The organism is Streptomyces sp. NPDC002669 (assembly GCF_042889165.1).
Lineage (GTDB): Bacteria > Actinomycetota > Actinomycetes > Streptomycetales > Streptomycetaceae > Streptomyces.
In genome coordinates, this window is the sequence record NZ_JBIAQQ010000013.1 from 1 (window position 1) to 57671 (window position 57671).

A 57671-nucleotide genomic window follows, 5' to 3' on the forward strand; every position below is an offset into this window, starting at 1 on the left:
GACTCCATCCCGGACTGACCGCCCAGGAGAGCCGCCAGCGAACCGTTCAGCGCCGCCGTGATCTCGTCCGACCGGTTCTTGAACGAGTCGAACGCGACCCGCCCCGAACCGTGGAACTTCCCCTCCAGCGGGGCCGCCGCCTGAAGCAGCTGACGGATCAGCGTCCCCAGATCGTCACTCGATCCGCGAGACTTCGACGACAGAGTCGTCAGAACCTGCGCCCCCATGTCGAACTTCATGTCGGCCCCCCTGCCAAGCTGTGTGAACACATGTGTCGCCATGCCTATCAACTCGGTGTGGCCGGTGCAATCAAAAACGGGATCGGGGCCGGAGGTGTGACGAAGCAGACCGGCCCCACCGGAAGTTGAATCGCTGTCAGTCGTGAGGAGGACGCGGAGCGGATTGTCCGTACCGTCCGCGAGATCACCCGCCACGGACGACAACCGGGCCGCGGGCAGACGACATCCCTACGCCGTGCTCACAGGTTCCTGACAAGTACGGACCAGTGTGGGGCGCGTCCCGCCGCGACGCGTGGAACGTGGAACAGAGCGGTCCGGTCGCGGTCGGGCACGAGCGTCCGAGGCGACCCGAGAGGCAGGACCGCGCATGGCGGTGGGAAAACACAGCGGCAGGGCCTTCGGCGGCCGTACCCGTACGGAGGCTCTCGTCGCGGGCGTCGCCGCGGCCGTGCTCATGGTGCTGGTCCCCGCCCTGGCCGCGGGCGGCGAGCCCGCGCCGGAGCCCGCTCCGGCGAAGGGGCTGTTCCCGGTGGGGCGGGCGGTCTACGACCTGGGCGACCAAGCCTTCACCCCCGGAGCGCCGTACGAGGGGAGGAGCGAGATCGCCGGGGTGGTCCACTACCCCGTCGCGCCGGGCTCCGACGGGCCGGTGCGGGGCAGGCATCCGCTGATCGTCATGCAGCACGGGCAGTGGGCCACCTGCGCGGACCGCGGCGCACAGAACGCGCTGGTGAAGGCGGAGAGGGCACTGGCCCTGGCCGAGAAGGTGGGCGACGAGGCCCGGGCGGCCGCGCAGCAGAAGATCATCGACAGGATGAGCGACCGGCTGTGGGCCTGGCCGTGCGGGGCGGGAATCCCGGCGCTGCCGAGCAGTTCCGGCTACGACTACCTGGCCGAGCGCCTGGCCCGGCAGGGCTTCGTGGTGGTCTCCATGGGGGCCAACGGGATCAACTCGACCAGCGCCGGTCAGGCGGACTCGGTGTACCGGGCGCGGGCCGCCCTCATCAACGAGCACTTGAACCTGTGGCGCCGGCTCGACGCGGGCGAGGGCCCCCTGAAGGGCGGGATCGAGGACCCGGGCACCGGCCGGCCCGTCGGCGCCGCCTTCGCCGGGCGGCTGGACCTGCGGAACGTCGGCACCCTCGGCCACTCCATGGGCGGCGGGGGCGTGATGCAGCAGGTCTCCGACGCGCGGCACGGCGACTGGCCCACCGGGGTGCGGATCAGGGCGGCGCTCGGTCTCGCGCCCACCGCCACGTGGGAGAACGAACCGGTCACCAAGGTCCCGCTGGCCGTGCTGTGGGGCACCTGCGACCAGGTCAACACCGGTGAGTACGTGAAGTGGAACAAGGGCGGGAACAAGGCGCCCCTGCACGGCATCACCCTCACCGGCGGCAACCACAACTACTTCAACACCCAGTGGTCCCCCGGCAGCGGCCAGGTGGCCGGCGCGAACGACGCGATCCCCGGCGAGCGGCGCGGGCGGTGCGTCTCGCAGGACGGCGGGAACCAGCAGCACCCGGGACTCGACGAGGCCACCCAGCGCCGGATCGCCACCGGCTACACCGTCGCCTTCTTCCGCCGGTACCTCCTGGGCGACACCTCGCAGCAGGCGCTCCTGACCGGCCGGAAGGAACTGCCCGGGGTGCCGGACGTGGTGAAGGTGGAGTACGTGAAGCCGCACTGAGACGGGCGGGACCGCACGGGAGCCCGGCTTCCGCCGGTGCTCCCGTGACACCCCGCTCGTCAGTCGCTCCGGCCGCCGTCCTCCTCGGCGAGTTCCTTGATGCCGTGGAGGGTGGCCTCCATCCCCGCGCGCAGCTCCTTCAGCCGGAACTCGATGATCTGGTGCTCCCGGTCAGGCCGGTTCTCGATGGCCACGAGGAGCCCGCTGCGGCCCGGCCCGATCCTGGCGGTCTGCCGCAGCCGGGTGCCGGAGCCCTCGGCCGTGATCTCGTAGTGCCAGGACGCCATGCACCGCGCCGGGTCCAGCGTGGCCTCGCCGTACCGCCCGTCCGCGTCCGTGACGGCCCAGCCGAACGCCCGCTGCTCGTCCGCCTCGATCACATGGGAGACGGTCCGCCACTCACCGATCATCGGATGGCGGTTGAACCCCTCGAAGCGCGCACCCACCACGGGCCGGGCCGCCCCGTCGAGCCACGCCACGCTCTGCAGCTCCGGGCTGAGCCGGGCGGGCAGGCCGATGTCCGACACCAGTTCCCAGACCCGCGGCACGGCCGCCTCGATGTGGACGGTGACCTCCACGCCCAGTCCGTCCGAGTACTTCAAGACTTCCCCCTCCGTCGGAGCCCCTCGTGCGTTTTGGCCGGGTCCGGCACGCACAACGGCACTCAGTGCCCCTTCCCGGCCCGTCCCAACCCTCCCGACGCCTCACGGCGCTTCGCGGTTCTTCGCGGTTCTTCGCGGAACGGAGGGCTCCGGGACCGGGGAAGCGCTGTCGGTGGGACCCGATACCGTCGGGACATGTCCAACATGGCCGTCCTCGAAGGTGTGCTCGAACGCATCACGTACGCCAACGAGGAGAACGGATACACCGTCGCCCGCGTCGACACGGGCCGGGGCGCGGGCGATCTGCTGACCGTGGTCGGTTCGCTGCTGGGCGCCCAGGTCGGCGAGTCGCTGCGGATGGAGGGGCGCTGGAGCTCGCACTCGCAGTACGGCAAGCAGTTCACGGTGGAGAACTACACGACCGTGCTGCCCGCCACCATCCAGGGCATCCGCCGCTACCTCGGCTCCGGCCTGATCAAGGGCATCGGTCCGGTCATGGCGGACCGGATCACCACCCACTTCGGGGTCGACACCCTCGACGTCATCGAGCAGGAGCCGAAGCGGCTGATCGAGGTCCCCGGCCTCGGGCCCAAGCGGACGAAGATGATCGCCGCCGCCTGGGAGGAACAGAAGGCGATCAAGGAGGTGATGGTCTTCCTCCAGGGGGTCGGGGTCTCCACCTCCATCGCCGTCCGCATCTACAAGAAGTACGAGGACGCGTCGATCTCCGTCGTGAAGAACCAGCCCTACCGGCTGGCCGCCGACGTCTGGGGCATCGGCTTCCTCACCGCCGACAAGATCGCCCAGGCCGTCGGCATCCCGCACGACAGCCCGGAGCGGGTCAAGGCCGGTCTCCAGTACGCGCTGTCGCAGTCCACCGACCAGGGGCACTGCTTCCTCCCCGAGGAGCGGCTGATCGCGGACGGGGTGAAGCTGCTCCAGGTCGACACGGGCCTGGTCATCGACTGCCTCGCCGAACTGGCCGAGGATCCGGAGGGCGTCGTACGGGAGAAGGTGCCGTCGCCCGAGGGCGGCGAGCCGGTCACCGCCGTCTACCTGGTGCCTTTCCACCGCGCCGAGATCGCCCTCGCCGCCCAGGTGCAGCGGCTGCTGCGGACCCCCGAGGAGCGGCTGCCGGCCTTCGCGGACGTGGACTGGGACAAGGCGCTGGCCTGGCTCGCGACGCGCACGGGGGCGGATCTGGCGCCCGAGCAGGAGGCGGCGGTCCGGCTCGCGCTCACCCGGAAGGTCGCCGTCCTGACCGGTGGCCCCGGCTGTGGGAAGTCGTTCACCGTCCGGTCGATCGTGGAGCTGGCGCGGGCCAAGAAGGCCAAGGTGGTGCTGGCCGCGCCGACCGGGCGGGCGGCCAAGCGGCTGTCCGAGCTGACCGGCGCCGAGGCGTCCACCGTGCACCGGCTGCTCGAACTGAAACCGGGCGGCGACGCCGCGTACGACCGGGAACGCCCGCTGGACGCCGATCTGGTCGTCGTCGACGAGGCGTCGATGCTGGACCTGCTGCTCGCCAACAAGCTGCTGAAGGCGGTGGCCCCCGGCGCCCATCTGCTGCTCGTCGGCGACGTCGACCAGCTGCCGTCGGTCGGCGCGGGGGAGGTGCTGCGCGATCTGCTCGCCGCCGGCAGCCCCGTACCCGCCGTCCGGCTCACCACGATCTTCCGCCAGGCCCAGCAGTCCGGCGTCGTCACCAACGCACACCGGATCAACTCCGGGATCCCGCCCCTCACCCAGGGCCTCAAGGACTTCTTCCTCTTCGTGGAGGACGAGACGGAGGATGCCGGGGTGCTCGCGGTGGACGTCGCGGCCCGCCGCATTCCGGCCAAGTTCGGGCTGGACGCGCGCCGGGACGTCCAGGTCCTCGCCCCGATGCACCGCGGCCCGGCCGGGGCGGGCACGCTCAACGGGCTCCTCCAGCAGGCCATCACCCCGGGCCGCCCAGACCTCCCCGAGAAGCGGTTCGGCGGCCGGGTCTTCCGGGTCGGCGACAAGGTCACCCAGATCCGCAACAACTACGACAAGGGGGAGAACGGCGTCTTCAACGGCACGGTCGGCGTCGTCACCGCCCTCGACCTGGACGAACAGAAGCTGACCGTGCTCACCGACGAGGACGAGGAGATCGGCTACGACTTCGACGAGCTGGACGAGCTGGCCCACGCGTACGCGATGACGATCCACCGCTCCCAGGGCAGCGAGTACCCGGCGGTCGTCATCCCCGTCACCAAGAGTGCCTGGATGATGCTCCAGCGGAACCTGCTGTACACCGCCGTGACCAGGGCCAAAAAGCTTGTCGTACTGGTCGGCTCCCGGCAGGCGATCGGTCAGGCGGTCCGCACGGTTTCCGCGGGCAGGCGTTGTACGGCGCTGGATTATCGGCTGTCGGGGGCCCCGGGCGGAGGATCGACGGAAAAAATGATCGATCAAATCGGTGGGAAACATCACGCGGCCCTTCCGGAACCGGAACCGAGGGGGCAGGATGAGTAGGCTCGCGGCACTCAGTGCCGCGAGTAGGTCCAATGGACGACCCCGAGTGCACTCTCCTGAGCCAAATGGGGGAGGGTGGAGACAGTCAGGGAACCTCGAAGAAGAGGCACTACGTCGGTGAGGGATGACGTGAGCGACAACTCTGTAGTACTGCGGTACGGCGACGGCGAGTACACCTACCCGGTGATCGACAGCACCGTCGGCGACAAGGGCTTCGACATCGGGAAGCTCCGGTCCAATACCGGCCTGGTGACGCTGGACAGCGGATACGGCAACACCGCAGCCTATAAATCCGCCATCACCTACCTCGACGGTGAGCAGGGCATTCTCCGCTACCGCGGCTACCCCATCGAGCAGCTCGCCGAGCGCTCGACGTTCCTGGAGGTCGCGTACACGCTCATCAACGGTGAGCTTCCCAAGGTCGACGAGCTGTCGGCCTTCAAGAACGAGATCACCCAGCACACGCTGCTGCACGAGGACGTCAAGCGCTTCTTCGACGGCTTCCCGCGCGACGCCCACCCGATGGCCATGCTGTCCTCGGTCGTCAGCGCGCTGTCCACGTTCTACCAGGACAGCCACAACCCGTTCGACGAGGAGCAGCGCCACCTCTCGACGATCCGGCTGCTGGCCAAGCTGCCGACGATCGCCGCGTACGCCTACAAGAAGTCGATCGGCCACCCCTTCGTCTACCCGCGCAACGACCTCGGGTACGTCGAGAACTTCCTGCGCATGACCTTCTCGGTCCCCGCCCAGGAGTACGACCTGGACCCGGTCGTCGTCTCCGCGCTCGACAAGCTGCTCATCCTGCACGCGGACCACGAGCAGAACTGTTCGACCTCCACCGTGCGTCTGGTCGGCTCCTCGCAGGCGAACATGTTCGCCTCGATCTCCGCCGGCATCTCGGCGCTGTGGGGCCCGCTGCACGGTGGCGCCAACCAGTCGGTGCTGGAGATGCTCGAAGGCATCCAGGCCAACGGCGGCGACGTCGACTCCTTCATCCGCAAGGTGAAGAACAAGGAGGACGGCGTCCGCCTGATGGGCTTCGGCCACCGGGTGTACAAGTCCTTCGACCCGCGCGCCAAGATCATCAAGGCCGCGGCCCACGACGTGCTGTCCGCCCTCGGCAAGTCCGACGAGCTGCTGGACATCGCGCTGAAGCTGGAGGAGCACGCGCTCTCCGACGAGTACTTCGTCTCGCGCAACCTCTACCCGAACGTGGACTTCTACACGGGTCTCATCTACCGGGCCATGGGCTTCCCGACCGAGATGTTCACCGTGCTCTTCGCGATCGGCCGGCTGCCCGGCTGGATCGCCCAGTGGCACGAGATGATCAAGGAGCCGGGTTCCCGCATCGGCCGCCCGCGCCAGATCTACACCGGCGAGGTCCTGCGCGACTTCGTCCCGGTCGAGAGCCGCTGAGTCCGGCACACCCCCCGCACGAACCCCGGCCGTCACGGCGGTCGGTCGACTTCGCCCCGCGTACCGCGCTTTCGCACAGAGCGCGGTGTTCGGGGCGATCCGCGTTCCCGGCGGAACACCGCGCCGAACAGAGAGAAGCGCCTCGCCATCGATCCCCCCACGGGCCGACAGCGAGGCGCTTCCCATGTCCCGGAGCGGATTCCCCCCACGGGATCCGGCCGGGCGTGTGCGGGAGCCGAAGCTCCTGGGTGCTCCTCGACCGCAGCGAACTGCGTCGTCTTCACTTGTACTGCGGGTACCGCTGTACTGCGTGTGGTGCCGTACCGCTCGTGCGATCTGCCGGGGTACGTACGCACGGGAGGGCCGCTCAAAGCTCCCCGGTGCACGTGCCCCGGCCAACGCTTGCCCGGAGCGTCCCCCAAGACACTCCGCGGACGTCCCCCAAGACATCCTTGGCATCGCACTCTTAGACTCACGAACCCGCCGGATGGTTACCCCGAAATCCATGTGATCTGGATCTCTTTGTGGAAATTAGGTGAAGGCGCGCAACCGCAGGCTGTTCGTCACGACGAAGACCGATGAGAGCGCCATCGCCGCTCCGGCAATCATAGGATTGAGCAGGCCAAACGCCGCAAGGGGTAGGGCAACGACGTTGTAGCCGAATGCCCAGAAAAGGTTGCCTCTGATCGTGCTCAGGGTGCGTCGGGAGAGCCGGATCGCGTCGGCGGCCACCTTGAGATCTCCACGAACCAGCGTGAGATCGCTCGCCTCGATCGCGGCGTCCGTGCCGGTGCCCATCGCCAGACCGAGGTCCGCGGTGGCGAGCGCGGCGGCGTCGTTGACCCCGTCGCCGACCATGGCGACCGAACGCCCCTCGGCCCGGATCCGCTCGATGACGTGCACCTTCTCCTCGGGGAGCACCTCCGCGTACACCTCGTCGATGCCGACCTCGGCCGCGACCGCCTCGGCCACGGCGCGATTGTCGCCGGTCAGCAGGACGGGGTGGAGGCCCAGGGCGCGGAGTTCCGCGACGGCCCGCGCACTGGATTCCTTGACCCGGTCGGCCACGGTGAGGACACCACGCACCCGTCCGTCCCAGGCGACCACGATTGACGTACGTCCTTCGGTCGCCGCGTCCGCGACGGCATCGGACAACGTGCTGGGGAGGGCGATGCCGGACTCGGCGAGGAGCTGTTCGCGGCCGACGAGGACGGCGTGGCCCTCGACGATGCCCTGGACGCCGAGTCCGGCGATGTTGGCGAAGTCCTCGGGGGTGGGGAGGGTGGTGCCGGTGCGTTCGGCGGCTCCGGCGGCGACGGCCTGGGCGATGGGGTGTTCGGAGGCGTGTTCCAGGGCGCCGGCGAGGCGCAGGACGTCGTTCTCGGTGGTGGTGTCGGTGGTGTGGACGGTGAGGAGGGTCATGCGGCCGGTGGTGACGGTGCCGGTCTTGTCGAGGACGATGGTGTCGACGCGGCGGGTGGTCTCCAGGACCTCGGGGCCCTTGATGAGGATGCCGAGCTGGGCGCCGCGGCCGGTGCCGACCATGAGGGCGGTGGGGGTGGCCAGGCCCAGGGCGCAGGGGCAGGCGATGATCAGTACGGCCACGGCCGCGGTGAACGCGGCGGTCACGTCGTCCGTGGCGAGCAGCCATCCGGCCAGCGTGGCCAGCGCGATCAGCAGCACCACGGGGACGAAGACGGCGGAGATCCGGTCGGCCAGGCGCTGGGCGGCGGCCTTGCCGTTCTGGGCGTCCTCGACGAGCTTGGCCATCCGGGCCAGCTGGGTGTCGGCGCCGACCCGGGTGGCCTCCACGACGAGCCGGCCGGAGGTGTTCACGGTGGCCCCGGTGACGGAGTCCCCGACGCCCACGTCCACGGGCACGGACTCACCGGTGAGCATGGCGGTGTCCACGGCCGAGGCGCCCTCGACGACGGTGCCGTCGGTGGCGATCTTCTCGCCGGGGCGGACGACGAACCGGTCGCCGACGGAGAGCCGGCCGACGGGGACGCGCACCTCCGCGCCGTTCCGCAGCACGGCGACGTCCTTGGCGCCCAGGTGCATCAGCGCGCGCAGGGCGGAACCCGCCTTCCGTTTGGACCTCGCCTCCAGGTAGCGGCCCAGCAGGATGAAGGTGATGACGCCGGCGGCCACCTCCAGGTAGATGGTGGAGGCGCCCCCGGTGCGCGAGACGGTGAGGTCGAAGCCGTGCCGCATCCCGGGCATGCCCGCGTCCCCGAGGAACAGCGCCCACAGCGACCAGCCGAAGGCGGCGAGGGTGCCGATCGAGACCAGGGTGTCCATGGTGGCCGCGCCGTGCCGGAGATTGACCCAGGCGGCCCGGTGGAAGGGCAGCCCGCCCCAGACCACCACGGGGGCGGCGAGGGTGAGCGAGAGCCACTGCCAGTGGTCGAACTGGAGGGCCGGGACCATCGCGAGCACGACGACGGGGGCGGCGAGGACGGCCGAGACGATCAGCCGCTGCCGCAGCGCACCGACTTCTTCCGGAGCGCCGGTGCCGCTGCCGGCATCGGCACCGGTGCCGATGCCGGTGTCGGCGTCGGCGTCCGGGGGCGGGGCGGGGGGAGCGGCTTCGGGGCGGTCCACCGGCTCTGCCGTGTAACCGGTCCTCTCCACCGTGGCGATCAGATCCGCGAGGCCGGTCCCCGGACCGTAGGAGACCCGGGCCTTCTCGGTGGCGTAGTTGACGGTGGCGGTGACGCCGTCCATCCGGTTGAGCTTCTTCTCGACGCGCGCCGCGCAGGAGGCGCAGGTCATCCCGCCGATCGAGAGTTCGGCCCGCGAACTCTCCGCAGTCGGGGTCTCGGCCGCTGTTGCGCTGTGCATGTCCGAACTCCTGAAATGCCGACCGGGCCGTTCCCCACCAGTATCTGCTGGTGGGTCCGGCCCGGCGGCAAAGGGGGTGATCCGGTCGTATGCGACAGGTCGGTGGTGCCCGATGGTGCTCAGGCCCGGCCGACGAGCTCGTAACCGGCCTCGTCGACGGCGGCGCGCACGGCGTCGTCGGACAGCGGGGCCCCGGAGACGACGGTCACCAGGCCGGTGGAGGCCACGGCCTTCACCGAGGTGACGCCCTCGATGCCGGAGACCTCCTCGGAGATGGCGCCCTCGCAGTGGCCGCAGGTCATGCCGGACACCTGGTAGACGGTGGTCACCGCGCCCGCCTGCGCACCGGTGTCCGCGCTGTCGTGGCAGGAACCGGTGGACGAGCAGCAGGAGCCGGTGGCCTGGGGGAGCTGGGTCTCGGCGGTCATGGTGTTCTCCTCTTGGACGGACGCGGAAGGTTGCGGTGCCGGGCGCCTGCGGGAACTCCCCGGCGGCCCGACACGCATCACTATATACCCCTAGGGGGTATGAATGCGAGCCCTGGCCGGTGATTCGGTCCGGCGGCCCGGGCGCTTCGTGCCGGCGACCGCAGCCGGGCCGGTGCGACGAGCGTGATCACGAGGAGGCCGCCGACCGGGAAGAGGGTGAACAGGTGCTGCTGCTCGGCGGTGGGGCCGGCATGCAGCCCTGGGCGAAGAGCGTCCGGCTCGGGCCCGCCCCGGTCACCCCGCCGACCAGCCGGATCGCGATGCCGTGCATCGAGTCCCGGAGCGAGTGCAGCACAGCGACGCCGAGATATGTGCCGATCACGGGCGCGGCGAAGCGGAAACGCCCGTTCGGCTGCGGGAGGGAGAGCAGTCCGCCCCACAGGCACCGTCTCCGGAGCCCGGGGCGTAGATTCGGCGGTCCGGACGGCGGGCCGCGGAGCGGGAGGGGCGGGGCGGGGCCCCGGGACGCGTCGCGGCCGACCGGGCCGGGGTGTGGACGGACGAGGCTGGACGAAAGGCTGGGCGACCGGTGCGAGCAGTGGTGTTCGAGGAGTTCGGGCAGGAAGCACGGGTCCGGGAGGTACCGGACCCGACCCCCTCCGAGCAGGGCGTCGTGGTCCGGGTCGAGGCCACCGGGCTGTGCCGCAGCGACTGGCACGGCTGGATGGGGCACGACCCGGACGTCACCCTGCCGCACGTGCCCGGTCATGAGCTCGCCGGTGTGGTCGAGGCGGTGGGCGGCGGCGTCGTCAACCGGCGGCCCGGCGACCGGGTCACCGTCCCCTTCGTCTGCGCCTGCGGCCGCTGCCCCGCCTGCGCGGCCGGGGCCCAGCAGGTCTGCGAACGGCAGACCCAGCCCGGCTTCACCCACTGGGGCTCGTTCGCCGAGTACGTGGCCCTGGAGCAGGCGGACGTCAATCTGGTCCCCGTGCCCGACGGGCTGTCCTTCGCCACGGCGGCCGGTCTCGGATGCCGGTTCGCCACGGCGTTCCGGGCGGTCGTGGCGCAGGGCCGGGTGGCGGCGGGGGAGTGGGTCGCGGTGCACGGCTGCGGCGGGGTCGGCCTGTCCGCCGTCATGATCGCGGTGGCCTGCGGGGCCCGGGTCGTCGCCGTCGACGTGTCGGCGCGGGCCCTGGAGCTGGCGCGGAGGTTCGGCGCGGCGGAGTGCGTGGACGCGTCCGGGTACCCGGGCGGGGCGGACGAGGCGGTCCGGGAACTGACGGGCGGCGGCGCCCACCTCTCGCTCGACGCGCTGGGCTCCCCGGTCACCTGCGCCGCATCGGTGCGCAGCCTGCGCCGGCAGGGCCGCCACGTGCAGGTCGGCCTGCTGCCCGAGGCGGCCGGTGACCCCGTCGTGCCCATGGCCCGGGTGATCGGCCTGGAACTGGAGATCCTCGGCAGCCACGGCATGGCCGCGCACGCCTACCGGCCGATGATGGACATGGTCCTGGCCGGCACCCTGCGCCCCGATCTGCTGGTCACCTCCACCATCGGCCTGGAGGCGGCCCCGGCGGCACTGGCCGCGATGGGGACGGCGCCGGGGGCGGGGGTGACGATCATCGAACCGTGGCCGTCACGTCCCTGACCGGCGACGCCCCGGTCCCTCCACGGCCGCCGCCGCGACGCGGCGGCGGGGCGGGGGCTACGGGAGGGGGAGGGGCGTCACGCGGTTCGGGCCCGCGTGCCAGAGCGCCGACCAGGTGGCCGGGGTGACCCGGCCGGTCGGGACGAGCGGCGGGTGGTCCGCCTGGAAGCGCTGCACGGCGATGAGCGTGTCCGGCCCGAATGCGCCGTCGACCGCGGACCACGGCAGGTAGTGGCGGTTGGCCAGCATGCACTGGACCTGCGAGACGCGCTCGCCCCGCTCACCGGGGCCGGTCGGCCCGTCGCCGTCGTAGAAGGCGCAGACCGGGCTGGAGCCGGGCGGCGGCGCGGGGTTGCCGGTGTCGGCCGAGGCGCCCGGCGCCGAGAGGAGGGCGGCGGACAGAAAGGCTGTGGTCAGGGCGGTCGCGGCCGCCCGGCGGGGCGACGGCATCTTTCGGATCATGGCGGGTTGCTCCCTGTGCGGTGGTGTGGCGTACGGCGTCGGCGCCCGGCCGGGGCCGGGCACCGGCTTCCACCGAGGACAACACCGCGCACCGCCGCCACGTCACTGCCTGGGATCGTTCGGCGTGTCCGGAGAGCCGCCGTCGGCCGGGGCCGCGCCGCCGCCCCCCGGCCCGCCGCAGGAGCGGAGGAACTCCCGGGTGCGGCGGGCGATGGGGAACGGCCGGTCGGGCGGGCACGGGTACATGTCCTGCTCGACGATGGCGAAGAGGTCGACGTCCAGCTTCCGGGCCGCGGCGAGCACCGGTTCCAGCGCGGGCACCCCGCCCGGCGGTTCGCACATCACGCCCCGGGCCACGGCCGGTCCGAACGGCACCTCCTCCGCCACGACCCGGGCCAGCACCTGCGGATCCACCTGCTTGAGGTGCAGGTAGCCGATCCGTTCGCCGTAGGTCTCGATCAGCCGGACGCTGTCGCCGCCGCAGTAGGCGTAGTGCCCGGTGTCGAGGCAGAGCGAGACGAGGTCGGGATCGGTGGCGTCCAGGAAGCGGCCGACGTTCTCCTCGGTGTCGATGTGGGTGTCGGCGTGCGGATGGACGACGATCCGCAGCCCGAACCGGTCCCGCACCTCGCGGCCCAGCCGCTCCGTCTGGGTGGTGAGGTCGCGCCACTGCTCCGCCGTGAGCTCGCGGTCCTCCAGGACCTCGCCCGTCCGGTCGTCGCGCCAGAACGAGGGGATGACCACCAGATGTCCGGCCCCCATCGCCCGGGTGAGTGCCGCGATGTCGGCGACATGCGCCCAGGTCCGGTCCCAGACGCCCGGTCCGTGGTGCAATCCGGTGAAAACCGTTCCGGCCGAAACCGTGAGCCCCCGGCTGCGGGTCTCCTCGGCGAGGCGGGCCGGGTCGGTCGGGAGGTAGCCGTACGGGCCGAGCTCGATCCACTCGTAACCCGCCGCGGAGACCTCGTCGAGGAAGCGCCGCCAGGGCACCTGCCGGGGGTCGTCGGGGAACCACACCCCCCACGAGTCGGGTGCCGAACCGATGCGGATGCGGGACGGGGCGGGCGCCGAGGACGTCATGGCGCCCAGCCTTCCGGCCGGGACGGTGGGTGTCAATCATTCGTCCGTATGTCCGGACAAAGTATTGACACGATTGCGGGGCAGGGTTAGACCTGGGGTCAGCCGCCCCCGGACGCCGGTCGAAGGGATGCTCATGCCCGAGCCGTACGACGTGATCACCATGGGCCGGATCGGAGTGGATCTCTACCCGTTGCAGACCGGGTTGCCCCTGGCCGAGGTCGACACGTTCGGAAAGTTCCTGGGCGGCTCGCCGACCAACGTCGCCGTCGCGGCGGCCCGGCTCGGGCGGCGGACGGCGGTGGTGACCCGCACGGGCCGGGACGCCTTCGGGGAGTACCTCCACCGGCAGCTGCGGGAGTTCGGGGTGGACGACCGGTGGGTGACCCCCGTGGACGCGTACCCGACACCGATCACCTTCTGCGAGATCTTCCCGCCCGACGACTTCCCGCTCCACTTCTATCGCCGTCCCAAGGCCCCCGACCTGGAGATCCACCCCGGGGAGCTGGACCTCGGGGCGATCCGCGCCGCCCGGGTCTTCTGGATGACGGGCACCGGGCTGTGCGCCGAGCCGAGCCGCGCAGCGACCCTCGCGGCCCTGCGCGCCCGCGACCGGTCCGGCACCACCGTCTTCGACCTCGACTGGCGCCCGATGTTCTGGGACGGGGCGGAAGGGGCCGGGACGGAAGGGGACGCGGCGGAAGGGGCAGCGGCGGCGGAAAGCCCCGCCCCCGCGCCCCGGTCCGTCCCCGCCGCCCGCTACCGCGAGGCCCTCGCCCACGCCACCGTCGCCGTCGGCAACCTCGACGAGTGCGAGATCGCGACCGGCGAACGCGAACCGCACGCGGCGGCCCGCGCCCTGATCGACGCCGGGGTCGAACTCGCCGTCGTCAAACAGGGCCCCCGGGGCGTGCTCGCCGTCCACCGCGACGGCACGGTGGCCGACGTGCCGCCGCTGCCCGTCGAGGTCGTCAACGGCCTCGGCGCCGGGGACGCCTTCGGCGGGGCGCTCTGCCACGGACTCCTCGCGGGCTGGGACACCGGCCGTGTCATGCGGTACGCCAACGCGGCCGGAGCCATCGTCGCCTCCCGGCTCGCCTGCTCGTCCGCCATGCCGTTCCCGTACGAGGTCGAAGCGGCCCTGGCCGAGGGCGCCGTCGTCCCCCGCCCCACCGGAGCCGCCCCATGACACCCCCGGCCTCCTCGGTCCGCGACCTCGTCCGGCTGCGCGTGCACCACCCCGAGGCCGTCGCCGAAGCCGCGGCGCGCCGCCGCAGACGCCCCCTGATCGGCGACCGCGGACGGCTGATGATCATCGCGGCGGACCACCCGGCCCGCGGCTCCCTCGCCGTCGGCGACCGCGAACTGGCCATGGCCAACCGCTTCGAACTCCTGGAACGGCTCCGCCTCGCCCTCTCCCGCCCAGGCGTCGACGGCGTGCTCGCCACCGCCGACATCCTCGACGACCTGCTGCTCCTCGGCGCGCTGGAGGACAAGGTCGTCATCGGCTCGATGAACCGCGGCGGCCTCGCGGGCGCCGCCTTCGAACTCGACGACCGGTTCACCGGCCACCGCCCCCAGGACCTCGCCCGGTTCCGCTTCGACGGCGGCAAACTGCTGCTCCGGATCGACTACGACGACCCCGGCTCGCTCGACACCATGCACGCCACCGCCCGCGCCATCGACGCCATGGCCGCGCACCGGCTGCCGGTCTTCGTCGAACCGTTCCTCTGCCGCCGCAGCGGGGGTCGGGTCCACAACGACCTCGGCGCGGAGGCGGTCACCACCTCGATCGCCATCGCGTCGGGGCTGGCCGGAACCTCCGCGTACACCTGGCTCAAGGTCCCCGTCACCGCCGACCCCCGCGCCATGGCCCGGGTGATGGAGGCGTCGACGCTGCCCGCCGTCCTGCTGGGCGGGGAGGTGGGCGACGACCTGGACGGCGCGTTCGAGAGATGGCGCACGGCACTGCGGCTGCCCACCGTCCAGGGGCTGGTGGTGGGGCGTTCGCTGCTCTACCCGGCCGGCGGGGACGTGGCCGCGGCCGTCGACACGGCCGTCTCGCTGCTGGAGCCGGCCGGATCAGGGGGGAACGGAAACGAGCTGGAGAACGGGTAGGGAACGGCCATGACGACGGACGACGAACAGCACCGCCACCACCTCCGCGCCGGAACCACGGCGAACGGCCCCTACGCCCTCGACATCCGCCCCGAGCACGCCGGATGGGACCGGTCGGGCCTGCGCGTCCTGGAACTCGGACCCGGCGGAGTTCACACACTCGTCACCGGGGAGTGCGAGTGGATCGTCCTTCCGTTGACCGGTGGCTGTACGGTGCACACCTCAGGTGAGATCTTTGAACTGCTGGGCCGGGAAAGCGTGTTCAGCGGCGTGACCGACTTCGCCTATGTACCGCGCGACGCCCATGCACAGATCGCCTCCGGCGCAGGAGGCCGCTTCGCCCTGGCAGGAGCGAAGTGCGAGCGACGACTCCCCGCTCGCTACGGCCCCGCGCCGGAGGTACCGGTCGAGCTGCGCGGCTCGGGGGTCTGCTCGCGCCAGGTCAACAACTTCGCCGCCGCCGACACCTTCGAGTGCGACCGGCTGATCGCCGTCGAGGTCCTCACCCCCGGCGGCAACTGGTCCTCCTACCCGCCGCACAAGCACGACGAGCACCTCCCCGGCGTCGAATCCGTCCTGGAGGAGATCTACTACTTCGAGGTGGAGCACGACGGCCTCGGCTACCACCGGGTGTCGCCGTCGCGCCCCGGCGGCACGGACGTCCTCGCCGAGGTGCGCAGCGGCGACGCGGTCCTGATCCCCGACGGCTGGCACGGCCCGTCCATCGCCTCCCCGGGCCGCACCCTCTACTACCTCAACGTGATGGCGGGCCCGGGGGAGCAGCGGGAATGGCTGATCAGCGACCACCCCGAGCACAGCTGGGTCCGCGACACCTGGCCGTCGCAGCCGGTGGACCCCAGACTCCCCCTCCACGGGACGGAGGCACGCCCGTGAGCAGCACCCGCCGCCTCACCACCGCCCAGGCCCTGGTGTCCTTCCTGGCCCGCCAGTACACCGAACGCGACGGCCGGCGGCAGCGGCTGATCGGCGCCACCTGGGGCATCTTCGGCCACGGCAACGTCGCCGGCATCGGCCAGGCGCTCGTCGAGTCGGGCCGGGCCATGCCCTACCTCCAGGGCCGCAACGAACAGGCCATGGTGCACGCCGCCGTCGGCTACGCCCGCCAGTGCGGGCGGCTCTCCGCGCATGCCGTCACCACCTCCATCGGCCCCGGCGCCACCAACCTCGTCACCGGCGCGGCCCTCGCCACCGTCAACCACCTCCCCGTCCTCCTCCTGCCCGGCGACACCTTCGCGACCCGGCCCGCCGACCCGGTGCTCCAGCAGCTCGAAGTCCCGTACGCGGGCGACGTGTCGGTCAACGACTGCCTGCGCCCCGTCTCCCGTTACTTCGACCGGATCACCCGCCCCGAGGCCCTGGTCCCGGCCGCCCTCCAGGCGGTGCGGACCCTGACCGACCCGGCCCAGACCGGTGCCGTCACCCTCGCGCTGCCGCAGGACGTGCAGGTCCAGGCGTACGACTGGCCGGAGGAGTTCTTCGCCGAACGCGTCTGGCACGTACGCCGCCCCGCCCCCGACCCGCAGGAGCTCGACCGCGCGGTACGGGCGGTGCGCGGCGCCCGCAGACCGCTGATCGTGGCGGGCGGCGGCGTCCACCACAGCGCGGCCGAGAGCACCCTCGCCGCGTTCGCCGCCGCCACCCGCATCCCGGTCGCCTCCACCCAGGCCGGCAAGGGCTCCCTGCGGCACGACCACCCCGCCGACGTCGGCGGCATCGGCCACACCGGCACCGCGACCGCCGACGAGCTGGCCCGCACCGCCGACCTGGTCATCGGCATCGGCACCCGCTACTCCGACTTCACCACCGCCTCCGCCACCCTCTTCGCGAACCCCGGGGTCCGCTTCCTCAACCTCAACATCACCGGCTTCGACGCCCACAAGCTCGGCGCCCTCCCGCTGGTCGCCGACGCCCGTACCGCCCTGGAAGCCCTCACCACCGCGCTCGCCGAACGCAACCACCGCGTCGACCCCGCCTACGAGACCGAGTACACCGACGCCAAGGAGGCGTGGGAGCGGCGCGTCACCGCCGCGTTCACCGCCCCCGACCCGCACGCCCGCCCCACCCAGGCCCAGGTCCTCGGCCTCCTCGACGACCTCGTCACCGAGGACGACGTCCTGATCAACGCGGCCGGTTCGCTCCCCGGCGACCTGCACAAGCTCTGGCGGACCCGCTCCCCGCGGCAGTACCACGTGGAGTACGGCTACTCCTGCATGGGCTACGAGATCCCGGCTGCGATCGGGGTCCAGCTGGCCGCCCCCGACCGCCCGGTCTGGGCCCTGGTCGGCGACGGCACGTACCTGATGAACCCCACCGAGATCGTCACCGCCGTGCAGCAGGAACTCCCGGTGAAACTGGTCGTCCTCCAGAACCACGGCTACGCCTCCATCGGCGGGCTCTCCGAGGCGGTCGGCGCCGAACGGTTCGGCACGGCCTACCGCCACCGCGCCGCGGACGGCACGTTCACCGGCCCCCCGCTGCCCGTCGATCTCGCGGCCAACGCGGGCTCCCTCGGGATGCGGGTGCTGCGCGCCAGGAGCGTGCGCGATCTGCGCGAGGCCCTCCGCGAGGCGCGGGCGGCGGACCGTCCCACTTGTGTCTACGTCGAGACCGAAACGGCAGACACAGTGTCGGGCCCCCCTCCGGCGCAGGCGTGGTGGGATGTTCCCGTCGCGGAGACGGCCACCCGGCCGCCGGCCGTGAGAGCCCGGGAAGAGTACGACCGCCACGTCGCCGACCGTCGCCACCACCTCTGAAGACGCCACCGAAGGAGTTTCTGTCATGAAGACCGTCAACCACTGGATCGGTGGCAAGACCGTCGAGGGCGCGTCGGGCAACCACGGCCCGGTCACCGACCCGGCCACCGGAGAGGTCACCACGCAGGTCGCGCTCGCCTCCCTCGAAGAGGTGGACGCCGCGGTCGCCGCCGCGAAGGACGCCTACGCCTCCTGGGGCACGTCCTCGCTGGCCACCCGCACGGCGATCCTCTTCCGCTACCGCGCGCTGCTGGACGCCCGGCGCGACGAGATCGCCGCGCTGATCACCGCCGAGCACGGCAAGGTGCACTCGGACGCGCTGGGCGAGGTGGCCCGCGGCCTGGAGATCGTCGAGCTGGCCTGCGGCATCACCACCCAGCTCAAGGGCGAGCTGTCCACCCAGGTCTCCAGCCGGGTCGACGTCGCCGCGATCCGCCAGCCGCTCGGCGTCGTCGCCGGCATCACCCCGTTCAACTTCCCGGCCATGGTGCCGATGTGGATGTTCCCGCTGGCCATCGCCTGCGGCAACACCTTCGTGCTCAAGCCCAGCGAGAAGGACCCGTCGGCCGCGAACCTGCTGGCCGAGCTGGCCGCCGAGGCCGGTCTGCCGGACGGCGTGCTGAACGTCCTGCACGGCGACAAGGTCGCCGTCGACGGCCTGCTGAACCACCCGGACGTCGCCGCGGTCTCCTTCGTGGGCTCCACCCCGATCGCCCGCTACATCCACACCACCGCCTCCGCCAACGGCAAGCGGGTCCAGGCGCTCGGCGGCGCGAAGAACCACATGCTGGTGCTGCCGGACGCGGACCTGGACGCCGCCGCCGACGCCGCCGTCTCCGCCGCGTACGGCTCCGCGGGCGAGCGCTGCATGGCGATCTCCGCGATCGTCGCGGTCGGCTCGATCGCCGACGAGCTGGTCGCCAAGATCAAGGAGCGCGCCGAGAAGATCAAGATCGGCCCCGGCAACGACCCGACGTCCGAGATGGGCCCGCTGATCACCGCCGCCCACCGCGACAAGGTCGCCTCCTACGTCGCGGGCGCCGCCGCCCAGGGCGCCGACGTGGTGCTCGACGGCACCGGCTACACCGTCGAGGGCTTCGAGAACGGCCACTGGATCGGCCTCTCCCTGCTCGACAACGTGTCCACCGACTCGGACGCGTACAAGGACGAGATCTTCGGCCCGGTGCTGTGCGTCCTGCGCACCGAGACGTACGAGGAGGGCGTGGCCCTCATGAACGCCTCGCCGTTCGGCAACGGCACCGCGATCTTCACCCGGGACGGCGGCGCCGCCCGCCGCTTCCAGCTGGAGATCGAGGCCGGCATGGTCGGCGTCAACGTGCCGATTCCGGTGCCGGTCGGCTACCACTCCTTCGGTGGCTGGAAGGACTCCCTCTTCGGCGACCACCACATCTACGGCAACGACGGGGTGCACTTCTACACCCGCGGCAAGGTCGTCACCACCCGCTGGCCGGACCCGGCCGACGCCCCGGCGGGCGTGGACCTGGGCTTCCCCCGCAACCACTGATCCCTTTCGTACCCCCCTCCCGACGGCCCGCCCGGACACCTCCCCCGTCCGTGCGGGCCGTCCCCCGTGCCCTCACATCCGTCGCAGCCCCAGGTACTGGAGCGCGCCCATGGCCGCCACCGTCAGGCCCTGGAACACGATCCATCCGTTGCCGATGCCCGTCGCGGTCAGCGCGTCCACGGCGACCGTCACGACGCTCGCCACGGCCCAGGCCGCGTTCAGGGCGATGACGACGGCGACCGGGCCGCGGCGGATGTCCTCCCGGCGGGAGACGGCCAGCACCCACAGGGCGTACCCGACGAGGAACACGCCCACCGGGTACTGCACCGAGAGACGCACGCCGAGGAACGAGTCCAGGACCGTGCCGAGTCCGAGGTATCCGATGCCGTTCGCACCGGTGAGGACGGCGTCCGCCAGGAGGGCGAACCGGAGAAGGCCGTCGGAGCGGCCGGTGCCCGTCGCCGGGACCGTACCCGCGTTCCGGAACGACATCATGAGGTCTTCCTTTCGTTGCCCTACGGCCGGTCCGGGTGCGGGACCGGAGGGGCGCAGGCCCCTGCGGGGAAGGTAATGACCGGCCCGCGAACGCCTCAATTACCTCTCCGGTAATGGCCGTCCGGCCGAGAGCGGGTCCGGGAGGGCCGACGGAGCGGACGGAAAAGGGCCGGGGAGGAGCCGCGTACGGCTCCTCCCCGGCCCTCGGCCTCCGGCCCCCCTCCGGCCGGTGGCCCGTCATCGGGTCACCGGGCGGCGGTCCCGGCCTTCGCCGCCTTCTCCGCACAGACGGCCTCGGCGATCATCCGCTGCATCGGGACGGCGCCCACCCGCCCCGAGACCAGGAACGCGGACACCAGCGTCACCACCATGATCACCGTGCCGAGCCACACCATCGTCTCGACCGGCACCGTGTACGCCCCCACCGCACGCACCACGCACTCGCCCAGCAGCGCCACGCCCCACACCACCGAGAACCGGGTCTCCGCCCGCCGGAACGCCGCCGACCCGGCCGACAGCCGCTGCCAGGCGGCGGCCTTGGCCGCGTCGCCCCCCACCAGCCAGGGCCGCACGCCCGCGCTCATCATCGGCTGCCCCTTCAGCGCGGTCACCAGGACGACGATCCCGACGACGCTGCTCACCCCGCTGTCCTTGGCGAGCATCAGCCGCGGGTCGCCCACCACCAGGCTCGTCAGCAGGCTCACCGCGTTGACCGTCACGATCAGCGCCGCCAGCCCGTTGAGCCGCTGCCCGCGCAGCACGCTCCACGCGGTGCGCACGGCCGGCAGCACGCTGCTCCAGGCCAGCGCGGCGAACGTCCCCATGCCCGTCGCCTTCAGCACGTAGTAGGAGGCGAGCGGCACCCCCACGTCCACCAGCAGCGGCAGCACGTTGTCCAGCATCGCCCCGCGCCGCGTGGACCGGCCGTCCGCGGCGGGTGCGGCGGCGGCCGGAGCGACTGCGGCGGGTGCGGTGGCGGTGGCGGCCGGGCTGGTCATGACGGGTTCCTCTCCCGTGTGGCGGGGGCCTTTCGCGGCCCCGCTCTCGATGTGTACAGACTGGCCGCCGGGGCCCGTCGCCCGGCAGAGCCGCGTGTACCGAGGTCCGTATGACGAATGTCAGGTGCCCGGCATGACACCTCCGGGGAGCATGCGCGCCGCCCGTGTGCCGCGCATGCTCCGGTGCCTCACGTCATGTCGCGCCGCGGCCGGTCAGAGCTCCGGCACGTGGTACGGCGAGACGGACATCCAGCCGTTGCCCGCGGCGCCGTCGCGCTTGCCGCTGCTGGTCCTGGCGAGGGTGTACCAGGAGTCGACGTAGTCCGGGTCGTCGGTCCACCAGTTGGTGGGAATGGCGTCGAGGAGCGCGTCGGCCAGCGGGATGTACGCACCCTGGTCGGTGATGGTGAGCAGGATCGTGACGATGGCCTTGGCCAGGGCCTGGTAGTTGGTGTCGCCGTCGTCCTCCATCATGACCGCGTCGGCCAGGTCGTACTTGTAGTTGGACCAGTTGACCAGGACCTGGCCCGGGTAGTAGGTCGTGTCCGCCTTGTTCAGGTAGGGCATCTCGACGGTGTCGACGCGGGGCTTTCCGTCCTTGCCGAAGCCCGTGACGAGGGTGAAGATCTCGGCGTCGCCCTTGAAGAACGGCTCCTCGTCGTCGGAGATCCGCACCGAGTCGATCCGGGTGGTGTCGATGCCCGAAGCGGCGGTCGGGGTGGTGGGCCCGGCGGCCGGTGCGGGGGCGTTCAGCCCCTTGGACCGCAGGGCCCTGTCGATGACCTCCAGCCCCTCGGCGACGGCCTTCGTGCCGTCGACGTCGACGAGGTAGACGGGCCGGTCGGGGGCCCTGTCCAGGGACAGTTCGTGGGCCGCGCCCCGGCTGTCGTACGCGGTGAACGTCGAGGCGTCGTCGTCGGACGGGGCGGCGGCCACCAGCGGGGCCGAGCCGGAGGAGAGCCGGTTTCGCATCGACGCGTCCGCCAGACCGAGCCGCAGCAGCGAACCCGCGCCGTCGCCCAGGCCCTTGGCGGTGGCGACGCCCCGGTCGGCCCCGGCGATCCCGGCGGCGAGCTTCCGGCCGGCCGCGGCGGCGGCGCCGCCGGTCAGCTCTCCGAGGCCGACCGAATCCGCGGCCAGGGCGGCTCTGCGGACCTCTCTGTTCCAGGCCGGGTCGGCGAGGGAACGGGCGAGCGCGAGCGCGGTGGCGTCCTCGATGCCGGCGACCGAGGAGGCGGGGGCGGCGGAGGGGGCCGCCGTGCGCGTTCCGGGCTGCGCGGCCAGCGCGGTGCCCTGGAGCGGAATCAGCGCGGTCGCGGACAGTACGACGCCGATCAGTGCGGTGCGCAGCGGTGTGGAGGTACTCAAGGATCTCTCCTGACGAAAGACGGAGTACTGCGGGAATGACGAGGCGACCACCGCGCCCGACGAGCGGCTGAGGGTCGGTCACATCGGTCTATGCGAGTAGACCGTTTTTCTGTGTCCATGACAAGGTCGCTCGGGGCAACGGAATGCCCGGCGCGGTGGCCCGGCGCCGCGTGCGGCCCGTTCCGCGCCGCGTCCGGTCCGTTCCGCGACGGTTCCGGTCCGTTCCGGCGGTACGTCCGGCCTGTTCCGCGACCGTTCCGGCTCGTTCCGGTGGTACGTCCGGCCCGTTCCGACGCCGCGTCCGGTCTGTCCCGACGGCGCGGCATACCGCGTCCGCAGTACGGCGGACGGTCCCCGTACGCCGGGAGGAGGCCGAGGAGTTCCCTCTGCCGGCTGTCCGTGCGCGGCGGCCGTCCGCTTAGGGTCGGGACCATGGACACCTCCGATGCGCACGCGCCCCGCCGGCGGCGACTGCTGCCCCGCAGGCGGGGCCGGTGGGCCGCGGGCCTCGCGGCACTCGTCGTGCTGGCCGGTGCGGGAACCTGGACCGCCGCGGCCGACGACGGTGCGCCCGCCGTGCACCGCAAGGACCGGACGATGCGGTTCGACGGGGTGTCCATCGACACCTCGTACTTCACCGCCGGCGGCGAGCAGCGCCGGCCGGCCGTGCTGATCGGGCACGGATTCGGCGGCAGCAAGGACGACGTGCGGGACCAGGCCGAACAGCTGGCCGGGGCCGGATACGCCGTACTGACCTGGTCCGCGCGCGGGTTCGGGAAGTCGGGCGGGGAGATCTCGCTCAACGCCCCCGACCGCGAGGTCCGCGACGTGTCCCGGCTGATCGACTGGCTCGCGGACCGGCCCGAGGTGGAACTCGACGCCGAGGGCGATCCCCGCGTCGGGATCACCGGTGCCTCCTACGGCGGAGCCGTCTCGCTCCTCGCAGCCGGGCACGACGAGCGCGTCGACGCCGTCGCCCCGCAGATCACCTACTGGAACCTGGCCGACGCCCTTTTCCCCGACGGGGTCTTCAAGAAGCTCTGGGCCGGGATCTTCGTCACCACCGGCGGCGGCTGCCAGAAGTTCGAGAAGCGGCTCTGCGAGATGTACGAACGGGTCGCCGTCGACGGGAAACCGGACGCCGCCGCCCGCGCGCTGCTGACCGGACGTTCCCCGAGCGCCGTCGCCGACCGGATCGACGTGCCCGCGCTCATCGTGCAGGGACAGACCGACTCCCTCTTCCCGCTCGGCCAGGCCGATGCCATGGCCAGGGCGATCAGCGACAACGGCGCCCCGGTCGCCGTCGACTGGATCGCCGGCGGACACGACGGCGGCGACCCGGAGACCGACCGGGTCCAGCAGCGCATCGGCCGCTGGTTCGACCGGTACCTGAAGGGCGACAAGAGCGCCGACACCGGCCCCGCCTTCCGCGTCACCCGCACCGGGGGCGTCGACTCCACCGACGGGGCCGCCCTCGCGCGCGGGGCGAGCAGCGACACGTACCCCGGGCTGGACAGCGGGAAGAAGGAGATCGGCGTCGGGCGGCGGACCCAGACGTTCCGCAACCCCGCCGGGGCCACTCCGCCGGCCGTCTCGGCCGTGCCCGGCGTCGGCGGCGGCCTCTCCCGGCTGTCGTCCCTCGGCGTCGGGCTCTCGCTCGACTTCCCCGGCCAGCACGCCCGCTTCGACTCGGCCCCGCTGGACGCGCCGCTGAGCGTCACCGGCAGCCCGACCGTGACCGTCGACGTCCGGACCGACTCCGGCGACGCCGTCCTGTTCGGAAAGGTCTACGACGTGTCCCCGGACGGCAGGCAACAACTGCTGCCCTCCCAACTCGTCGCCCCCGTCCGCATCCCGCAGGACCGGCAGGGCAGGGGCGTACGGCTGACCCTCCCCGCCATCGACCACCACTTCGACGCCGGGCACCGGCTCCGCCTGGTCCTCTCCACCACCGACCTCGGCTACGCCTCACCGGCCGCGCCCGCGACGTACACCGTGACCCCCGCCGGCCCTCTCACCGTCCCCACCGCCCCCGGCCTGAGGACCGCGGCGGCCCCCCTGCCGAGCTGGACCTGGGCGCTGCCGGCCGCCGCCGTCGTGATCGCCGCCGCCCTGCTGCTCACCGCCCGGCGCCGCGCCGCGGCCCCCGCGCCCGATCCGGCGCTCGCCGACGTACCCCTCCGGATCACCGGACTGTCGAAGAAGTACGCGAAGTCCGCCGACCGGTACGCCGTGAAGGACCTGTCCTTCCGGGTCGGGAAGGGGCAGGTGCTCGGGCTCCTCGGCCCCAACGGCGCGGGCAAGACCACGACCCTGCGCATGCTGATGGGGCTCATCACGCCCGACGACGGCGAGATCCGCGTCTTCGGGCAGGCCGTCCGGCCCGGCGCGCCCGTGCTGTCCCGCGTCGGCGCGTTCGTCGAGGGCGCCGGCTTCCTGCCGCACCTGTCCGGGCGTGCCAACCTGGAGCTGTACTGGCAGGCCACCGGACGGCCCGCCGGGGACGCGCACATCGAGGAGGCCCTGGAGATCGCCGGGCTCGGCGACGCCCTGGCCCGCGCCGTCCGCACCTACTCGCAGGGCATGCGGCAGCGGCTCGCCATCGCCCAGGCCATGCTCGGCATGCCGGACCTGCTCATCCTCGACGAACCGACCAACGGACTCGACCCGCCCCAGATCCGCGAGATGCGGGACGTGATGATCCGGTACGCGGCCGGCGGCCGGACCGTCATCGTCTCCAGCCACCTGCTCTCCGAGGTCGAGCAGTCCTGCACCCACCTCGTGGTCATGGACCGGGGCCAGCTCGTCCAGGCTGGCCCGGTCGCCGAGATCACCGGGTCCGGGGAAACGCTGCTGGTCACCAGCGCGCGCGAGGTGACCGAACCCCTCGCGGAGAAGGTCGCCGCGCTGCCCGGGATCGGCTCGGCCGCCCGCACGGAGGACGGCCGCGGGCTGCTCGTACGGCTCGACGGGGCCACCCCGGCCGAGCTGATCGCCGAACTGGTCCGGCTCGACGTGCCGCTGACCGGCGTCGGGCCGCACCGCCGACTGGAGGACGCGTTCCTCACCCTGATCTCCGGAGGCTCCGCATGAGTGCCGCAGCCGATGTCACCGACGTCACCGAAGCCGCCGAGACCGCCGGGGCCCCCGGCTACCGCCCCCGGCACACCCTGCCGCTGCGGGTCGAGGCGATGCGTCAGCTGCGCAGACGCCGCACCCTGATCATGGGCGGGGTGCTGGCGGCACTGCCGTTCGTCCTGATCGTCGCTTTCGCGATCGGCGGCACCCCGGAATCGCGGGGCGGCGGCAGCAGCCGGATCACCCTGATGGACACCGCGACGGCCTCCGCCGCGAACTTCGCCGCGACCTGTCTGTTCGTCTCCGCCGGGTTCCTGCTCGTGGTGCCGGTGGCGCTGTTCTGCGGCGACACCGTCGCCTCGGAGGCGAGCTGGTCCTCGCTGCGCTATCTGCTGGCGGCGCCCGTGCCGCGGGCCAGGCTGCTGTGGAGCAAGCTCGTCGTGGCGCTCGGCTTCAGCCTCGCCGCGATGGTGCTGCTGCCGCTCGTCGCCCTGGCCGCGGGGGCCGTCGCGTACGGCTGGGGGCCGCTCGAACTCCCCACCGGCGGCGCGCTCGCGACCTCGGACACCGTGCCCCGGCTGGCACTCGCCGTCGCGTTCGTCCTCGTCTCGCAACTGGTCACCGCCGGACTGGCGTTCTGGCTGTCGACCAGGACCGACGCCCCGCTGGGCGCGGTGGGCGGCGCGGTCGGGCTGACCATCGTCGGCAATGTGCTGGACGCCGTCACCGCACTCGGTTCCTGGCGCGAATTCCTGCCCGCGCACTGGCAGTTCGCCTGGGCGGACGCGCTCCAGCCGGATCTGGAGTGGGCCGGCATGACGAAGGGTGCGGCGATCTCGGTGACGTACGCCCTGATCCTGTTCGCCCTCGCCTTCCGCGGCTTCGGCCGCAAGGACATCGTGTCCTGAACCGGGCGTCCGGCCCCTGGCCCGCGGTCCCCGGGAATTCGTTCGCAGGGACCGCCGGGCCGGTGTTCTGATGGGGGCCATGACCGCTCCGACCAGGCCGCAGTACGAGATCCGTGCCCAGCACACGGACGACACGATCACCGTCTACCAGGCGTACACCCCGTCCATCGGCCTCCCGGCCGCGCGCGACGGGCGCTTCCCCGACAGCTGGAAGCGGGACCGCATGACGTGGATCAAGCCGAGCTTCCTGTGGATGATGTACCGCTGCGGCTGGGGCACCAAGGAGGGCCAGGAGACCGTGCTGGCCGTCGAGATCACCCGTGAGGGCTTCGACCGGGCCCTGGCCGGGGCCGAACTCTCGCACTACGTCCGGGGAGTCCACCCCGACCACGCCACCTGGCAGCACGCCCTGCGCCGGGCCCCGGCGCGCGTCCAGTGGGACCCCGAGCGGGACCTGCGCCTGGACCGGCTGCCGTACCGTTCCCTCCAGCTCGGGCTCTCCGGCGAGGCGTCGCGGCGGTACGCGGACGAGTGGACGGTGTCCATCCGCGACGTCACCCCGCTCGCCCGGCAGGTCCACGCCCTGGTGGCGGCCGGGGACCTCGACGAGGCGGCCCGGCTGCTGCCCCGGGAGGACCCGTACCCGCTGGGAGCCGCCCCGGTCCCCGAGCCGAACGGAAGGCCCTAGGAAGCGGTGCTGAGCTCCCAGAACCGGAAGACGGTCGAGGTGTCCAGGCAGTTCTGCAGGCCCCGGACGTCCTCGTGGGCGACCGCGTACTGCTTGCCCTGCCACAGCGGCAGCAGCGGCAGCTGGTCCGCCACGATGTCCTGGAGCTTCATGAACTCCTGCCGGGTCTTCGCGCGGTCGGTCATGGACGACGTCCGCGGGATGATCCGGGAGATCTCACCGTTCTCGAAGTTGTTCGCCAGCACGTTGCCCTTGCCGAAGAACGGCTGGGTGAAGTTGTCGGGGTCGGGGTAGTCCGGCACCCAGCCCTTCACGTAGATGCCGTACTTGCCCTCGGAGATGTTCTCCTCGTACTCGTCGAACGGGACGGACTTCATCCGGGCGTCGAAGAGACCGCTCCGGTTCAGCTGCTCGGCGATGGTCCGCAGCTCGTCGTCGGTGGCGGGGCCGTAACGGCTCGGGGTGGACCAGAGGGTGAGCTTCACCTTGTCGGTGATGCCGGCGTCCTCCAGGAGCTTCTTCGCCAGCTTCGGTCGCGGGGTGTCCCCGTACGTGTCGAAGAAGGAGGTCCCGTGGCCGGTGATGCCGACCGGGACGATCGAGTAGAGCGGTGTCGCCGTGGACTCGTAGACCTTGCTGACCAGGGCGTACCGGTCGACGAGATGGGCGATGGCCTTGCGCACGGCGAGCTTGCCGACCACGGGGTCGGCCACGTTGAAGACCAGGTGCTGGACCTCGGCGCTGTTTCCCTGGACGACCTCGATGCTGTCCTTGTCGGCGCCGGGCGAGGTGTCCAGGGCGGCTATCGCCTTGGCGGTGAGACCTCGGTACGCGACGTCCACGTCGCCCTTCTCCAGGGACGCCTTGAGGGCCTGCTGATCGCCGCGGAACAGCCGAAGCGTCACACCGGAGTTCTTCACCTCGGCGTTGCCCCGGTAGCCGGAGTACACCGAGAAGTCGGCCTTCGACTTGTCGATGGAGTCCAGCTCGTAGGGGCCGGAACCGATCGCCCTGTCGCCCTTGAGCAGGCTGTCCGCCGGGTAGACCTCGTGGTCCACGATGGAACCCGCACCCGAGGCGATCTTGCTGGGGAACGTGGCGTCGGGCACCTTGAGGCGGAAGACGACCGTCCGCACGTCCGGGGTCTCGATCGACGCGATGGTGGAGAGCAGCGGCGCCGGACCCGCCGGGTCGTTGATCCTGATCGCCCGGTCGAAGGAGTACTTGACGTCCTTCGACGTGAGGTTGTGGCCGTTGCTGAACTTCAGCCCCTCGCGCAGGGTGCAGGTGTAGGTCTTGCTGTCCTCCGAGAAGCCGCACTCGTCGGCCGCCTCCGGCACCGGGGTGGAGGACCCGGGCGGGAAGCTCAGCAGGGACTGGAAGACGTTGTTGAACAGCAGCCAGGACCCGGGGTCGTAGCCCGCGGCCGGGTCCGTCGCGAGGATGTCGTCGGACATCCCGACGACCATGCTCTCCTTGGAGTCGAACTGCCAGATGTCGTTCTGGGACCCGCACCCCGTCAACAGCGTCGCTGCCAGGCCCACGGAGATCAGGGCGCCCGGCCGACTCGTACGAACCTTCACAGAACGTGCCTCATACTCTCGGCCGGGAGAGGATGTCCCGGACAACCGGATCGGGTCAGGAAGTGCTGTGAACACCGCGGCCGTCCGACGGGAGCCGGCCCGGCCGCCGGGGGTCGTGACATGGACCGGCGGCCCTTCCGGACCCGGTGTTCACCCAGGAACTCTACGCGCGATGACCTGACGTCAAATTCCAGTAGGTGAACGGGAGAAGACAGGTTGTGGTCGGTCTCGTGGTGCCGTTGAACACCCTTATTAGTACACGGCGCCGAGCGACGGTGCAGCAGACGACGGAAAAAGCCGGGGACGGTCGACGGGTTGGCCTGAAAAACCTGGCGACCGATGGCGTCGGCCGGTCGGCGGAGGGCTCCGTGCGCAGGTGTGTTCCGGTGTGCCCACTGGTGTCGACCATGACGTAGCAGCAGATCAGGGCTGCGTCACCGCTCCTTTTGGACACCGTGGCTCCCGGGTGCCGAAACTCACCGGACCCTATCCCCGGATAAATACGGGAAACCTCGTTTTCCGGTGCCTTCCCTCCCCGATGGCGGTTCGGAAGCGGTTCATTTGCCTTCGCCTTTCTGGTCCTCCTGATCCCTCTGGTCCCCATCTGGTGCCACTCGGGTGCCTTTTCCGCATCGCCGCCGGAGCGTCACCTTCCGCGGCATGTGACGGTTCGGACCGACCGCCCGGGGGCCCCGCGCGGTCGGGGGACACGGATACGGGCACGGTCACCCGCACCGGTTCGGCGACGTTCCCCCGTCGTGAGGACTTCGTGCCCCGATCTTGACGTCCGGCCCGTTTCCCGGCCGCTGTTGCCGCATCGAGACTCTTCCGCAACATCCTCGTCGACTCCGACTCGCCGACTCGCACGTCACATTCACAAGTGCAGGCACCAAGACATTGGGGGGAAAGCGATGGAACACCGGACGAGGAAGCACGGGGCGCGCCGGGCGGGCACGTACGGAAGGGGACTCCCGCGGACGTGGCAGGGGGCCCTCGGGGCACTGCTGGCGGGAGGGATGCTGCTCACCGGATGCTCGGGCACCTCGTACGACTCCACCACGAGCGACCAGCGGGGCGTGCGGGGCGGGGCGCCCGCGCCCGCCGCCCCGGGCGGCGCGGCCGGGAGCGGCGCGGAGAAGAAGCGGGACGTGGACGGGCCGAAGGAATCCGCGCCGCCGGTCGCGCCCGACTACCTGTCCACCTTCGCCCTGGACGTCGACACCGCCTCCTACGGCTACGCGCGCCGCGTCCTGGCCGACGGCAGTCTGCCGAGGCCGGAGACCGTGCGGCCCGAGGAGTTCGTCAACAGCTTCCGCCAGGGCTACCGGAGGCCGGAGGGCAACGGCTTCGCCGTGAACATGGACGGGGCCAGGCCCACGGCGAAGAACGCCGACTGGTCGCTGGTGCGGGTCGGGCTGGCCACCAGGGCCGCCCCCTCCCGCTCCTCCCGGCCGCCCGCCGCGCTCACCTTCGTCGTCGACATCTCCGGCTCGATGGCCGCCGCGGGCCGCCTCGACCTGGTGAAGCAGTCCCTGCGCATCCTGGCCGACGAACTCCGCGACGACGACTCGATCTCCCTGGTCACCTTCAGCGACGAGGCGGAGACCCTGCTGCCGATGACCCGGGTGGGGGGCCACCGGGACAAGATCCGCGACCGGGTGGGCTCCATGGAGCCCACCGACTCCACCAATGTGGAGGCCGGCATCAGGCGCGGCTACGAGGAGGCGGTCGAGGGCCGCGCCAAGGGCTCCACCAACCGGGTCGTCCTGCTCTCCGACGCGCTCGCCAACACCGGCGAGACCGAGGCCGAGGGCATCCTGAAGCGCATCGACTCCGCCCGCCGCGAGTACGGCATCACCCTCTTCGGGGTCGGCGTCGGCAGTGAGTACGGCGACGCGCTGATGGAGGAGCTCACCAACAAGGGCGACGGCCACACCACGTACATCGCCGACGAGACCCAGGCCCGCAAGGTCTTCGTCGACCAACTGCCCGCCCACCTCGAACTGACGGCCCGCGACGCCAAGGCCCAGGTCGCCTTCGACCCGGAGACCGTGAAGCAGTTCAAGCTCATCGGGTACGAGAACCGGAAGGTCGCCGACGAGGACTTCCGCAACGACCGCGTCGACGGCGGCGAGGTCGGCCCCGGCCACACGGTGACGGCGCTCTACGCGGTGCGCCTCAAGGAGGGCGCGTCCGGCCACGTGGCGACCGCGACCGTGCGCTGGCAGGACCCGAAGACCAGGAAACCCCACGAGCGGACCGGCTCCGTCACCACGGACACGATCGACGGCCCGCTGTGGGGCGGCTCCTCCCGGCGACTCCAGGTGACCGCCGTCGCCGCCTACTTCGCCCAGTCGCTGCGCGGCGAGGAACTGACGGGCGCGCCCGGCCTCGGTGAACTCGCCTCGCGGGCCGGGAAGCTGGCCACCGACACCGAGGACGACTCGGTGCGGAAGCTGGCGACCGCGATCGAGCAGGCCGCCCGGCTGCGTGACGGCAGGCGCGACGGCGCGACCGGGGGAGAAGCCGAGGGGGAGATCGACTGACCTCCGGCACAAGGGAGTTGACGCGTCGCACCGCCCTGCGGAAGTGGGCTGTGCGACGCGTGTGCCGACGACATGATGTATCCCATGTCCTCCTCCCTCGAATCCCTGTTCCTGGCCCTCGCCGTCATCACGACCGGGCTCTACGCCGGACTGATGCTGACGTTCCTGACCTCGATCATGCCCGGCCTGGCGGTCCTGCCGGACGAGCGGTTCACGGACGCCATGCGCCGCTTCAACGAGAAGGTTCCCGGCCCGTTCTTCCTGCTCCTCTTCTTCGGGGTGATCGCCTTCCCGGCCGTCGTGGTCTTCGGCGACGACGGCATCGACCGGGTGCTCGCCCTGGCCGCACTGGCCTGCGCGGTCGGCAGCCACCTGATCACGATCGCCGGCAACGTCCCGCTGAACAACCGGCTCGCGCAGTCGGAGGGCGACGACGACGGCGCCGCCCGCGCCGCCTTCGAAGGCCGGTGGAACCGGCTCCACCGGGTCCGGACGCTCCTGTCGCTCGCCGCGTTCGTCCTGCTGGCCGCGGTCGGCTCGTAAGACGTACCCGCACCACGGGCCGGACCTTTCGCACGGGCCCGCCCCTTCGCGAACACGCCCCGTCCCCTTCGCACCACGGGCCGGGCCACGAACGGACCCGCCGCGCGCCCGGCGCGTGGAGGAGCTGTGACGGTCCGGCCCGCGGGGCAACCCCGGCCCGTTCCCACCGGTCTGAGCCTGCACGGTGCCGGTACTCCGCGCACCCTCCGGAACGTCCTTCCCGAACCCGACCGAAGGAGCCCCCGTGGCAGCCCGTGCCCTCGGAACCGCCGTCGTCCTCGCCCTCACCGCGACGACCGCCGTGATCACCCTTCCCACCGCGGGGGCGGCGACGCCCCGAACGGCCCCCGCCACGGCCCCGGCGTCCGCGGAATCCGCCGTCCCCACCCCGGCCGCGCGCCGCGACGACTTCAACGGCGACGGCTACCGGGACGTGGCGTTCAGCGCCCCCGACGCCACCGTCGGGGGCCGGGCCGAAGCCGGGTACGTGGGCGTGGTGTACGGCTCCGCGAAGGGCCTGCAGACCTCCACCAAGCAGGTCTTCACCCAGGATGCGCCCGGAATACCGGGCACCGCCGCGGCCGGTGTCCGGTTCGGTGGCGCGACGGCCGCCGCCGACCTCGACGGCGACGGGTACGGCGACCTCGTCGTCGGCGCGGAGAACGAGAAGGCCGGCACGTCCGGGTCCGCCGGTTCGCTCACGGTGATCTGGGGCGGCCCGCAGGGCCTGTCCGGCGGCGCGACCCTGCTGACCGGCGACGAGCAGTACGAGGGCATCGGCGGCAAGGTCGCCGTCGGGGACTTCGACGGCGACGGCGACACGGACGTGGTCACCCTCGGCAGGAGCGTCCTCCACGTCCTGTCCGGCCCGTTCGGGCGCGACGGCGGCGCGGCGGCCCCGGTCAGGGAGATCCGCGACATGGACGACCTGCGGTACATGGACCTCACCGCGGGCGACTTCGACGGCGACGGTCGCGACGACCTCGCCGGTGTCGTCCACGACGGCGACGAGTACGACGCCCGGCGCGCCATCGTCCGCAGGGGCGGCGCCACCGGCCTCGCCGAGGACTACACCGTCGTCAAGGGCGCGAACGGCTACCGCCTCCAGGCCGGCGAGACCATCGAGGCCGGTCACGTCGACGGCGACAAGTACGCCGACCTCGTCGTGGGCCGCATGGTCGAGGGCTACGACAGCGACCTGGACAACCCGCTCGCCCGGGGCGGCATGGTCACCTATGTCCCGGGCGGACCCACCGGCCCGCGGGGCGACCGGGCCAAGGTCTTCAACCAGGACAGCGCCGGTGTCCCCGGCGCCGCCGAGACGGGCGACGGCTTCGGCGCCTCGCTGTCGGTCGGCGACATGAACGGCGACGGCTACGGCGACATCGCCGTCGGCGTACCCGGCGAGGCCCTCGGCACGAAGAAGCGGGCGGGCTCGGTCCTGATCCTCCCCGGCACCGCCTCCGGCCCCACCGGGACCGGCACCCTGGGCTTCAACCAGGACACCGCGGACGTCCCCGGGGCCGCCGAGGCCGGGGACGGGTTCGGCGCCGCCGTGAAGCTGGTCGACGCCGACCGCGACGGCCGCGGCGAACTGGTCGTCGGCGCACCCGGCGAGAACACGGGCGCGGGCTCCCTGTGGGTCTTCCCGGCCACGGCCTCCGGCGTGACGGCCAAGGGCTCGTTCACCTTCGGCCACGGCACCCTCGGCACGGTGGGCACGGGCGCGCGACTGGGCGCTTCGTTCAACCGCTGACGACGCGCCCGGGGGTGGGGCCCGCCCCACCCCCGGGAGTCGGGCAGCGGGTATGTCCCGCCCCGAAATCGCCTCCTACGGTGGGGCCATGAGCTCCCGCACCGTGTGGCAGGCCCTGCCCGGTCCTCGTTACCCGCTGTCCTCCTGGCCCTGGCGGTCGGCCGGCTACCTGACCGGCGGCGCGGCGGCGGGAGCGGTCCTCCTGGTGGCGGGCGTGCTCGGGGTGGTCGTGGGCGGCGCGCTCTCCCTCGTACTGATCGGGCTGCCGCTGCTCGCGCTCATGGCCCTGACCGGGATTCCGGTGGCGGCCCTGGAGCGGCGCCGACTGCGGCTGATGGACCCCGGACCGGCGCCGGACCCGCACCGCAGGCCCGCCGAACCGGGGCTGTGGAGCTGGCTGACGTGCCGGTTCCGGGAGCGGGCCACCTGGGGGGAACTCGGGTACGCGCTGCTGTTCGCCGTGGTCCTGTGGCCGCTCGACGCCCTCGTGGTGGCCGTCTGCGCGGTCGTACCGCTGACGATGGCGGCCACCCCCGTGCTGCTGCGGGTGTACGGGGACGGCGAGGAACTCCGCGTGGTGAAGCTGTGGACGGTCACGACGTGGTCCGGGGCCTTCGCGACGGCGGCGGGCGGCCTCGTGCTCCTGCTGCTGGGCGGGTACGCCCTGGGCGCGGCGGCCGGGGCGCGCGCGGCGCTGACCCGCCTCCTGCTCGTCCCCGGACCGACGGAACTGGACGACCGGCTGGTCGAACTGGTCCGCTCCCGCGTCCGGCTGGTCGACGCCTTCGAGGCCGAGCGCCGCCGCATCGAGCGCGACCTCCACGACGGGGCCCAGCAACGCATCGTCGCGCTCACCATGATGCTCGGCCTGGCCCGGCTGGACGCCCCGCCCGGCCCGCTCGCCGACCAACTGGCCAGGGCCCACGAGGAGGCGGGCCGGGCCCTGGCCGAACTGCGCGAGCTGATCCACGGCATCCACCCCCAGGTCCTGGCCGACTACGGTCTGCGGGCGGCGGTCGCCGACGCCGCCGAACGCTCCGTGATCCCCGTCGGCCTCCGGCTCGACCTGCCCGGCAGACTCCCCGAAGCCGTCGAGGCCGCCGCGTACTTCGTGGTCTGCGAGGCACTGGCCAACGTCGCCCGGCACAGCGGGGCGAGCCGCGCCGAGATCAGCGGCGGCCACACCGGGGACCGGCTGTTCCTGGAGATCCACGACGACGGCCGGGGCGGCGCGAGCACGACCGGCGGCGGCAGCGGGCTGACCGGCCTGGCCGACCGGGTATCCGTGCTCGATGGCAGACTTGCGCTGTCCAGCCCGGCCGGGGGACCGACCCGATTGCGTGTGGAGATTCCTTGCGAGTGGACCGATCGCTCCGGGTAGTCCTGGCCGAGGACAGCGTGCTGCTGCGCGACGGACTGACCGGCCTGCTCGGCCGGTTCGGCCACGAGGTGGTCGCGGCGGTCGGGGACGCGGAGGCCCTCGTGGCGGCCGAGGCCGAACACGCCCCGGACATCGTCGTGACGGACGTCCGGATGCCGCCCGGCTTCCAGGACGAGGGCCTGCACGCCGCGATCCGCCTGCGCACCCGACGCCCCGCCCTCCCGGTGCTGGTCCTGAGCCAGTACGTGCAACGCACCTACGCCGCCGACCTCCTCGACTCCGGCGACGGTTCGGGCGTCGGCTACCTGCTCAAGGACCGGGTCGGCCAGGTCGAGGAGTTCATCGACGCCCTGCACGAGGTCGCCGACGGCGGCACGGTCGTCGACCCCGAGGTCGTACGCCAACTCCTGCGCCGCCGCCGCGACCCCCTGGAACGCCTCACCCCCCGCGAACGCGAGGTGCTCGCCCAGGTGGCCCAGGGCAGGTCGAACGGCGCCATCGCCCGCGAACTGGTCGTCTCCGAGGCGGCGGTGGGCAAGCACATCGGCAACATCCTCGCCAAACTCGACCTTCCCCCCGCCGACGAGACCCACCGCAGGGTCCTGGCGGTCCTGACGTACCTGCGCGCCTGACCCGCCCCCGCGGGGCGTTGCTCCCGGCTCTCCCGGCCGGATCCCGGGCCACCAGGGCTTATGCCGTCACTACGTGGTCTTCGCTAGCGTGCATCCGCCCGAGAAAAAAGGCCCTCCTGGTCGGAGGGCCCATGGGCCTGCGCGCTGTGCGCCCCCGGCAGGACTCGAACCTGCGGCCAAGTGCTTAGAAGGCACCTGCTCTATCCACTGAGCTACGGGGGCCGGGTGGTGGCCTCGGCGGACTGGAGCCCTGGGGCCGGGCCGGTTGGTGACCAGCCGGAACAAGGATAGAGCTCCTGTTGCCTCGTCCTGGTTGCTTCACCTGCGTGGCACGATGTGGAGGTTCGGTGAAGCGAACCGATAATCGCAGGTAGGTGGGATTCGCGCACCGCTTTTGGCGTCTCGCGCGCCGGGTGTTGTGCACTCGTTATGCCTGCGCCCCACTCGTCCCCTCTGTCCCGACTCCATTTTCGATGGAGAACCGGCGCGCAGAGGGGGTTATACGCTTCAAAAAGGCTTCAAAATTGGGCATTCTTCGCATGTGGTGACCTTGGATGGACGGCCTCAGCTCATCGACGCACTTTCCGCCCTGCGCGACCGTGTCGCTGCCGTGCGTCTTCCACTTCCGCTGCCGGGGGCGGCACGCGCCCGGCAGACCCGGGACGAACTGCTCGCCCAGCTCGACGACTATCTGCTTCCCCGACTGAGGGAGCCCGAAGCGCCCCTGCTCGCCGTCGTGGGCGGATCGACCGGCGCGGGGAAGTCGACGCTCGTCAACTCCCTGGTGGGAAGACGGGTCAGCGAGGCCGGGGTGCTGCGGCCGACCACCCGGACACCTGTGCTGGTCTGCCATCCGGACGACCACCACTGGTTCGCGGGGGTGCGCGTACTGCCGCAGCTGACCAGGGTCTGGTTGCCCCCGCAGGAGACCGGGGGCCCCGACGGGTGCGACGAGCTCGACGGGGGCGAGGAGGAGGACGCGAACGCGTTGCGCGTCGAGACCGCGCCCGGAATGCCGCGCGGGCTCGCGCTGCTCGACGCGCCCGACATCGACTCGCTCGTGGTGCGCAACCGGGTGCTGGCCGCCGAGTTGATCTGCGCCGCGGACGTATGGGTGATGGTGACCACGGCCTCCCGGTACGCGGACGCGGTGCCCTGGCACCTGCTGCGCACCGCCAAGCAGTACGACGCCTCGCTCGTCACCGTCCTGGACCGGGTGCCGCACCAGGTGATCGGCGAGGTCTCCCGGCAGTACGGGGCGCTGCTCACCCGGGCCGGTCTCGGCGAGGTGCCGCGCTTCACCATCCCCGAACTGCCCGAGTCGGCCGGTGGCGGCAACGGGCTGCTGCCCACGACCGCGGTCGCCCCGCTGCGGGCCTGGCTCAGCCACCGCGCCCAGGACCCGGCGGCCCGCCAGCAGGCCGTCGGGCGCACGGCGGCCGGGGCCATCGCCTCGCTGGACGTGCGGATGCTGGAGCTGGCCGGGGCCGTCGCGGCCCAGTACGCGGCGTCGGTACGGCTGAGCGGAGTGGTCGAGGACGCGTACCGGACGGAGGGCGCCCGGGTGCGGCGGAGGCTGCGCGGCGGCGGCGTGCTCGCCGGGGACGCCCGGACCAGATGGCGCGGCTACCCCCTGTACAGCACCTCCGAGGAACTCCTCGAAGCGCTGGTCGAGAGCCTCGCCGCGCTCCTGCAGTGCGCCGTGGCCGCCGCCGACGAACAGATCCGCACGACCTGGCGGCGCGATCCGGCGGCCGGGGCGTTCGGCTTCGAGGACGTCGGCCGGGAGGCCGGGGGGTGGGGGCCCGCCGAGGACATCCGGGGCCGGATCGCCATGGCCGTACGGCGGTGGTGGCGGGTCCTGGAGGAACTGGCCGAGGAGGAGGTGCGCCGGCTGGAGCGCAACGCCGCCCCCGACGCCGGGACCGTGACGGCGCTGCTGGCCGCCGCGCTGCTCGGCGGCCGCCGCACCCGCGGCGCCGGGGAGCAGCTCGCCGAACGGATCGGTGCCCAGGGCGCGCTGCGGCTGCGCGACAAGGGAGGGGCCCTGCTCACCGACTGCCTCGACCGGGTGCTGAACGGCGAGCGCGACCGGCGGCTCGCCCCGCTCGACGCGCTCGACGTGGCCCCGGAGCCGCAGGCCGAACTGATCGCCGCGCTGTCCGTACTGCAGAAGGAGAGGTGGCAGTGATGACTGCCGTCACCGACGAGGGAACCGGCCGGGGCGGAAGCTCCGCCCCGCACGGGAACCGGGACGCCGACATCCCGGGGCGCAGGACCGGGACGAGGACGGGCCCGGGCCCGGACGCCGAAAAGGCCGTACGGGCGGCGGGCCCCGGCCGGAACGTCGACGGCGAGGGGCGGGACGGCGGCACGGTGGGCCGTCCGGCCGAGCCGGGCCGGGAGTGGAACGACGGGCTCATCGCCCGCCGGGCCGCCGCCAGGGCGGCCGACCCCGAACCCGAGACCATGAGCGACGACGACGCGCGGCTGCCCCAGGTCGAGGCTTACGTGCCCTCCGGCGGCCCGCTCCGGCCGAGGCTGGACGCGCTGCGCGAACTCGTCGGGCTGTCCAGGGCCCGGCTCGACGGGGCCACCCTCGCCGAGGCGGGACGGGTGCTCGACGAGGCGGCGGCGCGGCAGCGGCTCTCCTCCCGGCACACCGTCGTCGCCATCGCGGGTGCGACCGGCAGCGGCAAGTCGACCCTCTTCAACACCCTCGCGGGCGCCCAGATCTCCGACACCGGGCTGCGCAGGCCGACGACCTCCGCCCCCATCGCCTGTTCCTGGACCGACGGGGCCGCGGGCCTGCTGGACCGGCTCGCCATCCCGGGGCGGCTGCGGCGCAGGCCGCAGCAGGGCGGTACGGAGGCCGACGAGGCCCTGCAGGGGCTCGTCCTGGTCGACCTGCCCGACCACGACTCGGCGGCGACCGGCCACCGCGACCAGGTCGACCGGGTGCTCGCGCTGGTCGACGCGGTGATCTGGGTCGTCGACCCGGAGAAGTACGCGGACGCGGCGCTGCACGAGCGCTATCTGCGGCCGCTCGCCGGACACGCCGAGGTCACCTTCGTCGTCCTCAACCAGATCGACCGGCTGCCCGGCGACACCGCCGACCAGGTCCTCGACGACCTGCGCAGGCTGCTCGACGAGGACGGCATGGCCCTGGGCGAGCACGGCGAGCCCGGTGCCACCGTCATGTCCCTGTCCGCGCTCACCGGTGAGGGGGTGGGCGAACTGCGCGAGGTGCTCGGCCGGTTCGTCCAGGAACGCACCGCGGCGGCCCGCCGGCTCTCCGCGGACGTGGACGTCGCCGCGGCCAGGCTCCGCCCGGTGTACGTGACCGAGGGGCGGGCCGGACTCGGCGAACAGGCCCGCGAGGAGTTCGCCGACCGGCTCGCGGAGGCCGTCGGGGCGGCGGCGACGGGCCAGGCGGCCGAACGCGAGTGGCGCCGCAACGCCGGACGGGCTTGCGGCACACCGTGGTTGCGGCTGTGGCGCTGGTACGAGTCCACCCGGCGGCCCGGGAGCCCGGAGCGTTCCGTGCAGCCCGCGCCCCCCGAGGAGCGGCTCACCTCCCGGCAGCGCGTCGAGCAGGCGGTCCGGGCGGTGGCGGACGAAGCCGCGGACGGGCTGCCGGGCCCCTGGGCGCAGGCGGTCCGCGAGGCGGCGGTGAACGGTGCGGAGGGGCTGCCGGAGGCGCTCGACGAACTGGTCGAACGGGTCGGGGCCGTGGAGGAGCGGGGCCGGGCGAACGGTACGGGCGGAGCCGACGGCGCGGGCGAGGAGGGGCGCGGTGCGGCGGCCAAGGAGCCGGGGACGGCCGGGACCTCCGGTACGGCGCACGGCGGGCGGACGAACGGGCGGCCGCCCAGGCCGAAATGGTGGCCGGCCGCCGTGCTGGCCCAGGTGTCGATGACGCTGTTGCAGGTCTTCGGCGGTCTCTGGCTGGTCGGTCAGATCGTCGGGGTGCTCGAACCGGGCTTCGTCGTCCCGGCCCTGATGATGCTGGCCGGGGTCGTCGGCGGCCCCCTGGTGGAGTGGTCGTGCGTGGTCGCGGCGCGGGGGCCGGCGCGACGGTACGGGCAGGAGGCCGAGCGGCAGTTGCGCGAGGCGGCGGCGGCGTGCGGGCGGGCGCGGGTCCTCGACCCGGTGGCGGCCGAACTCGCGCGGTACCGCGAGGTGCGGGAGAGGTACGTGACGGTGACGGAGATTTCCACAACCGGTACGTAGTCCACAGGCCCCGGCAGGATTTCCGCCTCTCCTTCAGTCTGGGACCGGTGGCCGCGCGGAAGCGGTCACCGGTCCGAGGGCCGAAGGGGAGGCGGAGTCATGAACGACACCTTGGTGACGCTGGTGGGCAACGCGGCGACGGGAGTGGAGTTCCGGGAGACGGCGTCCGGCGGAATGGCGCGATTCCGTTTCGCGGTGACGCCGCGGCGTTGGGATCGCGGGAAACAGCTCTGGACCGACGGGCACACCAGCTTTTTCACCGTGTGGGCCTGGCGGGCGCTCGCGCTGAATCTGTCCGGTTCCGTTTCCGTCGGGGAACCACTCGTCGTGCACGGCAGGCTGAAGGTGCGTGAGGAGGAACGGGAGGGGCGGCGGAAGACGTTCGTGGACATCGAGGCGGTCGCGGTGGGCCACGATCTGACGCGGGGGACGGCCGCGTTCCGGCGGGTGGCGAAAGGGGAGTCCGCCTTGACGATTTCCGTGGGGAGCCCGGACGGGGCGGGCGGTCCGGGCGGCGGGGACCCGTGGGACAGGGGGAGCGACGGGGGAGACGCAGGCGGCGGTGAAAGCAGTGAAGGAGGCGAAAGGGAGGAAGGGGAACGGCCCGTGCGGCGGGGGAACGAGCGGTCCACGGGGAGTCGGAAGACCGACGGGGAGCTCGCCCCGGTGCCGTGAACGGTCCGGGCCGGACGACCGGACGGAACGTGAACCGGAGGGGGCGGGACGGTTCCGGATCCGAGGGGCGGGGGAACACATGCGAGATCGGCGATAACGATTCCGATTCGGAATGGTTGTACGACGGTATGACTGGGGACTGTTCATCTTTTCGTCCCTAGGATTCCCCCGTACTCACGGGGCACTTGAGTCGACTGGCAGGACAATCCCCACACGCGTATCGGGCGCGGAAGGTCCTGCCCGGAGGGGAATTCTGTGTTTTCTGCTTCTTCAGCGACCGCTTCGCCGTCCAGGGAGACGACGACCGGCTCTTCACGGCGGCGCGGCATAACCAGGCTGGCCGCGTCCGTGGTGGCGTCCGGGTTGGTCATGGCAGGCGCCCTCGTCGGCGCGGGCAGCGCGGTCGCCGACGAGACCCCGCAGCACCAGGGCGGCGCGGCCGCGGTCCTGGACGGGTTGAAGACCTACGACCGTGCTGTGCTCCACGCGGACGGCAAGAACCAGGAGCTGCCCGCCGGTCTCTTCGAGATGACCGTCGACGGCGGCGGCAAGCTCAAGACGTACTGCATCGACATCCACAACCCCACCCAGGACCAGGCGAAGTACCTGGAGACCCCCTGGAACCAGACCTCGCTCAACACCAACAAGAACGCGGGCAAGATCCGCTGGATCCTGGAGCACTCCTACCCGCAGGTCGACGACCTCGCGGCGCTCGCCAAGGCGGCCGGCACCGGCCCGCTCACCGAGAAGACCGCGGCGGCGGGCACCCAGGTCGCCATCTGGCGCTACTCGGACAACGTCGACGTGGAGGCCACCGACGGCCAGGCCGAGAAGCTCGCCGACTGGCTGGAGAAGAGCGCCGTCGACCAGGCCGAGCCCAAGGCGTCCCTCGCCCTGGACCCGGCCGCGGTCTCCGGCAAGTCCGGTGAGAAGCTCGGCCCGATCACCGTCCGCACCAACGCCGGCCAGGTCTCCGTGACCCCGCCCGCCGACGCGGCGAGCGGCGTCAAGGTCACCGACAAGAGCGGCAAGCCCGTCACCACCGCGGCCAACGGCGCCGAGCTCTACTTCGACGTCCCGGCGGGTGCCGCCGACGGCACCGCCTCGCTGACCGTCCAGGCCACCACCTCGGTGCCGGTCGGCCGGGCCTTCGCCGGTGTCACCAAGAGCCAGACCATGATCCTGGCCGGCTCCAGCGAGTCCACGGTCTCCGCGACCGCCACCGGCACCTGGGCCAAGAAGGGCGCCATCCCGGCCGTCTCGGCCCAGAAGAACTGCGCCAAGGGCGGCGTGGACGTCACCGCGAGCAACGAGGGCGACGAGGCGTTCACCTTCGAGCTGGCCGGTGCGAAGCACACCATCGAGGCGGGCAAGTCCGAGACGGTCACCATCCCGGTCGCCGAGGACCAGGCGTACGACTTCACGATCACCGGCCCCGGCGGCTTCAGCAAGACGTTCAAGGGCGTCCTGGACTGCAAGACCAGCGGCAGCGCCACCGGCGGCACCGACACCCAGACCGGTGGGGACAAGCCCGCTCCGGCCACCTCCGGCTCCAGCGCCACCGGCGGCTCGGGTGACCTCGCCGAGACCGGTGGCTCCAGCGCCACCCCGGTCATCGCGGGCATCGCGATCGCCCTCGTCGTCGTCGGCGGCGGCGCGGTCTTCCTGCTCCGCAAGCGCAAGACTCAGGCCTCCGCCTGATCGAGTGGTGACGAGGGGCGGGCGGATCGTCGCGCCCGTCCGGTGACGGCCCCGGTACGCCGCCGCGCACGCTGACCACAGCGTCCGCAGGCCCGTACCGGGGCTTTCGCGTGCCGGGGCGGCCTTCGCGCGGGGCTCCGGGCCCGGCCCGTACGGGATCCGCACGGGCCGGAGGCCGTACTGGTTTCCGTCCGGGTGCCGACGTCAGGCAAGATGGGTGTATCTGCCCACACCTCTATTGCTGCCGGACGGTTTCTCTTGGCTGAGTACATCTACACCATGCGCAAGACGCGCAAAGCGCACGGCGACAAGGTGATCCTCGATGACGTCAACCTGAACTTCCTGCCCGGCGCGAAGATCGGTGTCGTGGGCCCCAACGGCGCCGGCAAGTCCACGGTGCTGAAGATCATGGCGGGCCTGGAGCAGCCGTCCAACGGCGACGCGTTCCTGTCGCCCGGCTTCACCGTCGGCATCCTCATGCAGGAGCCGCAGCTCGACGAGACGAAGACCGTCCTGGAGAACGTGCAGGACGGCGCCGCCGAGATCATGGGCAAGCTCAAGCGCTTCAACGAGGTCGCCGAGCTCATGGCGACCGACTACTCCGACGAGCTCATGGACGAGATGGGCAAGCTCCAGGAGGTCCTGGACCACGCCAACGCGTGGGACCTGGACGCCCAGCTGGAGCAGGCCATGGACGCGCTGGGCTGCCCGCCCGGCGACTGGCCGGTCGTCAACCTCTCCGGTGGCGAGAAGCGCCGCGTGGCGCTCTGCAAGCTCCTCATCGAGGCCCCGGACCTGCTGCTCCTCGACGAGCCCACCAACCACCTCGACGCCGAGTCGGTGAACTGGCTGGAGCAGCACCTCTCGAAGTACGCGGGCGCCGTCGTCGCCGTCACGCACGACCGGTACTTCCTGAACAACGTCGCCGAGTGGATCCTGGAGCTCGACCGCGGCCGCGCCCTGCCGTACGAGGGCAACTACTCCACGTACCTCGACAAGAAGGCCGCCCGCCTCAAGGTCGAGGGCCGCAAGGACGAGAAGCGCGCCAAGCGGCTCAAGGAAGAGCTGGAGTGGGTCCGCTCCAACGCCAAGGGCCGGCAGACCAAGTCCAAGGCCCGTCTCGCCCGTTACGAGGAGATGGCGGCCGAGGCGGACAAGATGCGGAAGCTGGACTTCGAGGAGATCCAGATCCCGCCGGGCCCGCGTCTCGGGTCCATCGTCGTCGAGGTCGAGAACCTCTCGAAGGCCTTCGGCGACAAGGTCCTCATCGACGACCTGTCGTTCACGCTGCCGCGCAACGGCATCGTCGGCGTCATCGGTCCGAACGGCGCGGGCAAGACCACGCTGTTCAAGATGATCCAGGGCCTGGAGACCCCCGACAGCGGCTCGGTCAAGATCGGTGAGACGGTCAAGATCTCCTACGTCGACCAGTCCCGCGCCAACATCGACCCGAAGAAGACCCTCTGGGCCGTCGTCTCGGACGAGCTGGACTACATCAACGTCGGCCAGGTCGAGATGCCCTCGCGGGCGTACGTCTCCGCGTTCGGCTTCAAGGGCCCGGACCAGCAGAAGCCGGCCGGCGTCCTGTCCGGTGGTGAGCGCAACCGCCTCAACCTGGCGCTGACGCTCAAGGAGGGCGGCAACCTGCTGCTCCTCGACGAGCCCACCAACGACCTCGACGTCGAGACCCTGTCCTCGCTGGAGAACGCCCTCCTGGAGTTCCCCGGCGCCGCGGTGGTCATCTCCCACGACCGCTGGTTCCTGGACCGGGTCGCCACGCACATCCTGGCGTACGAGGGCGACTCCAAGTGGTACTGGTTCGAGGGCAACTTCGAGTCGTACGAGAAGAACAAGGTCGAGCGCCTCGGCGCGGACGCGGCCCGTCCGCACCGTGCCACGTACAAGAAGCTCACGCGGGGCTGATCGTCTTGGCTCGTCACATCTACAGCTGCCCGCTGCGCTGGTCGGACATGGATGCCTTCGGCCACGTGAACAACGTGGTCTTCCTCCGCTACCTGGAGGAGGCGCGCATCGACTTCATGTTCCGGCTGGCGCCGGGGGACGGCTCGCCCTCCTTCTCGGGCGGGTCCGTCGTGGCCCGGCACGAGATCGACTACATACGGCCGCTGGTCCACCGGCACGCGCCGGTCACCATCGAGTCGTGGGTCACGAAGATCGGCGCGGCGTCGCTGACGATCAAGTACGAGATCAAGGACCCGGACGAGGTGTACGTACGGGCCTCGACCATCGTCGTGCCGTACGACCTGGCCCGGTCGCGGCCCCGTCGGATCTCCGACGAGGAACGGTTCTTCCTTGAGCAGTACATGGCCGAGGAGCCCGCTGCGGTATGACGGTGCCCGTACGGTCGCTGGAATTCGCCGACCCGAGGGAGGCCGCGGACCTCGCGGCCTTCCTCGGCCGGTTGCTCCGCTACGACCGGGCCGCCGCGGTGCGGTTGCAGGCGGGCGGCGGGGCACTGGCGGTGTTCGGCCGTCCGCCGTCGTTCGAGGTCCTGGCGGTCCGGGCGGCGCGGCTCGCCGCCCCGGACGAGTTCGACGTCACCGTGTCCGCCGGTGAGCTCCTCGAATCCCTGGAGGAGTCGACCGGCGCGGGCGCGATCCCGGCCCCCGTCACCGGGCCGCCGTGGACGGGCGTGCTCCCGCCGCGCGGCGGCTGGCGGGAACAGCCGGGGCTGCCGGGGCCACCGGCCCTGCGCGGCGCCGTCGCCGCCGCCGTGGCCGAGTTCCGCGGCCGTGACGAGGCCCTGCCCGAGGAACGCCGCACCCGGGCGGAACGAGACCTGATCGGCCGCGAGATCTGGTCCCGGACGGTCGGCGGCACCGCCCTCCCGCTGCGCGCCGTGCACGCCGCCCAGTCGCTGGGGTTCCTGCGCGCGGCGCCGGACTTCCCGGTCGCCCTGCTCGCTGCCGGTTCCTGGCTGCGGCTGCGCACCCCGTTCGGCTCGATCGCCCTGCGCGGCCCGGGAAGCGGCCTCGGCACCCTCGCGGTGACGGTGGGCGCGGGCTGAGGCCCGAGCGGCCCGGTTTCGAGCGGAGGCCCGGCGGGGGAGATCCCGCCGGGCCCGTACGCCTGCTGATCAACGGTCCTTCCCGGTGTGCGGCGCAGGGCCGGTGCCCCCTCGTACGGGCCACTCGGCGGAAGCCGCCCGGGGCAGGCCCCGCCCGTCACGGGCGCGGCTGGTCGTCCGGCCAGATCCCGATGTGGTCCTGCTCCAGCTCCAGCATCACCCGGTGCTCCATGCCGAGCGCCTCCGTGTAGTCGGCGGGCAGTTGCAGCCGGCCCGCGCGGTCGAGCATCGCGTACTCCCGCGCCACCTGGGACTCCTGGCCCGTCGCCGCGTCCACCTCGGTACGGCGCAGCACCTCGGAGGACGTACGGCCGTCGCGGATGGCGACCGTGCGGCGGACCTCGGACGCCACCGCCTGGTCGTGGGTGACGATCACGATCGTGGTGCCGAGCTCTTCGTTGGCGCGGCGGAACGCGGCGAAGATCTGCTCGCCCGTGGCCGAGTCGAGCTCGCCCGTCGGTTCGTCGGCGAGCAGCACCGACGGGCTGTTGGCGAGGGCCACCGCGATCGCAACCCGCTGCTGCTGGCCGCCGGAGAGCTGCTGCGGGCGCCGGTCGCGGCAGTCCGCGACGTCCAGGATCCGGAGCAGCGAATCGGCGCGGGCGGTCCGCTCGGCGTTCCGGCCCCGGCCGCGCAGCTGCATCGGCAGGGTGACGTTCTGGACGGCGGTGAGGTACGGGAGCAGGTTGCGGGCGGTCTGCTGCCAGACGAAGCCGACGACCTCCCGGCGGTAGCGGAGCCGTTCCTTCTGCCCCATCGACAGCAGGTCGCGGCCGGCCACCTTCGCCGACCCGGCCGTCGGCACGTCCAGGCCCGCCAGGATGTTCATCAGGGTCGACTTGCCGCTGCCGGAGGCGCCGACCAGGGCCATCAACTCGCCCTCGGTGACCAGGAGGTCGAGGCCCTGGAGGGCCTGCACCTCCACCCCGTCCGCGGAGAAGATGCGGACCAGCCGGTCGCAGGCGATCAGCGCGTCGTGCCCGTAGGAGGGCCGGTCGCGGCGGGCGGTGGCCCGCTGTTCGAGCTCGGCGAGGGTGGTGCCGGTGGACGGTGACGTCATCGGGGGTCTCCTGCCCTGAGTTCGGTGATCGATCCGCGGCGGCTCGCCCACCATGCCTGGACGGCGGCCGTCGTCGCGGTGAGGACGACCACGCCGAGTGCCGGAAGCACCAGCGACCACGGGTCGGGCCGCAGGTGGGCGGTGTCCGGCGCGGTGGCGCCGGGACCGTTGAAGAGCGCCAGCCCCACGAGGTCGACGCCCGGGGCCAGCAGCGTGATCGCCGCCCAGCCGACCAGCACCCCGCCGAGGGCCGCGGGCAGGGCCTGCGGCAGCGATTCCAGCCCCAGCAGCCGTCTGCCCTGGCGGGAGGTGAGGCCCATGGTCCGCAGCCGGGCCAGCAGGGCGATGCGCTCCGGTGCGGTGCGCAGCAGCGACAGCAGGACGGCCAGCAGGGCGTAGCCCGCCCCGACCGCGACCGCCGCCGCGTAGATCCCGCGCGTCCCCCGCTGCATCGGGGTGTCGACGAACGCCGCCCGCTCCTCGGCGCGCAGCCGTACGGAGATGCTCCTGTCCACGGGCCGGACGACGTCCCGCAGCGCCTTCGGGTCCGGGTCCCCGGTCACCAGCAGGGTGGTGGTCAGCTTCCGGGTGAGCGCGGCGGAGTCGACGAGCAGGAACTCGTGGCCGGGGACGGCGGCGGTGCGCGGCACGATCCCGGCCACCCGCACCCTGAGGTCCCCGGCCGGGGTGGTCAGGTCGCGCGGCCCGTCGCCCAGTTCCGCGGCGGTGGCCGGCGAGGCGATCACCGGTACGACCACGCTCCCGGCCTCGCCCTTCCCGGCCCGCAGCCGGTCGGCCGGGAACGGCCCCAGCTCCGTCGCACGGGCCAGCCCGGCGTACGTGTCGGGGTCGACGCCCAGCACCACCGTGTTCTTCATGCTGCCGGAGCCGTCCGCGGCGGGCGGCATCGGCACCTCGGTCACCACCTGCACCGGGGCCACCTGCCGCACGCCGTCCGTCTCCCGGACCTTCCGGACCAGCCGCTCCGGGAGCGGCGCCGTGTCGAGCAGCCCGCTGATCCGGGCGTCCGCGCCGACCGCGAGCACCGCCGCCCGGTCCCGGGCTTCCGAGACCCCGGCGAGGACCGAACCGCCGAACGCCGCCGTGGTCAGCGCGAGCAGCAGCGCGAGCAGCGGCAGCGCCCCGGCCGCCGAACTCCGCCCGGCCCGGGCCAGCGACAGGAAGCCGACCGCCCCGCGCCGCCGGGAGACGGCCCGCGAGGCCAGCCGCAGCGGCCACGGCAGCAGCCGCACCAGGACCAGCGCCGCGATCAGTCCGACGAGCACCGGGGCCGCGCTGACCAGCAGATCTCCGCCGTCGCCGTCCGCCGTGCCGCGCCGCCGCAGCCCGACCACCGCGCCCACCGCCAGCACCAGCACGGTGAGCTCGGCGACCGTCCGCAGCCGGGACGGGCGGGCGTCCATCAGGTCGTCGCGGGTACCGGGCAGCCGCAGCCTGCGATGCGGCAGCACCGCTCCCACCGGCACCGCGACACAGACCAGGGCGGCGACGAGGGCCGGCCCGGCCACCGAGGGCCCCGGCCGGACCGGTCCGAAGAACGGCAGCGCGGCCAGCAGCCCCAGCGCCGCCGCGGGCACCACGACCACCGCCGTCTCGGCGAGCAGTCGCCCGCCCATCCCGGCCAGCGAACCGCCGCGCGCCCGCAGCAGCGCCAGTTCCTCCCGGCGCCGGCCGCCGATCAGCCCGGCCGTCATCAGCAGCACCACGGCGGCGACGGCCCCGACGCCCACGGCGGCCACCGTGACGACCGGATCGATCGCCGTGCGCAGCGTGTCGTACCCGGCGAGGATCTCGTCCAGTTCGGTGCGGAAGGCCGCGTTGTCCCCGGCCATCGCCCGCAGCCGCACCAGCCCCGGGCCGCTCTCCAGCGAGGCGAGCGCCGAGCGCAGCTTCGGCACGTCGTCGGCGGTCAGCCCGGAGGCGTCCGGCGCGAACCGCCAGAACATCTCCGGCTCACCGGTCGAGCCGAGCAGGGCGGGCCCGGCGTCCGGCGCCAGCAGCACGGCCGCGGTCCAGTAGTAGAGGGGCGGGCCCAGGGGAGGCGGGATCGTTTTCGGCGCGGGCACCAGCGCCGGGGTCCGCAACAGCGGATCGGCCGACCAGTAGGTGCTCCGGGGCTTCTCGGGAGCGATGACACCGGTGATCCGTACGGTCAGGTGCTCCCCGGCCCGGGTCGGTACGGAGAGCGTCGAACCGGGCTTCGCCCCCAGAGCCTTCGCCGTCTCCTCGCTGATCACGCCCTCCACCTCGCCGGTGTCCTCGGTGACCGTGCCGCGCGTGGCGGGCCAGGCCCCGGAGCGCAGTGCGGCGTGGCGGGGGAGGTCGGACACGGTGGTGTAGCTCAGCTGCGGGTCGAGCCCGTCGGGCCGGGGCAGCCAGGTCTCCTGCGCGAGCAGCGCCTTGCTGGTGCCGAAGCCGTACGAGGACTCGTCGGCACCGGGCCGCACCTCGGCGGGCAGCGCGGCGCGGGCCTTCCCGTGGACGGCCCTCAGCGCCGCGCCGCGCACCGTCGCCTCGCGCTCGGCCGGAGGCATCTGGAGGCTGGGCTGCGGGCTGATCAGCTCCAGGACGCTGTGCCCGGGGCCGGTGGCGGTGATGTCGTGGCGCAGCCCATCGGTCCCCTGGTGTTCCACCGCGCGCGGGAAGAGGGCCGTGAGGAACGACGTGACCAGCACCAGCACCGCCAGCGCCCAGGCGGCGCCGGGTGCGGTGCGCAGCCGGGTACGGACCCAGGGGGCGCAGGCGGCGGGGGCGCGGCCCCGGACGGAACGCGTGGTCATGTCAGTCGTCCCCCTGGGTACGCAGCGAGGTCGCGGGATCGCCGCGGCGCATGGCGAGCACCACGACGACCACCAGCGGCAGTGCGGCGACACCCGCCAGCAGCGCCGCGGTCTGTCCGGCGGGCAGCCGCACCAGCACACCGGGCACCGGTGCGGTGGCCTGTCCGGTCAGCACGATGAGCGGCACGACGACCCGGTTGAGCACGGCCCCGAGCACGGCCCCGACCAGCAGCGCGATGGCGATCAGCACCCCCTGCTCGGCGGCGATCATCCTGGTCAGCCTGCGGCGCGGGGCGCCCAGCGCCCGCAGGACCGCGAACTCGCCGGTCCGTTCCCGCTGCGCGCCGATCGCGTTCACCGCGAAACCGACCGCGGCCAGGGCCGCGGCGACCACCGCCACGGCGGGCAGCGCGGACTGCGGCCCGGCCCCCAGCGGGTCGCCGACCAGGTCCCGCGCGATCTCGTCGCGCACCAGGACCTGGGCCGGATCGGTGTCGGGCCGGGCCCGCAGCGCGGCGGCGACCTCGTCGGCCCGGCCAGGGGCGGTGCTCAGCCACCACTCGTCGGCGGTGAACGAGGTGGCGGAGCGCCCGGCGAGGACCTGGCTCACGGCCCTGAGGTCCAGCAGCATCGCCCCGCCGTCCCGGTCCGGGACCCGGCCGGAGTCGTCCGGGCCGGAGCCGGGGCCCGTGGTCGGCAGCCGCCGCACCACGTCCGCGATCCGCACCCGGACCTTCTCCCCGGCCAGGGTGAGGTCGACGTGCTGGCCCTTCTTCGCCCCGGTGGCCTTCAGGTACCCGTCGGTGACGACGGCGTTCGGCACGGGCGCCGTCGGGCGGGGCGCGGTGGCCCGTACGGAGTAGGCGGGCGCGCCCCACGAGTCCTGGGCCGCCGCGAGGTCGTAGCCGAAGGCCAGCGGGGTGCGCGCGGAGGCCGTCGCCTCCACCGGCTCCTCGTCCGTCTCCTCCCCGGTGAAGGCGAAGCCCAGCGCGGCGTTCCAGCGGAAGCCGTCGGGGACCGGGACCGGCTGCTCGGTGCCGTCGGCCGTCACGGTCCGCAGCGCGTGGATCCCCACCCGGTACGAACGGCCCGCGCCGGTCGGCTGGTTGTCGCCCAGTTCGAACCCGGTCACGGTGAAGTCGCCAGCGGCCGCCACCGCGAAGGCCACCGGATGCGGCTTGCCGTCCGCGGGCACGGCCCCGGCCGACACCTGGTAGGGCAGGCCGTAACGGTCCTCCAGCAGCACGGACAGCAGCGGTGCCTCGTCCTTCGCCGACGGGCGGCCCTGCGTCCCGCTCACCGCGATCCGCACGTCGAACCGGACCCGCTCGCTGTCCTTCGGCAACGGCAGCCCCACCCGGACGGGCCGCGGCGCGTCGAGCGGGTCGAACAGCCGCGCCCGGGGCCGGTCGGCCAGGTCGTCGCGGATCAGCAGGCGCTCGTCGGCGTGCGCGGTGTCCAGGACGAGGACCTCGGCGGTGCGCCCGCCGGAGAGTTCCGCGGCCGCACGGAACGCGGGCGCGGCCGCCCGCACCCCCGGCAGCCCGGTGTACGCGGCCGCCCGCGCCGGATCGGCGAGGGCACCGGTCGTCACGCGCAGCGAGGCGCCCGCCCGGAAGTCCGCCTGGTCGTCCTGCGAACGGTCCCAGGAGGCGCGCTGCCCGATCGCCAGCATGCCCATCGCCGACGCGAGGACCAGCAGCAGCACGGGCCCGGCGTTGCGCATCGGACGGCGGCTGAACTGCCAGCCGGCCAGGGCCGCGATCAGCCCCCGGCCGCCCGCCGCCCGGCGCTCGGCGAGCCGGGCCACGGGCGGCAGCAGCCGCAGCGTCAGCACGGTGCCCGCGAGCAGCAGCAGCGCGGGGGCGGCGACCAGCAGCGGATCGATGCCGAGATCGCCCTGCCGGTCCCCGCTCAGCGCGCCGCCGCCGGACTGCGTGCTCCGGCCGTTCAGCTGCCAGTACGCCACCCCCGCGATCACCAGCAGCCCGATGTCGGCGCCCGCCCGCAGCGGGCCGGGCAGGGCGGCGGGCCGGCCGCCGCGGCGCTCCTGGGCACCGGCCGTGAGCACGGGTGCCACCACGGCCACCGCGCAGGTGAGCGCGGTGACACCGGCGACCAGCCAGACGGTGCCGGTGATGCCGGTGTCCAGCCGCAGCCCGATCCGGGCCAGCGCACCGCGGTCCGCGAGCAGCCGGGTCAGCGGCCCGGCGAGCAGCGGGGCGACGAGCACGGCGGGCAGCGCCAGCAGCAGCGCCTCGATCGCGGCGAGTGCCGTGATCCGGCCGCGCGAGGCGCCCCGGGCCCGCAGCAGCCGGGTCTCCCCGGCGCGCTCGCTGCTCAGCAGCCGGGCCACCAGCAGCAGCGCGTAACCGGCGAGCAGCACCAGCTGCACGGCGACGATCGTCAGCGTGGAGCGGGAGACCAGCAGGGCCCGGTCGATCTGTTCCAGCACCCGGGGCAGCGAGGTCCGCGCGGTGGCGCCGCTCTTGAACTCCGGGGCGGCCAGCAGCTTCTTCGGGGCCGCCGTCGCGGCGTCGTGCAGGGCGTCGGTCTGCCCGGTGGTGACGGCGCGGAAGTCGGCGGTGGCCAGCCATGCCAGCCGGCCGGGGCTCGTCCGCCCGGACCCGAGGACGGCGGGGTCGGCGAGCAGCGGGCCGTACGTCGTGAAGGAGACCCGGCGGACGCCGCGCCCGCCGAGTTCGTCCAGCTGCCAGTACGGATCGGTCCGGTCGACGGCCTCGTACGTGCCGGTGACCAGGACGCGCAGCGACTTCTCGGTCAGCCGGTCGGTGAGGGCGATCGACGAACCGGGCTTCAGCTTCAGCGCCTCGGCGGCGGCGCGCGGCAGGGCGACCTGGACGGGGGCGCCGGACTTCCCGGCGCCGGGGGCGGGCGGGCGGCCCGCGACGACCCGGATCCGGCTGCGGTCGAGCGCGGCGAAGTGGGTGAGGTCGGGTTCGTCGCCCCGGCCGCCGGTGGTCCGCGGCAGCGCGTACGCCCCCGACGCCTCCAGCGTCCGGACGGCCACGGGAAGGCCGGGGAAGGTGTCGCGGGCCGTGCGCCGGGCCAGGGCGTCGGCCGCCTCCCGCCGGTCGGACGGCACCTGGGCGGACATCACCAGGGAGGCGGCGGTCGCCGACCGGTGGGTGAGCGCGTGCCGGAGCGAGGCGTCACCGACGGAGCCGGAGAAGGCGGTGAGCGCGGCCAGGACCGAGGTGGTCAGCAGCACGGCGAGAACCGCCGCGGTGAGCAGCAGCCGGTGAGCCCTTACCCGGAGAAAGACGAACCCCGTCACACGCGCCCCCCTGGGCCCTCATTCCACCCACGCCCCCCGGCGTTCCGAGCATGCTTTCAAGGCGCGTGTGCTCTTGGAAACCGCTTCCATGCGTACTTGATGGGATTGTGATCGTTAATCGGCGAAGGGCGACCGAAATACGCACATGTGACGGTGCTGGAGAGCGAGGAGGACGCTCAGCCCTCGGTGTTGATCATCGAGGCGGCGGCGTAGGTCAGGTAGTCCCACAGCTGCCGGTCGTGCTCCGGCGCCAGCGCGAGTTCGTCGAGCGCCCCCCGCATGTGGCCCAGCCAGGCGTCGTGCGCCGCCCGGTCCACCCGGAAGGGGAAGTGCCGCATCCGCAGCCGGGGGTGGCCGCGCCGCTCGCTGTAGATGCGGGGCCCGCCCCAGTACTGCATCAGGAACAGCGCGAACCGGTCCTCGGCCGGCCCCAGGTCCTCCTCCGGGTACATCGGCCGCAGCAGCGGGTCCTCGGCCACTCCCCGGTAGAAGAGGTGCACCAGGCGCCGGAAGGTCGCCTCGCCGCCGACCTGCTCGTAGAAGGTCTGCTCCTGAAGAGTGTCGCGCGGAATCTCAGTCACCCGTCCATCGTCGCAGACGCACCGGCCGAGTACCGGGGGCCTAGGACCCCCTCGGAACCCCGGCCCGCCCCGGAAATCCTGGCCCCCGGGGCCCCGGCGCAGGAAGGTGGAGGTATGGACGTGCGCCCCGACCCGTTCGCCGCGGCCGCCGCCGAGGAGCGGCGGGCGATGGTGCGCGCGATCGTGGCCGGCGGGGCGCTGGCGGACCCGGCCTGGCGGACCGCGTTCGAGCAGGTGCCCAGGCACCTGTTCGTGCCGTACTACTTCGTCGACGGCGGACGGGAACGCCTGTGGTGCGAGGACCCCGACCCGGTCCGGCGGGCCCGCTGGCTGCGCGGGGCGTACGAGGACGGGCCGCTGGCCACCCGCATCCGGGACGGCGAACTGATCTCGTCGAGCAGCCAGCCGTCACTGATGGCCCGGATGCTGGAGGAACTGGACGTGCGCGAGGGACAGCGGGTCCTGGAGGTCGGCGCGGGCAGCGGCTACAACGCGGCCCTGCTCGCCCACCGGCTCGGCGACGACGCCGTGACCACCGTCGACCTCGACCCGGAGATCACCGAGTCGGCCCGCCGGCACCTGGCCGCGGCCGGACACCACCCGGCGGTGGTCACCGGGGACGGCGCCCGGGGCTGCCCCGGGCACGGCCCGTACGACCGGATCATCGCCACCTGCACCCTGCCGTGCGTGCCCTGGGCATGGCCGGAGCAGTGCGTGCCGGGCGCCCGGATCCTGGCGCCGTTCGCCACCGGGCTGATCGCGCTGCGGGTGCGGGAGACGGCGCACGGCAGGTGCGCCGAGGGCCGGTTCCTGCACACGGCCGCCTACTTCGTGCCGCTGCGGGGCGCGTCGGCGGTACCGGCCAGGTACCCGCGCATCGGGAGGGTGCCCGGGCACATCGGCGGGAACGACCTCTTCCGGTTCCTGCTGGCGCTGACCGGGGACACCCTCGACCCGCGCGAGGCCCTCTCCCTCTGGGAGCGCGAGCGGCGCCCCGGGCGGGAGAGGTTCGGCATCACGGTCGCGCACGGGCGGCAGTGGGCCTGGCTGGACGACCCCGAGGGGCCGTACGCCTGGCCACTGCCCACCGAGTGACGGTACGGATCAGTCCCGGCGGATCGTGATCGTCGTCCATGCCCCGATGTGCACCCGGTCGCCGTCCTTGAGCGGGACCGGGACGTAGGGCTGGATCGGGTCCTCGGCGCCGTTGAGCGTGGTGCCGTTGGTGGAGTTCTGGTCGACCACGGCCCAGCCGCCGTCGGGCTGCTGCACCAGCACCGCGTGCTGGTGCGAGACGCCCGGGTCCTCCGGCGGCACGGACAGGTCGATGTCGGGGGACTCGCCGGTGCTGTGCCGGCGGCGGCCGACGGTGACCTGCTTGCCGGACAGCGGAAGCTGCTGCTCCGGGGAGTACGCGGGCAGGTTCAGCCCGGTCGCCTCGGGGCCGCTGCGCTGCATCATCGCCAGGAAGTACTCGCGGTCCGGGGCGATGACCGCGGTCCAGCTCGCGGGCGGCCGGTTCTGGTCGGTGCCCGGGAACGGCGACTGCTCCTGCTGCGGCGCGGGCGCCTGCTGCGGGCCCTGGGGCCGGGACGGCGGCGACAGCATCCAGTCGTCGTCGCTCTGCTCCGGCGGCTGCGGCGCGGGCGGCTGCGGGGCCGGCGGACCGGACCGGTCGAAACCGGGCGGCGCCGACTGCTGCTGGAACGACGGCGGGGACTGCTGCTGGAACGGCGGGGGCGGCGGGCCCTGCTGGAAGGAGGGCGGAGGCGGCGGACCCTGCTGCTGGAACGGCTGCGGGGGCAGGGGCGACTGCGGACCGGGACCGGGCGGCGGCGACTGCGGACCGGGACCCGGGGGCGGCGCCTGCGGGCCCGGACCGGGCGGACCCGGCTGCGGACCCGGAGCACCGGGACGGCCGCCCTGCTCGGACAGCGGCTCGGCCGGACGGTTCATCTGCGAGGGCCGCGAACCCGGGAACGGGTCGTGCTGCTGCGGGGGCCCGGGCGGCTGCTGCGCCTGGAAACCGGGCGGCAGGTTGAGGCCGGGCGGCGGGCCGGTGACGCCCTGCGGGGCCAGCGGCGTGTACGACGTCGCGGTGTTCGTGAGGAAGTTCCAGCGGCACTCCTCGCAGAACGGCGCCATCGCCTCCCGGGGCGTGCGGCACTGCGGGCACAGCTCCGCCTGCTGGGTGGCGTCGGAACCGGCCGCCGGGGGAGGGAAGCCGTAACCGGGGGCGGGCGGCGGAGGCGGCGGCGGGGGCACCGCGCCCGCGGGCGCACCCGTGGGCGCGCCGGTCATGCGATGGCCGCAGACCTCGCACCAGTCGTCGGAACCCGACTGGTGTCCGTTCGGGCAGGTCGGCATGTCGGCGCTTCCCCCTCTCCTTGGCCGGCCCCGGGGCCGGCGTATTCCTTGCTCTTCGCCGCCCGGTGGATCGCTCCGGCCGGGCGGCTCGGTCGTGTGGCTGTGCGGTCGTGCCGCGTCTACTTCTTGACGCGGACGGTCTTGGTCGAGCGCGTTTCGAGGGTCATCTCGTCGGCATCCGCGACCTTTGCCTTCAGTCGCACAGTACCGGTCGCGGCGTCCACGACGTCCACCACCTTCGAAAGCAGTTTCGCAGTGTCCTCGTTCCCGGAGACCGATGCCAGCTGCACCGCACGGCCCAGTTTCGCGGTCGCGCCGTCGTAGTCGCCCGCCTTGCGGGCGTCGAGTCCCTGCTGGATGACCTGGGCCAGTTCAGCCTGGCCCGTGTAGTGCGCCACCTGCGGATTGATCGAGGTGGACATCGCCATGTCCTCGGTCCACACTGCCCGGACCAGCCCCTGGACGGGCTTCTGCGGCGCCCCGCCCGGCGGCTCGGGAAGGACCAGCGAGACCCGGGCGGCCAGCATCTCCTGTCCGATCGCGGCCTGGGGCACCCGTACGCACACGTGGTAGTCGCGGGACTCGTCGCCCCAGGAACCCGTGGGGTAGTCCCCGGCGCGGGGGCCCGCCTCGGTGCGCCGGCCGGTCAGGTCGACCACCGAGGGCGCGACCTGCTTCACGAACTGGATCTCGACCCCGACGGGCGTCCACAGGCGCAGCGCGACGTCCGCGACCTCCTTGCCCATCGCGTTCTCCATCATCCGCGTGAAGTCCGCGGCCAGCCCCGCCGGGTCGGCGACGATGTCGGCCGTGCCGAGCAGCGCGGAGGCGACGGATGTGACCTCTTTCACCTCCCAGTCGGTGCCGACCCCGCGGGCGTCACAGGTGAAGCGGCCCGCACAGGCGTCGAGCGCGGCCCGCAGGTCCTGCGGCGACTCGTGCTCGTTGCGGCCGTCGGTGAGCAGGATGCCGTGCCGGATGGCCACGTCGGCCGCGCCGAGCAGCCGGTCGGCCAGCTTCAGCCAGGTGCCGATCGCCGTGCCGCCGCCGGCGCTGAGCGCGCGCAGCGCCCCCTTCGCCTGCGCCCTGGTCTGCGCGTCGGCGACAGCGAGCCTGCCGTTGCCCGGGTAGACCTCCTTGGCGACGTGCGTCCCGGCGATCACCGCGAACGAGGTGCCGTCGCGCAGGGTGTCGATGGCCGCGGCCGTCGCGTCGCGGGCGTTGCGCATCTTCGTCGGCGGGTAGTCCATCGAACCCGAGCAGTCGACCATGATCACCACGGCGGCACCCGACGGCTGCCCCGGAACGCGCGGGGGCGGCACGGTGCCACCGGACAGCGGGACCCCGCCGGTGGTGCCGCCCCCGGTCGAGGTCACCGTGACGATCGCGTTGACCTCGCGACCGCCTTCCGGCAGATACACGTTCTGGTACACCTCGACGGAGAACTGCGGCACGTTCGACTTGGAGAAGTTGGCCATCTGTTCGGCTCCTCGGTACTCCAGGCATCGGATGAGGACGACTGGGAGAGGGAAAACGGGCGAAGACGTCGGTGGGGGAGTGGGCAGGCGTAATCGGAATCAAGCGTTACGGAACAGGGCTCATGTGGTGTCGCAGGCCGATCCTGCCCCTTGCGGTTGCACGGCGAACGGCAGCAGAGCCACTGTTACGTTGTCGTGGCCCCCGCCGTCGAGGGCGTGGCCGACCAGCACCTGGGCGCCGTGCAGCGGGCGTCGGCTCGCGTCGGCCGGCACCGCCGCGGACATCTCGTCGGCCGACTCCGCGTAGTTCCACAGACCGTCCGTGCACACCACCACGAGGCCGGACCGGTCGGGCTTGAACGCCGCAGTGTGCGGCTCCAGTTCGTACGCGTCGGCGCCGAGCCACCCCGTGATGGCGTGGGCGCGCTCGTCCGCGTACGCCTGGGCCTCGTTCATCAGCCCGGCCGCCACCATCTGCGCGGCCCAGGAGTCGTCCTCGGTCAGCCGGGCCGCCCGGTGGGAGCGGTCGTCCGGCACCCAGTAGGCGCGGCTGTCGCCGACCCAGCCGACGACCAGCAGCTCGCCCACCATGATCGCGCCGACCAGGGTGCACGCCGGGGAGTTCTGGTGGCGGTGCTGATCCTGCTCCCGAACCGGCTGCTGGGCCAGGGAGTTGACCGCCTCGGCGGCCGCGAGGATCGCCTCGTGCATCGCCTGCTGCGGGTGGACGCCGCGCGGCAGCGACTCCAGGAGCGCCTCGTTGGCGGCGCTCGCCGCGGCGGCCGACGCCTCGTCGGGGCGGCTGGCCGACGAGACCCCGTCGCAGACGATCGCGACGACGGCGGGCGAGCCGTCGGGCAGGGCGGTGGTCGAGACCGCGAACGAGTCCTCGTTGCGGTGGTGACGAAGACCCCGGTCGCTGACGGCGGCCACCGAACCGAGCTCCTGCTCCATGTGGTCGCGCTCGCGGGGCTGGGCATGGCCGCAGTTCTCACAGTAGCCGTCGGTGTCGACCCGGCCGACCCGGCAGGCCACGCACAGCCGGCCACCGGCCGCCGGCCCGGGAGCCGGGTCCGCGACGACGGTACGGGGATCGG

General features: G+C 72.8%; 43 protein-coding genes and 1 tRNA gene (1 of these 44 running past the window's edge). 25 read left to right on the forward strand and 19 right to left on the reverse strand.

Annotated elements, in window-relative coordinates:
• Positions 1 to 239 (reverse strand): hypothetical protein (locus tag ACFYW1_RS20255; protein WP_388995075.1); only part of this gene is annotated, 239 nt, incomplete at its 3' end.
• Between the two features lie 367 nt (positions 240 to 606).
• Between ACFYW1_RS20255 and ACFYW1_RS20260 the strand changes: the two genes are divergently transcribed.
• Positions 607 to 1926 (forward strand): alpha/beta hydrolase family protein, encoded by a 1320-nt coding sequence (locus ACFYW1_RS20260; protein WP_388994603.1) that lies wholly within the window; start codon positions 607 to 609, stop codon positions 1924 to 1926.
• A gap of 59 nt (positions 1927 to 1985) precedes the next feature.
• Here ACFYW1_RS20260 and ACFYW1_RS20265 read toward each other — a convergent pair whose 3' ends face one another.
• Positions 1986 to 2528 carry an SRPBCC family protein gene (locus tag ACFYW1_RS20265; RefSeq protein WP_388994606.1) on the reverse strand — a complete coding sequence of 181 codons (543 nt, stop codon included), beginning with the start codon at positions 2526 to 2528 and terminating at the stop codon, positions 1986 to 1988.
• A 195-nt stretch (positions 2529 to 2723) separates the two neighbouring features.
• Here ACFYW1_RS20265 and ACFYW1_RS20270 point away from each other — a divergent pair, with 195 nt between their 5' ends.
• Positions 2724 to 5024, forward strand: a complete 2301-nt coding sequence (locus ACFYW1_RS20270) for an ATP-dependent RecD-like DNA helicase (RefSeq protein ID WP_388994609.1) — start codon at positions 2724 to 2726, stop codon at positions 5022 to 5024.
• Positions 5025 to 5153: 129 nt separating this feature from the next.
• The gene (locus ACFYW1_RS20275) at positions 5154 to 6443 is read left to right on the forward strand and encodes a citrate synthase (protein ID WP_388994612.1); all 1290 of its coding nucleotides are present in this window, start codon (positions 5154 to 5156) and stop codon (positions 6441 to 6443) included.
• A 531-nt stretch (positions 6444 to 6974) separates the two neighbouring features.
• Here the strand turns inward: ACFYW1_RS20275 and ACFYW1_RS20280 are convergent.
• From ACFYW1_RS20280 to ACFYW1_RS20290, 3 genes are all read right to left on the reverse strand, one after another.
• Positions 6975 to 9287 carry a heavy metal translocating P-type ATPase gene (locus ACFYW1_RS20280; protein WP_388994615.1) on the reverse strand — a complete coding sequence of 771 codons (2313 nt, stop codon included), beginning with the start codon at positions 9285 to 9287 and terminating at the stop codon, positions 6975 to 6977.
• Between the two features lie 119 nt (positions 9288 to 9406).
• Complete coding sequence (locus ACFYW1_RS20285) at positions 9407 to 9715, reverse strand: heavy-metal-associated domain-containing protein (protein WP_356931510.1); 309 nt, start codon at positions 9713 to 9715, stop codon at positions 9407 to 9409.
• Between the two features lie 187 nt (positions 9716 to 9902).
• Entirely contained in the window at positions 9903 to 10097 is a 195-nt protein-coding gene (locus ACFYW1_RS20290) for a hypothetical protein (protein ID WP_388994619.1), read from the reverse strand.
• 207 nt (positions 10098 to 10304) lie between these two features.
• Here ACFYW1_RS20290 and ACFYW1_RS20295 point away from each other — a divergent pair, with 207 nt between their 5' ends.
• On the forward strand, positions 10305 to 11360 hold the full coding sequence (locus ACFYW1_RS20295) for a zinc-dependent alcohol dehydrogenase family protein (RefSeq protein WP_388994622.1): 1056 nt from the start codon (positions 10305 to 10307) through the stop codon (positions 11358 to 11360).
• Between the two features lie 57 nt (positions 11361 to 11417).
• Here the strand turns inward: ACFYW1_RS20295 and ACFYW1_RS20300 are convergent, their stop codons facing one another.
• Both ACFYW1_RS20300 and ACFYW1_RS20305 read right to left on the reverse strand, forming a co-directional pair.
• Positions 11418 to 11822, reverse strand: a complete 405-nt coding sequence (locus ACFYW1_RS20300; RefSeq protein WP_388994625.1) for a peptidoglycan-binding protein — start codon at positions 11820 to 11822, stop codon at positions 11418 to 11420.
• A 102-nt stretch (positions 11823 to 11924) separates the two neighbouring features.
• The gene (locus tag ACFYW1_RS20305) at positions 11925 to 12902 is read right to left on the reverse strand and encodes a sugar phosphate isomerase/epimerase family protein (protein WP_388994628.1); all 978 of its coding nucleotides are present in this window, start codon (positions 12900 to 12902) and stop codon (positions 11925 to 11927) included.
• A 133-nt stretch (positions 12903 to 13035) separates the two neighbouring features.
• Between ACFYW1_RS20305 and iolC the strand changes: the two genes are divergently transcribed.
• The 5 genes from iolC to mmsA are packed head-to-tail and all read left to right on the forward strand — an operon-like array spanning position 13036 to position 19316.
• A complete protein-coding gene (iolC, locus tag ACFYW1_RS20310; RefSeq protein ID WP_388994631.1) occupies positions 13036 to 14088 on the forward strand; it encodes a 5-dehydro-2-deoxygluconokinase in 1053 nt (350 codons plus the stop codon).
• Complete coding sequence (locus tag ACFYW1_RS20315) at positions 14085 to 15017, forward strand: deoxyribose-phosphate aldolase (protein WP_388994634.1); 933 nt, start codon at positions 14085 to 14087, stop codon at positions 15015 to 15017. Before iolC ends, ACFYW1_RS20315 begins: the two co-directional genes overlap by 4 nt.
• A 9-nt stretch (positions 15018 to 15026) precedes the next feature.
• Positions 15027 to 15911: a 5-deoxy-glucuronate isomerase gene (iolB, locus tag ACFYW1_RS20320; protein WP_388994637.1), complete on the forward strand. Its 885-nt coding sequence runs from the start codon at positions 15027 to 15029 to the stop codon at positions 15909 to 15911.
• Positions 15908 to 17791, forward strand: a complete 1884-nt coding sequence (gene iolD / locus ACFYW1_RS20325; RefSeq protein ID WP_388994640.1) for a 3D-(3,5/4)-trihydroxycyclohexane-1,2-dione acylhydrolase (decyclizing) — start codon at positions 15908 to 15910, stop codon at positions 17789 to 17791. The genes iolB and iolD overlap by 4 nt, the downstream gene beginning before the upstream one ends.
• A gap of 25 nt (positions 17792 to 17816) precedes the next feature.
• Positions 17817 to 19316: a CoA-acylating methylmalonate-semialdehyde dehydrogenase gene (gene mmsA / locus ACFYW1_RS20330; protein WP_388994645.1), complete on the forward strand. Its 1500-nt coding sequence runs from the start codon at positions 17817 to 17819 to the stop codon at positions 19314 to 19316.
• A 72-nt stretch (positions 19317 to 19388) separates the two neighbouring features.
• On the opposite strand, the gene ACFYW1_RS20335 is transcribed toward mmsA, so the two are convergent.
• From ACFYW1_RS20335 to ACFYW1_RS20345, 3 genes are all read right to left on the reverse strand, one after another.
• On the reverse strand, positions 19389 to 19811 hold the full coding sequence (locus ACFYW1_RS20335; protein ID WP_388994648.1) for a hypothetical protein: 423 nt from the start codon (positions 19809 to 19811) through the stop codon (positions 19389 to 19391).
• A gap of 245 nt (positions 19812 to 20056) precedes the next feature.
• A complete protein-coding gene (locus ACFYW1_RS20340; RefSeq protein ID WP_388994651.1) occupies positions 20057 to 20809 on the reverse strand; it encodes a VC0807 family protein in 753 nt (250 codons plus the stop codon).
• A gap of 213 nt (positions 20810 to 21022) precedes the next feature.
• Positions 21023 to 22177, reverse strand: coding sequence for a DUF3103 family protein (locus tag ACFYW1_RS20345; protein ID WP_388994654.1), 1155 nt, complete (start codon positions 22175 to 22177; stop codon positions 21023 to 21025).
• Between the two features lie 522 nt (positions 22178 to 22699).
• Here ACFYW1_RS20345 and ACFYW1_RS20350 point away from each other — a divergent pair.
• The 3 genes from ACFYW1_RS20350 (at position 22700) to ACFYW1_RS20360 (ending at position 26851) form a co-directional block, all read left to right on the forward strand.
• Positions 22700 to 25270: an alpha/beta fold hydrolase gene (locus ACFYW1_RS20350; protein WP_388995078.1), complete on the forward strand. Its 2571-nt coding sequence runs from the start codon at positions 22700 to 22702 to the stop codon at positions 25268 to 25270.
• Positions 25267 to 26163 carry an ABC transporter permease gene (locus ACFYW1_RS20355; protein WP_388994657.1) on the forward strand — a complete coding sequence of 299 codons (897 nt, stop codon included), beginning with the start codon at positions 25267 to 25269 and terminating at the stop codon, positions 26161 to 26163. The genes ACFYW1_RS20350 and ACFYW1_RS20355 overlap by 4 nt, the downstream gene beginning before the upstream one ends.
• A 79-nt stretch (positions 26164 to 26242) precedes the next feature.
• A complete protein-coding gene (locus ACFYW1_RS20360) occupies positions 26243 to 26851 on the forward strand; it encodes a DUF4291 domain-containing protein (protein ID WP_388994660.1) in 609 nt (202 codons plus the stop codon).
• Here ACFYW1_RS20360 and ACFYW1_RS20365 read toward each other — a convergent pair.
• Entirely contained in the window at positions 26848 to 28434 is a 1587-nt protein-coding gene (locus ACFYW1_RS20365; protein ID WP_388994663.1) for an ABC transporter substrate-binding protein, read from the reverse strand. The genes ACFYW1_RS20360 and ACFYW1_RS20365 overlap by 4 nt on opposite strands.
• Before the next feature lie 1016 nt (positions 28435 to 29450).
• Here ACFYW1_RS20365 and ACFYW1_RS20370 point away from each other — a divergent pair.
• The 5 genes from ACFYW1_RS20370 to ACFYW1_RS20390 all read left to right on the forward strand — a co-directional run bounded on the left by ACFYW1_RS20370 (position 29451) and on the right by ACFYW1_RS20390 (position 35292).
• On the forward strand, positions 29451 to 30980 hold the full coding sequence (locus ACFYW1_RS20370; RefSeq protein WP_388994666.1) for a von Willebrand factor type A domain-containing protein: 1530 nt from the start codon (positions 29451 to 29453) through the stop codon (positions 30978 to 30980).
• 84 nt (positions 30981 to 31064) lie between these two features.
• Positions 31065 to 31523, forward strand: coding sequence for a DUF1772 domain-containing protein (locus ACFYW1_RS20375; protein ID WP_388994669.1), 459 nt, complete (start codon positions 31065 to 31067; stop codon positions 31521 to 31523).
• A gap of 244 nt (positions 31524 to 31767) precedes the next feature.
• Positions 31768 to 33279: an FG-GAP repeat protein gene (locus ACFYW1_RS20380; protein WP_388994672.1), complete on the forward strand. Its 1512-nt coding sequence runs from the start codon at positions 31768 to 31770 to the stop codon at positions 33277 to 33279.
• An 88-nt stretch (positions 33280 to 33367) separates the two neighbouring features.
• A complete protein-coding gene (locus ACFYW1_RS20385; protein ID WP_388994675.1) occupies positions 33368 to 34660 on the forward strand; it encodes a sensor histidine kinase in 1293 nt (430 codons plus the stop codon).
• A complete protein-coding gene (locus ACFYW1_RS20390) occupies positions 34633 to 35292 on the forward strand; it encodes a response regulator (protein ID WP_388994678.1) in 660 nt (219 codons plus the stop codon). Before ACFYW1_RS20385 ends, ACFYW1_RS20390 begins: the two co-directional genes overlap by 28 nt.
• A 149-nt stretch (positions 35293 to 35441) precedes the next feature.
• Here ACFYW1_RS20390 and ACFYW1_RS20395 read toward each other — a convergent pair.
• Positions 35442 to 35514 (reverse strand) — tRNA-Arg (locus ACFYW1_RS20395).
• A gap of 328 nt (positions 35515 to 35842) precedes the next feature.
• Between ACFYW1_RS20395 and ACFYW1_RS20400 the strand changes: the two genes are divergently transcribed.
• From ACFYW1_RS20400 to ACFYW1_RS20430, 7 genes are all read left to right on the forward strand, one after another.
• The gene (locus ACFYW1_RS20400; protein WP_388995081.1) at positions 35843 to 37483 is read left to right on the forward strand and encodes a dynamin family protein; all 1641 of its coding nucleotides are present in this window, start codon (positions 35843 to 35845) and stop codon (positions 37481 to 37483) included.
• Positions 37483 to 39525: a GTP-binding protein gene (locus tag ACFYW1_RS20405; RefSeq protein ID WP_388994681.1), complete on the forward strand. Its 2043-nt coding sequence runs from the start codon at positions 37483 to 37485 to the stop codon at positions 39523 to 39525. Before ACFYW1_RS20400 ends, ACFYW1_RS20405 begins: the two co-directional genes overlap by 1 nt.
• A 99-nt stretch (positions 39526 to 39624) precedes the next feature.
• Complete coding sequence (locus ACFYW1_RS20410; protein ID WP_388994684.1) at positions 39625 to 40200, forward strand: single-stranded DNA-binding protein; 576 nt, start codon at positions 39625 to 39627, stop codon at positions 40198 to 40200.
• Between the two features lie 255 nt (positions 40201 to 40455).
• Complete coding sequence (locus ACFYW1_RS20415; protein ID WP_388994687.1) at positions 40456 to 41901, forward strand: LAETG motif-containing sortase-dependent surface protein; 1446 nt, start codon at positions 40456 to 40458, stop codon at positions 41899 to 41901.
• Positions 41902 to 42159: 258 nt separating this feature from the next.
• Positions 42160 to 43824, forward strand: coding sequence for an energy-dependent translational throttle protein EttA (ettA, locus tag ACFYW1_RS20420; RefSeq protein WP_388994690.1), 1665 nt, complete (start codon positions 42160 to 42162; stop codon positions 43822 to 43824).
• A 5-nt stretch (positions 43825 to 43829) separates the two neighbouring features.
• Positions 43830 to 44252, forward strand: a complete 423-nt coding sequence (locus ACFYW1_RS20425; protein ID WP_388994693.1) for an acyl-CoA thioesterase — start codon at positions 43830 to 43832, stop codon at positions 44250 to 44252.
• Positions 44249 to 44929 carry a hypothetical protein gene (locus ACFYW1_RS20430; RefSeq protein WP_388994696.1) on the forward strand — a complete coding sequence of 227 codons (681 nt, stop codon included), beginning with the start codon at positions 44249 to 44251 and terminating at the stop codon, positions 44927 to 44929. Before ACFYW1_RS20425 ends, ACFYW1_RS20430 begins: the two co-directional genes overlap by 4 nt.
• Before the next feature lie 157 nt (positions 44930 to 45086).
• Here ACFYW1_RS20430 and ACFYW1_RS20435 read toward each other — a convergent pair whose 3' ends face one another.
• From ACFYW1_RS20435 to ACFYW1_RS20450, 4 genes are all read right to left on the reverse strand, one after another.
• Positions 45087 to 46049, reverse strand: a complete 963-nt coding sequence (locus tag ACFYW1_RS20435; protein ID WP_388994699.1) for an ATP-binding cassette domain-containing protein — start codon at positions 46047 to 46049, stop codon at positions 45087 to 45089.
• Positions 46046 to 48850 carry an FtsX-like permease family protein gene (locus ACFYW1_RS20440; protein ID WP_388994703.1) on the reverse strand — a complete coding sequence of 935 codons (2805 nt, stop codon included), beginning with the start codon at positions 48848 to 48850 and terminating at the stop codon, positions 46046 to 46048. The genes ACFYW1_RS20435 and ACFYW1_RS20440 overlap by 4 nt, the downstream gene beginning before the upstream one ends.
• Position 48851: 1 nt before the next feature.
• Complete coding sequence (locus ACFYW1_RS20445) at positions 48852 to 52148, reverse strand: FtsX-like permease family protein (protein WP_388994706.1); 3297 nt, start codon at positions 52146 to 52148, stop codon at positions 48852 to 48854.
• A gap of 176 nt (positions 52149 to 52324) precedes the next feature.
• Positions 52325 to 52729 carry a globin gene (locus ACFYW1_RS20450; protein ID WP_388994709.1) on the reverse strand — a complete coding sequence of 135 codons (405 nt, stop codon included), beginning with the start codon at positions 52727 to 52729 and terminating at the stop codon, positions 52325 to 52327.
• 114 nt (positions 52730 to 52843) lie between these two features.
• On the opposite strand from ACFYW1_RS20450, the gene ACFYW1_RS20455 reads away from it, so the two are divergent.
• A complete protein-coding gene (locus tag ACFYW1_RS20455; protein WP_388994712.1) occupies positions 52844 to 53824 on the forward strand; it encodes a methyltransferase domain-containing protein in 981 nt (326 codons plus the stop codon).
• A 9-nt stretch (positions 53825 to 53833) separates the two neighbouring features.
• Here the strand turns inward: ACFYW1_RS20455 and ACFYW1_RS20460 are convergent, their stop codons facing one another.
• From ACFYW1_RS20460 to ACFYW1_RS20470, 3 genes are all read right to left on the reverse strand, one after another.
• Positions 53834 to 55096, reverse strand: coding sequence for an FHA domain-containing protein (locus ACFYW1_RS20460; protein ID WP_388994715.1), 1263 nt, complete (start codon positions 55094 to 55096; stop codon positions 53834 to 53836).
• 119 nt (positions 55097 to 55215) lie between these two features.
• Positions 55216 to 56574, reverse strand: coding sequence for a VWA domain-containing protein (locus ACFYW1_RS20465; protein ID WP_388994718.1), 1359 nt, complete (start codon positions 56572 to 56574; stop codon positions 55216 to 55218).
• Positions 56575 to 56694: 120 nt separating this feature from the next.
• Positions 56695 to 57671: the 3' portion of a PP2C family serine/threonine-protein phosphatase gene (locus tag ACFYW1_RS20470; RefSeq protein WP_388994721.1), read on the reverse strand. Its footprint extends 313 nt past the window's final position; 977 of the gene's 1290 nt are visible here — the last part of the coding sequence; its start codon lies off the right edge, out of view — the gene reads right to left on this strand; it ends in the stop codon at positions 56695 to 56697.

Coding starts and splice junctions, on each gene's coding strand:
- ACFYW1_RS20405 (WP_388994681.1), top strand. CDS start 37,483: ATGACTGCCGTCACCGACGAGGGAACCGGCCGGGGCGGAAGCTCCGCC.
- ACFYW1_RS20300 (WP_388994625.1), bottom strand. CDS start 11,822: ATGATCCGAAAGATGCCGTCGCCCCGCCGGGCGGCCGCGACCGCCCTG.
- ACFYW1_RS20430 (WP_388994696.1), top strand. CDS start 44,249: ATGACGGTGCCCGTACGGTCGCTGGAATTCGCCGACCCGAGGGAGGCC.
- ACFYW1_RS20285 (WP_356931510.1), bottom strand. CDS start 9,715: ATGACCGCCGAGACCCAGCTCCCCCAGGCCACCGGCTCCTGCTGCTCG.
- ACFYW1_RS20315 (WP_388994634.1), top strand. CDS start 14,085: ATGACACCCCCGGCCTCCTCGGTCCGCGACCTCGTCCGGCTGCGCGTG.
- ACFYW1_RS20385 (WP_388994675.1), top strand. CDS start 33,368: ATGAGCTCCCGCACCGTGTGGCAGGCCCTGCCCGGTCCTCGTTACCCG.
- ACFYW1_RS20375 (WP_388994669.1), top strand. CDS start 31,065: ATGTCCTCCTCCCTCGAATCCCTGTTCCTGGCCCTCGCCGTCATCACG.
- iolC (WP_388994631.1), top strand. CDS start 13,036: ATGCCCGAGCCGTACGACGTGATCACCATGGGCCGGATCGGAGTGGAT.
- ACFYW1_RS20460 (WP_388994715.1), bottom strand. CDS start 55,096: ATGCCGACCTGCCCGAACGGACACCAGTCGGGTTCCGACGACTGGTGC.
- iolB (WP_388994637.1), top strand. CDS start 15,027: ATGACGACGGACGACGAACAGCACCGCCACCACCTCCGCGCCGGAACC.
- ACFYW1_RS20370 (WP_388994666.1), top strand. CDS start 29,451: ATGCTGCTCACCGGATGCTCGGGCACCTCGTACGACTCCACCACGAGC.
- ACFYW1_RS20360 (WP_388994660.1), top strand. CDS start 26,243: ATGACCGCTCCGACCAGGCCGCAGTACGAGATCCGTGCCCAGCACACG.
- ACFYW1_RS20455 (WP_388994712.1), top strand. CDS start 52,844: ATGGACGTGCGCCCCGACCCGTTCGCCGCGGCCGCCGCCGAGGAGCGG.
- ACFYW1_RS20335 (WP_388994648.1), bottom strand. CDS start 19,811: ATGATGTCGTTCCGGAACGCGGGTACGGTCCCGGCGACGGGCACCGGC.
- ACFYW1_RS20305 (WP_388994628.1), bottom strand. CDS start 12,902: ATGACGTCCTCGGCGCCCGCCCCGTCCCGCATCCGCATCGGTTCGGCA.
- mmsA (WP_388994645.1), top strand. CDS start 17,817: ATGAAGACCGTCAACCACTGGATCGGTGGCAAGACCGTCGAGGGCGCG.
- ACFYW1_RS20410 (WP_388994684.1), top strand. CDS start 39,625: ATGAACGACACCTTGGTGACGCTGGTGGGCAACGCGGCGACGGGAGTG.
- ACFYW1_RS20270 (WP_388994609.1), top strand. CDS start 2,724: ATGTCCAACATGGCCGTCCTCGAAGGTGTGCTCGAACGCATCACGTAC.
- ACFYW1_RS20340 (WP_388994651.1), bottom strand. CDS start 20,809: ATGACCAGCCCGGCCGCCACCGCCACCGCACCCGCCGCAGTCGCTCCG.
- ACFYW1_RS20440 (WP_388994703.1), bottom strand. CDS start 48,850: ATGACCACGCGTTCCGTCCGGGGCCGCGCCCCCGCCGCCTGCGCCCCC.
- ACFYW1_RS20355 (WP_388994657.1), top strand. CDS start 25,267: ATGAGTGCCGCAGCCGATGTCACCGACGTCACCGAAGCCGCCGAGACC.
- ACFYW1_RS20435 (WP_388994699.1), bottom strand. CDS start 46,049: ATGACGTCACCGTCCACCGGCACCACCCTCGCCGAGCTCGAACAGCGG.
- ACFYW1_RS20260 (WP_388994603.1), top strand. CDS start 607: ATGGCGGTGGGAAAACACAGCGGCAGGGCCTTCGGCGGCCGTACCCGT.
- ACFYW1_RS20465 (WP_388994718.1), bottom strand. CDS start 56,574: ATGGCCAACTTCTCCAAGTCGAACGTGCCGCAGTTCTCCGTCGAGGTG.
- ACFYW1_RS20280 (WP_388994615.1), bottom strand. CDS start 9,287: ATGCACAGCGCAACAGCGGCCGAGACCCCGACTGCGGAGAGTTCGCGG.